56 protein-coding genes (2 of these 56 running past the window's edge) are annotated in these 57671 nt (G+C 55.1%); 15 read left to right on the forward strand and 41 right to left on the reverse strand.

The window, feature by feature from the left end:
* The 3 genes from AC4ED1_RS04365 to AC4ED1_RS04375 form a co-directional block, all read right to left on the reverse strand.
* Positions 1-1066: the 5' portion of a sigma-54-dependent transcriptional regulator gene (locus AC4ED1_RS04365; protein ID WP_490936199.1), read on the reverse strand. 302 nt of this gene lie to the left of the window's left edge; 1066 of the gene's 1368 nt are visible here — the first part of the coding sequence; the start codon lies at positions 1064-1066; its stop codon lies beyond the left edge, outside the window.
* Entirely contained in the window at positions 1044-2900 is a 1857-nt protein-coding gene (locus tag AC4ED1_RS04370; protein WP_490936200.1) for a transporter substrate-binding domain-containing protein, read from the reverse strand. The genes AC4ED1_RS04365 and AC4ED1_RS04370 overlap by 23 nt, the downstream gene beginning before the upstream one ends.
* A 285-nt stretch (positions 2901-3185) precedes the next feature.
* Positions 3186-4382, reverse strand: coding sequence for a cysteine desulfurase family protein (locus AC4ED1_RS04375; protein ID WP_490936201.1), 1197 nt, complete (start codon positions 4380-4382; stop codon positions 3186-3188).
* Positions 4383-4529: 147 nt separating this feature from the next.
* On the opposite strand from AC4ED1_RS04375, the gene AC4ED1_RS04380 reads away from it, so the two are divergent.
* From AC4ED1_RS04380 to AC4ED1_RS04395, 4 genes are all read left to right on the forward strand, one after another.
* On the forward strand, positions 4530-6095 hold the full coding sequence (locus tag AC4ED1_RS04380; RefSeq protein ID WP_490936202.1) for an L-aspartate oxidase: 1566 nt from the start codon (positions 4530-4532) through the stop codon (positions 6093-6095).
* Complete coding sequence (gene nadC, locus AC4ED1_RS04385) at positions 6049-6879, forward strand: carboxylating nicotinate-nucleotide diphosphorylase (RefSeq protein ID WP_490936203.1); 831 nt, start codon at positions 6049-6051, stop codon at positions 6877-6879. The genes AC4ED1_RS04380 and nadC overlap by 47 nt, the downstream gene beginning before the upstream one ends.
* A 90-nt stretch (positions 6880-6969) precedes the next feature.
* Positions 6970-8073, forward strand: coding sequence for a quinolinate synthase NadA (nadA, locus tag AC4ED1_RS04390; RefSeq protein ID WP_490936204.1), 1104 nt, complete (start codon positions 6970-6972; stop codon positions 8071-8073).
* A 38-nt stretch (positions 8074-8111) separates the two neighbouring features.
* The gene (locus tag AC4ED1_RS04395) at positions 8112-8624 is read left to right on the forward strand and encodes a 3H domain-containing protein (protein ID WP_490936205.1); all 513 of its coding nucleotides are present in this window, start codon (positions 8112-8114) and stop codon (positions 8622-8624) included.
* 12 nt (positions 8625-8636) lie between these two features.
* Here AC4ED1_RS04395 and AC4ED1_RS04400 read toward each other — a convergent pair whose 3' ends face one another.
* From AC4ED1_RS04400 to AC4ED1_RS04410, 3 genes are read right to left on the reverse strand one after another with little or no spacing between them, the layout of a single operon-like run.
* Positions 8637-9245 carry an NUDIX hydrolase gene (locus AC4ED1_RS04400; RefSeq protein ID WP_490936206.1) on the reverse strand — a complete coding sequence of 203 codons (609 nt, stop codon included), beginning with the start codon at positions 9243-9245 and terminating at the stop codon, positions 8637-8639.
* A gap of 34 nt (positions 9246-9279) precedes the next feature.
* Entirely contained in the window at positions 9280-10923 is a 1644-nt protein-coding gene (locus AC4ED1_RS04405) for a coproporphyrinogen III oxidase family protein (protein WP_490936207.1), read from the reverse strand.
* Positions 10924-10928: 5 nt separating this feature from the next.
* Positions 10929-11105 carry a hypothetical protein gene (locus AC4ED1_RS04410; protein WP_490936208.1) on the reverse strand — a complete coding sequence of 59 codons (177 nt, stop codon included), beginning with the start codon at positions 11103-11105 and terminating at the stop codon, positions 10929-10931.
* A 178-nt stretch (positions 11106-11283) separates the two neighbouring features.
* On the opposite strand from AC4ED1_RS04410, the gene AC4ED1_RS04415 reads away from it, so the two are divergent.
* Positions 11284-11439 carry a DUF1540 domain-containing protein gene (locus AC4ED1_RS04415; protein ID WP_490936209.1) on the forward strand — a complete coding sequence of 52 codons (156 nt, stop codon included), beginning with the start codon at positions 11284-11286 and terminating at the stop codon, positions 11437-11439.
* A 139-nt stretch (positions 11440-11578) separates the two neighbouring features.
* Here the strand turns inward: AC4ED1_RS04415 and selD are convergent, their stop codons facing one another.
* Both selD and selA read right to left on the reverse strand, forming a co-directional pair.
* Positions 11579-12601, reverse strand: a complete 1023-nt coding sequence (gene selD, locus AC4ED1_RS04420) for a selenide, water dikinase SelD (RefSeq protein WP_490936265.1) — start codon at positions 12599-12601, stop codon at positions 11579-11581.
* 34 nt (positions 12602-12635) lie between these two features.
* Positions 12636-14048, reverse strand: a complete 1413-nt coding sequence (gene selA / locus AC4ED1_RS04425) for an L-seryl-tRNA(Sec) selenium transferase (RefSeq protein WP_490936210.1) — start codon at positions 14046-14048, stop codon at positions 12636-12638.
* A gap of 252 nt (positions 14049-14300) precedes the next feature.
* Between selA and AC4ED1_RS04430 the strand changes: the two genes are divergently transcribed.
* On the forward strand, positions 14301-15587 hold the full coding sequence (locus AC4ED1_RS04430) for an Nramp family divalent metal transporter (RefSeq protein ID WP_490936211.1): 1287 nt from the start codon (positions 14301-14303) through the stop codon (positions 15585-15587).
* A gap of 656 nt (positions 15588-16243) precedes the next feature.
* Here AC4ED1_RS04430 and AC4ED1_RS04435 read toward each other — a convergent pair.
* The 3 genes from AC4ED1_RS04435 to AC4ED1_RS04445 are packed head-to-tail and all read right to left on the reverse strand — an operon-like array spanning position 16244 to position 18774.
* The gene (locus tag AC4ED1_RS04435) at positions 16244-17041 is read right to left on the reverse strand and encodes a metal ABC transporter permease (RefSeq protein ID WP_490936266.1); all 798 of its coding nucleotides are present in this window, start codon (positions 17039-17041) and stop codon (positions 16244-16246) included.
* A 40-nt stretch (positions 17042-17081) separates the two neighbouring features.
* Entirely contained in the window at positions 17082-17789 is a 708-nt protein-coding gene (locus AC4ED1_RS04440; RefSeq protein WP_490936267.1) for a metal ABC transporter ATP-binding protein, read from the reverse strand.
* A 1-nt stretch (position 17790) separates the two neighbouring features.
* Positions 17791-18774 (reverse strand): metal ABC transporter substrate-binding protein, encoded by a 984-nt coding sequence (locus AC4ED1_RS04445; RefSeq protein WP_490936212.1) that lies wholly within the window; start codon positions 18772-18774, stop codon positions 17791-17793.
* 181 nt (positions 18775-18955) lie between these two features.
* Here AC4ED1_RS04445 and AC4ED1_RS04450 point away from each other — a divergent pair, with 181 nt between their 5' ends.
* Positions 18956-19660 carry a nickel/cobalt transporter gene (locus tag AC4ED1_RS04450; protein ID WP_490936213.1) on the forward strand — a complete coding sequence of 235 codons (705 nt, stop codon included), beginning with the start codon at positions 18956-18958 and terminating at the stop codon, positions 19658-19660.
* Positions 19661-19884: 224 nt separating this feature from the next.
* Here the strand turns inward: AC4ED1_RS04450 and AC4ED1_RS04455 are convergent, their stop codons facing one another.
* Together AC4ED1_RS04455 and AC4ED1_RS04460 are read right to left on the reverse strand one after the other, a co-directional pair.
* A complete protein-coding gene (locus tag AC4ED1_RS04455; RefSeq protein ID WP_490936214.1) occupies positions 19885-20829 on the reverse strand; it encodes a 4Fe-4S binding protein in 945 nt (314 codons plus the stop codon).
* 2 nt (positions 20830-20831) lie between these two features.
* On the reverse strand, positions 20832-21521 hold the full coding sequence (locus AC4ED1_RS04460) for a hypothetical protein (RefSeq protein WP_490936215.1): 690 nt from the start codon (positions 21519-21521) through the stop codon (positions 20832-20834).
* A 173-nt stretch (positions 21522-21694) separates the two neighbouring features.
* On the opposite strand from AC4ED1_RS04460, the gene AC4ED1_RS04465 reads away from it, so the two are divergent.
* Positions 21695-22444 (forward strand): ZIP family metal transporter, encoded by a 750-nt coding sequence (locus AC4ED1_RS04465; RefSeq protein WP_490936216.1) that lies wholly within the window; start codon positions 21695-21697, stop codon positions 22442-22444.
* A 55-nt stretch (positions 22445-22499) separates the two neighbouring features.
* Here AC4ED1_RS04465 and AC4ED1_RS04470 read toward each other — a convergent pair whose 3' ends face one another.
* Positions 22500-22787, reverse strand: coding sequence for a hypothetical protein (locus AC4ED1_RS04470; RefSeq protein WP_490936217.1), 288 nt, complete (start codon positions 22785-22787; stop codon positions 22500-22502).
* A 193-nt stretch (positions 22788-22980) separates the two neighbouring features.
* On the opposite strand from AC4ED1_RS04470, the gene AC4ED1_RS04475 reads away from it, so the two are divergent.
* Positions 22981-24279 (forward strand): glutamate-1-semialdehyde 2,1-aminomutase, encoded by a 1299-nt coding sequence (locus AC4ED1_RS04475; RefSeq protein WP_490936218.1) that lies wholly within the window; start codon positions 22981-22983, stop codon positions 24277-24279.
* Between the two features lie 16 nt (positions 24280-24295).
* On the opposite strand, the gene AC4ED1_RS04480 is transcribed toward AC4ED1_RS04475, so the two are convergent.
* The 21 genes from AC4ED1_RS04480 to fdhD all read right to left on the reverse strand — a co-directional run bounded on the left by AC4ED1_RS04480 (position 24296) and on the right by fdhD (position 46311).
* Positions 24296-24961, reverse strand: coding sequence for a flagellar brake protein (locus tag AC4ED1_RS04480; protein WP_490936219.1), 666 nt, complete (start codon positions 24959-24961; stop codon positions 24296-24298).
* 104 nt (positions 24962-25065) lie between these two features.
* Positions 25066-26115, reverse strand: a complete 1050-nt coding sequence (locus AC4ED1_RS04485) for a type IV pilus twitching motility protein PilT (RefSeq protein WP_490936220.1) — start codon at positions 26113-26115, stop codon at positions 25066-25068.
* A 35-nt stretch (positions 26116-26150) separates the two neighbouring features.
* Positions 26151-27812, reverse strand: coding sequence for a GspE/PulE family protein (locus AC4ED1_RS04490; protein WP_490936221.1), 1662 nt, complete (start codon positions 27810-27812; stop codon positions 26151-26153).
* 49 nt (positions 27813-27861) lie between these two features.
* On the reverse strand, positions 27862-28584 hold the full coding sequence (locus AC4ED1_RS04495; RefSeq protein WP_490936222.1) for a hypothetical protein: 723 nt from the start codon (positions 28582-28584) through the stop codon (positions 27862-27864).
* A gap of 30 nt (positions 28585-28614) precedes the next feature.
* Positions 28615-29367: a hypothetical protein gene (locus tag AC4ED1_RS04500; protein ID WP_490936223.1), complete on the reverse strand. Its 753-nt coding sequence runs from the start codon at positions 29365-29367 to the stop codon at positions 28615-28617.
* A complete protein-coding gene (pilM, locus tag AC4ED1_RS04505; protein ID WP_490936224.1) occupies positions 29357-30454 on the reverse strand; it encodes a pilus assembly protein PilM in 1098 nt (365 codons plus the stop codon). The genes AC4ED1_RS04500 and pilM overlap by 11 nt, the downstream gene beginning before the upstream one ends.
* Before the next feature lie 71 nt (positions 30455-30525).
* A complete protein-coding gene (locus AC4ED1_RS04510; protein WP_490936225.1) occupies positions 30526-31803 on the reverse strand; it encodes a hypothetical protein in 1278 nt (425 codons plus the stop codon).
* A 25-nt stretch (positions 31804-31828) separates the two neighbouring features.
* Complete coding sequence (locus AC4ED1_RS04515) at positions 31829-32326, reverse strand: prepilin-type N-terminal cleavage/methylation domain-containing protein (RefSeq protein WP_490936226.1); 498 nt, start codon at positions 32324-32326, stop codon at positions 31829-31831.
* 11 nt (positions 32327-32337) lie between these two features.
* Positions 32338-32865: a type IV pilus modification PilV family protein gene (locus AC4ED1_RS04520; protein ID WP_490936227.1), complete on the reverse strand. Its 528-nt coding sequence runs from the start codon at positions 32863-32865 to the stop codon at positions 32338-32340.
* Positions 32841-33611 (reverse strand): prepilin peptidase, encoded by a 771-nt coding sequence (locus tag AC4ED1_RS04525; protein ID WP_490936228.1) that lies wholly within the window; start codon positions 33609-33611, stop codon positions 32841-32843. The genes AC4ED1_RS04520 and AC4ED1_RS04525 overlap by 25 nt, the downstream gene beginning before the upstream one ends.
* A 52-nt stretch (positions 33612-33663) precedes the next feature.
* Positions 33664-34152, reverse strand: a complete 489-nt coding sequence (locus AC4ED1_RS04530; RefSeq protein WP_490936229.1) for a prepilin-type N-terminal cleavage/methylation domain-containing protein — start codon at positions 34150-34152, stop codon at positions 33664-33666.
* Between the two features lie 65 nt (positions 34153-34217).
* Positions 34218-35480 (reverse strand): type II secretion system F family protein, encoded by a 1263-nt coding sequence (locus tag AC4ED1_RS04535; protein WP_490936230.1) that lies wholly within the window; start codon positions 35478-35480, stop codon positions 34218-34220.
* 127 nt (positions 35481-35607) lie between these two features.
* Entirely contained in the window at positions 35608-37515 is a 1908-nt protein-coding gene (locus AC4ED1_RS04540) for a molybdopterin biosynthesis protein (protein ID WP_490936231.1), read from the reverse strand.
* Positions 37445-38761 (reverse strand): molybdopterin molybdotransferase MoeA, encoded by a 1317-nt coding sequence (locus AC4ED1_RS04545; RefSeq protein ID WP_490936232.1) that lies wholly within the window; start codon positions 38759-38761, stop codon positions 37445-37447. Before AC4ED1_RS04545 ends, AC4ED1_RS04540 begins: the two co-directional genes overlap by 71 nt.
* Positions 38758-39519, reverse strand: a complete 762-nt coding sequence (gene mobA / locus AC4ED1_RS04550; RefSeq protein ID WP_490936233.1) for a molybdenum cofactor guanylyltransferase — start codon at positions 39517-39519, stop codon at positions 38758-38760. The genes AC4ED1_RS04545 and mobA overlap by 4 nt, the downstream gene beginning before the upstream one ends.
* Complete coding sequence (locus tag AC4ED1_RS04555; RefSeq protein ID WP_490936234.1) at positions 39503-40381, reverse strand: formate dehydrogenase accessory protein FdhE; 879 nt, start codon at positions 40379-40381, stop codon at positions 39503-39505. Before AC4ED1_RS04555 ends, mobA begins: the two co-directional genes overlap by 17 nt.
* Positions 40382-40499: 118 nt before the next feature.
* Positions 40500-41435: an NrfD/PsrC family molybdoenzyme membrane anchor subunit gene (nrfD, locus tag AC4ED1_RS04560; protein WP_490936235.1), complete on the reverse strand. Its 936-nt coding sequence runs from the start codon at positions 41433-41435 to the stop codon at positions 40500-40502.
* 13 nt (positions 41436-41448) lie between these two features.
* Entirely contained in the window at positions 41449-42258 is an 810-nt protein-coding gene (locus AC4ED1_RS04565; RefSeq protein ID WP_490936236.1) for a 4Fe-4S dicluster domain-containing protein, read from the reverse strand.
* Positions 42259-42261: 3 nt separating this feature from the next.
* Entirely contained in the window at positions 42262-44811 is a 2550-nt protein-coding gene (gene fdnG / locus AC4ED1_RS04570) for a formate dehydrogenase-N subunit alpha (protein WP_490936237.1), read from the reverse strand.
* Between the two features lie 12 nt (positions 44812-44823).
* Positions 44824-45399: a twin-arginine translocation signal domain-containing protein gene (locus tag AC4ED1_RS04575; RefSeq protein WP_490936238.1), complete on the reverse strand. Its 576-nt coding sequence runs from the start codon at positions 45397-45399 to the stop codon at positions 44824-44826.
* Positions 45400-45552: 153 nt separating this feature from the next.
* The gene (gene fdhD, locus AC4ED1_RS04580; RefSeq protein WP_490936239.1) at positions 45553-46311 is read right to left on the reverse strand and encodes a formate dehydrogenase accessory sulfurtransferase FdhD; all 759 of its coding nucleotides are present in this window, start codon (positions 46309-46311) and stop codon (positions 45553-45555) included.
* Positions 46312-46494: 183 nt separating this feature from the next.
* Between fdhD and AC4ED1_RS04585 the strand changes: the two genes are divergently transcribed.
* On the forward strand, positions 46495-47028 hold the full coding sequence (locus tag AC4ED1_RS04585) for a hypothetical protein (protein WP_490936240.1): 534 nt from the start codon (positions 46495-46497) through the stop codon (positions 47026-47028).
* Between the two features lie 82 nt (positions 47029-47110).
* On the opposite strand, the gene AC4ED1_RS04590 is transcribed toward AC4ED1_RS04585, so the two are convergent.
* The 3 genes from AC4ED1_RS04590 to AC4ED1_RS04600 all read right to left on the reverse strand — a co-directional run bounded on the left by AC4ED1_RS04590 (position 47111) and on the right by AC4ED1_RS04600 (position 48707).
* The gene (locus AC4ED1_RS04590; protein ID WP_490936241.1) at positions 47111-47374 is read right to left on the reverse strand and encodes a twin-arginine translocase TatA/TatE family subunit; all 264 of its coding nucleotides are present in this window, start codon (positions 47372-47374) and stop codon (positions 47111-47113) included.
* A 93-nt stretch (positions 47375-47467) separates the two neighbouring features.
* Complete coding sequence (locus AC4ED1_RS04595) at positions 47468-48355, reverse strand: deoxyribonuclease IV (RefSeq protein WP_490936268.1); 888 nt, start codon at positions 48353-48355, stop codon at positions 47468-47470.
* A gap of 118 nt (positions 48356-48473) precedes the next feature.
* A complete protein-coding gene (locus AC4ED1_RS04600) occupies positions 48474-48707 on the reverse strand; it encodes a NifU family protein (protein ID WP_490936242.1) in 234 nt (77 codons plus the stop codon).
* Between the two features lie 383 nt (positions 48708-49090).
* Here AC4ED1_RS04600 and AC4ED1_RS04605 point away from each other — a divergent pair, with 383 nt between their 5' ends.
* A complete protein-coding gene (locus tag AC4ED1_RS04605; protein WP_490936243.1) occupies positions 49091-50272 on the forward strand; it encodes a rhomboid family intramembrane serine protease in 1182 nt (393 codons plus the stop codon).
* A gap of 34 nt (positions 50273-50306) precedes the next feature.
* Positions 50307-51470, forward strand: a complete 1164-nt coding sequence (locus AC4ED1_RS04610; RefSeq protein WP_490936244.1) for an MFS transporter — start codon at positions 50307-50309, stop codon at positions 51468-51470.
* Here the strand turns inward: AC4ED1_RS04610 and AC4ED1_RS04615 are convergent.
* On the reverse strand, positions 51432-52445 hold the full coding sequence (locus tag AC4ED1_RS04615; RefSeq protein ID WP_490936245.1) for an MBL fold metallo-hydrolase: 1014 nt from the start codon (positions 52443-52445) through the stop codon (positions 51432-51434). The genes AC4ED1_RS04610 and AC4ED1_RS04615 overlap by 39 nt on opposite strands.
* 259 nt (positions 52446-52704) lie before the next feature.
* Complete coding sequence (locus tag AC4ED1_RS04620) at positions 52705-54009, reverse strand: dicarboxylate/amino acid:cation symporter (protein ID WP_490936246.1); 1305 nt, start codon at positions 54007-54009, stop codon at positions 52705-52707.
* 213 nt (positions 54010-54222) lie between these two features.
* Between AC4ED1_RS04620 and AC4ED1_RS04625 the strand changes: the two genes are divergently transcribed.
* Genes AC4ED1_RS04625 through AC4ED1_RS04635 form a run of 3 tightly spaced genes read left to right on the forward strand, consistent with a single transcriptional unit; the run spans position 54223 to position 57526 of the window.
* The gene (locus tag AC4ED1_RS04625) at positions 54223-55236 is read left to right on the forward strand and encodes a DctP family TRAP transporter solute-binding subunit (protein WP_490936247.1); all 1014 of its coding nucleotides are present in this window, start codon (positions 54223-54225) and stop codon (positions 55234-55236) included.
* Positions 55233-56834, forward strand: coding sequence for an ATP-binding protein (locus tag AC4ED1_RS04630; RefSeq protein ID WP_490936248.1), 1602 nt, complete (start codon positions 55233-55235; stop codon positions 56832-56834). Before AC4ED1_RS04625 ends, AC4ED1_RS04630 begins: the two co-directional genes overlap by 4 nt.
* Positions 56835-56842: 8 nt before the next feature.
* Complete coding sequence (locus AC4ED1_RS04635) at positions 56843-57526, forward strand: response regulator (RefSeq protein ID WP_490936249.1); 684 nt, start codon at positions 56843-56845, stop codon at positions 57524-57526.
* 79 nt (positions 57527-57605) lie between these two features.
* Here the strand turns inward: AC4ED1_RS04635 and AC4ED1_RS04640 are convergent, their stop codons facing one another.
* Positions 57606-57671, reverse strand: partial view of a peroxiredoxin gene (locus AC4ED1_RS04640; RefSeq protein WP_490936250.1) — the 3' portion only. 540 nt of this gene lie beyond the right edge of the window; the window shows 66 of its 606 coding nt (coding positions 541-606); its start codon lies beyond the right edge, outside the window; it ends in the stop codon at positions 57606-57608.

Raw genomic sequence — 57671 nt, forward strand, 5'->3', positions numbered from 1 at the left:
CCGGATACGGGTAGTCATAAAGAAGCCGTTTTACTTCCGGGCTGGTTGATTTTTTCTTTTTCCCCATACTTGCCGAGTAGAATGCTAGAAAATGTTCGATCAGAAGCGGTACATCCTCTTGACGCTCTCGTAGAGAAGGCATATGGATAGGTATCACATTCAGCCGGTAGTAGAGATCCTCGCGAAAGTTCCCCTTGGCCACTTCCTCCTGGAGATTCCGATTGGTGGCTGCAATAATTCTGACATCTGTTTCGATAAGTTGAAAGGAACCAATCGGCCTTACCACCCGCTCCTGAATGACCCGCAAGATCTTGGCTTGCAAGGAAAGCGGCATTTCGCCGATCTCATCAAGAAAGACGGTTCCGTTTTTGGATCTTTCGAACAATCCCTCTTTTCGCTGAAATGCACCGGTGAATGCTCCTTTTTCATGTCCGAACAACTCGCTCTCCAGCAGTTGTTCCGGGATTGCCGCACAGTTGATTACGGAAAACGGCTCATTCTTTCGTATTCCTTGGTAATGAATCGCGCGTGCCACCAGCTCTTTTCCCGTTCCGCTTTCACCTGTGACAAGAACATTTGATGAGATATCCTTCACTTTGTCAATCAACTGAAAAACCTTTTGAATGGGTTCGCTTTTGCCAATCATTCCCGCATACGAATGCTGCTGTTTAACGGCAGCACTCAGCGCTTTGACTTGCTGGTGCAGATGTTGAAAGTCGATTGCCTTGTGCAGCAGCAATTTCACTTCCTCAATGTTTAGCGGCTTGGTCAAATAATGATACGCCCCTGCCTTGATCGCCGCAATGGAAGACTCGATTGTGCCATAGGCAGTCATGATAATCACTATCGTTTCCGGCTTTTTTTCTTTGATGCGAGGAAGATACTCAAGACCGTTCTGATGTCCCAGATTCAGATCCAGAAGAACACAATCAATTGGCACGTCGTTTAACAGACTCAATCCCTCTTCCGCATCCGTAGCCGTCCAAACGTTGTGTTCATCCTCAAGAACAAATGAAAGAGACGAGCAGATCGCCTTCTCATCATCAATGATCAGGATGTTCGGCATGTTCTCCCTCCTTGTTCCCAAAGTGCAAAATAAAAGTGCTCCCGCTCCCTTTTCTGCTTCTGACCTCGATGCGTCCACCGTGCTCCGCCATAATTTTGCGGCTAATATACAACCCCAAACCTACTCCTTGACTTTTGGTTGTGTAAAAAGGCTCGAACATCTGGCGGAGAGCCGATTCTTCCATACCTTCTCCCGTATCGGATATGAAGAGCTGTACAGATTGATCCTGAGTTTGAGCGCGGATCGTTAAATGTTTTTCTCCTGACTTGCTCATGGCCTCGATCGCATTCAATATAAGATTGATGAGTACCTGCTTGATCCGTCCGCGATCCGCCAAAACCCGAATCTCCGGATGAAGATCCACTGCAACCCGGATATTTTCGCTTTTCATTCTTTTCTCAAAAAGTCCCAAAACGGATCGAACGATCGCACTGAGGTTTTCCCACCGGGTCTGGATGGGCTTTTCCCGTACATAGTCCAGTAGATCCTCGACAATTCGATTCATTCGTTCCACTTCTTCCGGAACATGCTGAACCAGTTCCACCCGAAACCGTGAATCGTCCAATTTCTTGGGAAGCAATTCAGAAAAAGTTTTGATTGCAGTCAGCGGATTGCGGAGTTCATGAGCAATTCCAGCCACCAGTTGTCCCAATGCCCGGAGCTTTTCCTGTGTAATCAGCCGGGCCTGCAAATGTTTCTGCTCGGTACGGTCCTGCAGGCTGATGATCCATCCCGTAAAGTCGCCTGCTCCATTGGTTAACGGAGCCATATAGTAGTGCAGGATTCGACCTGTCTCATCTTCAAGGTGCAGTTCTCCCTGATATTTTTTCAGTCTTCCCTGTTCCAGAGCCTCCTTGATGGGAAATTGAGGAAAGTATTGAGAGAGAGCAACCCCTAACACATCCCCTTTAACGGCAAGCAGATCACATGCCACGTCGTTGATCAGCATGGTGTTCCCTTGCGGACTGATCGAAATAATCCCATTATCCACATTGTCCAAAACCTGTTTTTGGAAGGCCAGATTATCCGCCAGTGCCAGTGTATGCCGCCGAACTTCCGTTTTCAATCGTTGATTCCAAAGGAACCCTATGACAAGCACAATCAGAACAACACCGATCATGACCGACAAACCATAAACGAGCTTTCTCCAACTCCCGACTGCATAGAAAGAATACGGCTCAAAATACTGGCTGTACAATCGTCCGTACGTCCCGTTCTTATGAAGTTCGGCCAGACCGAGATTCAGCTCATTCTGCAGCCGGTAATTCCCCTCTCTTACGGCAAACGCATAATCGGATGGATTGATCATACCGGTTCGGGTCACGTATTGATCTTGCAAATTGTTTTTCTTTAAATAGTATTCGGCGGTCCACCGGTTTCCAATGAACGCATCGGCACGTCCCAAGAACAACAATTCGAGAGCTTCCGGCTGGCTAAAAGATACAACCGTTTTCACCCTTCTGACACTTTCAAGCAACTCGATTCCGGCATCCCCTTTTTGGAGCGACACCACTTTCTCCTTAAGATCGTGCAAATTGGAAATGGATTTATCTGTCTTTGGAACAATCAGCACTTCTGACATCGTAAAATAGGATTCACTAAAATCGAAAACTGCATCCCGGGCACTTGTGTACTGCATTCCGAGAACCACATCCACTTTTCCCTGTTGAAGTTGGTCCATCGTCTCTTCCCAATGCATAGGCAGAAACACTATTTTATACCCGCGAATTTCGGCCACATTCCGAATCAAATCGATATCAAACCCGGTAGGGTTTCCGTTCTCGTCAACAGACGAAAACGGAGGTAAATCTTTATCGAAAGCAACGGCCAGCACCCGATCTTCTTCTGCTTTCGCGGGGATATACAGAAAAGAGAAAAGGAGAGAAAGGAAAAGAAGTACTCGCAGATGACCGGGTCGCATAAGAAAATCCCTTCCTTTACGGACAACAAAAATCCGCCATTTGTTTGGTAAGATGCAAGTGCGACCAACTCACCAAGAAAGGCGGAACCAGTCAGGAAAAATATCAAACGAAACATGCCAATTAATCCATCAATTTGGCTAATTCGACATCATTCTACAAACACCTTCAAAATTTCCCTTGTTTGGGATCAAAAATTTTCAACGGGGTATCCCGGGAACACTCACGGCAGATCGCCATTTTTTCGCCACAACCTCCAGCGCCTCCGCCAACTCATCCACACTTTGTTCGGTAGTCGTTCTGCCCATTGTGATCCGCAAGCTCTCCAGCGCCACCTCTCTCGATTTTCCCATTGCAAGAAGTACATAGGAAGGTTCATGATCGGTCGAGCTGCAGGCGGAACCGCTGGAAGTCGCAAAACCAAGCCGGTCCAATTCCAGCATCAACGCCTGCCCTTCGATCCGGTCGATGCCGATATTGACATGGGTTGGCAGACATTCGACAGACTCCGGGCCAAGCGACGCGGGCCCGTGAATTTTACAACCGGGTATTGTCGCAAGCAAGCGCTCGGTTAACCGGTTGCGCAACCGCCGCCATCGCTCCCGTTCCTGCGGCAGGTCGGCCACCGCCAGTTCGGCCGCTTTGGCAAAGCCGACAATTCCCGCCACATTCGGGGTGGCCGAGCGCAGTCCCCGCTCCTGCCCGCCACCGTAAGTCAGCGGATCGATCCGTACCCCCTTTCTTACGTAAAGACCGGCTACGCCTTTCGGACCGCCGATTTTATGGGCATTGACCGTCAGCAGATCGACTTTTAACTCTTCGACGTCGACCGGGATCTTTCCGTAGCTTTGCACCGCGTCCGAGTGGAACAGGATACCCCGTCCCCGCAGCAAGCGGCCGATTTCCGCAATCGGCTGCACCGTGCCCACCACATTGTTCGCGTGCATCACACTGACAAGGATCGTGTCCGGCTCAATCGCCCGCCGAACCTCCTCCGGGTCAACCCGCCCGTAGCTGTCGACCGGTACGTACGTAACCCGAAAGCCTTCCTGTTCCAGCACGCGGCAGGCTTCCCCGACGGAAGGATGTTCAATGGCGCTGGTCACAACGTGGCTGCCTTTTCCCAGCCTCCGCATCCGCCGGGCGCCGCCAAGAACCGCAAGGTTGTTGGCTTCCGTACCGCTCCCCGCAAAAATCACCTCTTTCGCGGCGGCCCCAATCGTTCCCGCCACAAGAGCCCTGGCGCTTTCCAACGCTTCCCTGGCCCTGAAACCAAACCGGTGCAGGCTGCCCGGATTCCCGAAATCGTTCAGAAAATAAGGCGCCATCGCGTCGAACGCTTCTTTTCGCATGACAGTCGTCGCGGCATGATCGAAATATCGTGAAAGCTCCGTCATTTGGGACACCCTTTCTGCATACACATGGAAATCATACACGATTCTTTACACCTTATTTTACACCTGTCTTGACAGTATACAACAGCAACTTTCATAATAGGAACATAGATTTTCACAGATGGATTTTCGGCGGAAGAAGGGATGGCCATGCGAAACGTAATTCACGATTATGTCGTTGTCGGCTCCGGCATTGCCGGTTTGACGCTGAGTTTGCTCGCATCCAAGCATGGCCGTGTCGCCCTTGTGACAAAGGGAACCCTGACCGACAACAACAGCAGCCTCGCCCAGGGTGGCATCGCTGCCGCTTTGTCGCCTGACGACCACCCGTCTTTGCACGGTCAGGATACGTTGCGGGCCGGACAGGGGCTTTGTGACGCCAGAACGGTGGAATCGTTCGTCGGGCAGGCGGCAGAGGCCATCCGCTTCTTGCAGAAACTGGGCGTGAGTCTCGATTGCGATGCGGACGGAATCCTCCATTTGGGCAAAGAAGGGGCGCACAGCCGCAGCCGCATCGTTCATGCGGGCGGCGACTCCACAGGCCGGACCGTTATGCAGACACTGGCCCGTCATCTGCAAACGAACCGGCACATCGATTTGTGGGAGAACACATACGTTGCCGAACTGCTCATCGAGAACGGGGAATGCACGGGAATCGTCTGCAAAACCGCTGCCGGCTATCCGGTTTGTTTTCGTGCAAAAGCGGTCGTTTTGGCAACAGGCGGACTGGGACAGCTTTATCGGCACACAACCAACTCGGCCGGTTGCACCGGAGACGGTTATGCCTTAGCCTACCGGGCGGGAGCCGTGCTGCGCGACATGGAGTTCGTCCAGTTTCACCCGACGGCGCTCCGCACCCGCACATGTCCCCTCCCGCTTGTGTCGGAAGCGGTTCGCGGCGAAGGCGCGGTGCTCGTCAATTCTGCGGGGGAGAGATTCATGGGCCGCTATCATGAATGGGGAGACCTGGCTTCCCGCGACATCGTGTCGAGAGCGATCTATTCCGAAATGCAAGCCGGCCGGGACGTGTATCTCGATGCCCGCTCGATTCCGGGATTTGACCGCCGTTTCCCGACGATTTATCAGTCTTGCAAAAAAATCGGGATCGATCCCGCCAACGACCTGATCCCGGTGGTGCCGGCCGCCCATTACACGATGGGCGGAGTCGCAACCGACGACCGGGGCGTCACTTCGGTCCCCAGGTTGTTCGCGATCGGCGAAGCGGCTTCCAGCGGGTTTCACGGAGCAAACCGCCTCGCCAGCAATTCGTTGCTGGAAGGCCTTGTCATGGCGCAGCGAACGGCTGACGCGTTGGCCGAATGCCTCCCGCTGTCAGGTCAATCGGCGGAACCGGCTGTCGATTGCGCCGATTATGTAAAAATCGGCACATATCCGACGCCGGAACTTCTGCGTCAGGTCCAACAGCTGATGTGGACGCACACCGGCATCGTCCGCGACGAATCGCGCCTGAAAAAAGCGCTGGACCAACTGCAATCCCGCTTGGACAAACTTCCGTCAGCGCCAACTCCCGACCGCAACCTGCTCACAGCCGCACTGCTGGTCGTACGGGCGGCGCTTTGGCGGCGGGAAAGCCGGGGAGCCCATTTTCGCAGCGATTACCCGGAAGCTCTGCCGGAATTTCAAACCCATTCAACCCAAGGAGGAACTTATGAATCCGTTGCTCGTACGCCAGTTTCTGCAACAGGCTCTCATTGAAGACATCGGCGGCCGCGATTTGACCACCGAGTTGCTGTTTGAAGCGGAAACCCGCATTCGCGGCACCTTCGTGGCCAAGCAAACGGGGAGAATTGCAGGCCTTTCGGTGGCGGAAGAGTGTTTCCGCTTGCTGGACCCGCAGATTCGTTTTGAAACGCTTGTACCGGACGGTACGGACGTCGAAAAAGGGGATGCGCTCGCCACCGTTGAAGGAAGCGCCCGCGCCATCCTTTCCGCGGAACGGGTGGCCCTGAACCTGATGCAGAGAATGTCAGGTATCGCGACAGCCACGCGGGACGTGTGCCGCAAAGTGGCGGATCTCCCCGTCCGCATCACCGACACGCGAAAGACCGTGCCGGGCCTGCGGATTTTCGACAAGTACGCGGTGACGGTCGGTGGCGGCATCAATCACCGTTTCGGGCTTTATGACGCCGTCATGATCAAAGACAATCATATCGCCGCTGTCGGTTCGCTCACCGATGCGGTCCGGAAGATCAAGGACGGAATCGGCCACATGGTCAAAATCGAGGTGGAGGCCGACACGCTGGAACAGGTGAGGGAAGCGGTTGCGGCCGGGGTGGATGTGATCTTGCTGGATAACATGTCGCCGGAAATAATGGCAGAAGCGGTGCGGATGGCAAAAGGCCGCTCCGTCACCGAAGCGTCAGGCGGAATCACGCCTGACAACGTGAAAGATTTCGCCTTGACCGGCGTTGACGTGATTTCATTGGGATGGTTGACCCATTCCGTACAGGCGATGGACATCAGCCTCGATCTCGCGTAAAAAGCTGGACGTATAAGCCGACCGTATAAAAGGCTGGCCTAAAGCTTAGCGGTCTTGCGAGTGGGGACATTAGATACGGAGGGAGACGCAATGGCTACTGCACATCAGTGTACACTTCGGCAATCGCCATCTGAGGAATATTCGCATCTGACTTCCGCGGAACTGGACCGCCGCATTGCTTCCGCCAAAGAAGCCCTGGGGAAGGATTTGGTCATCCTCGGCCATCACTACCAGCGTGACGACGTGATCGCTTTTGCCGATCACCGCGGCGATTCCCTGCAATTGGCCCGGATTGCGGCCGGTTTGCGGGAAACAAAATATATCGTGTTTTGCGGCGTTCATTTCATGGCGGAAACCGCCGACATCCTGACATCGGACGAGCAAACGGTGATTTTGCCGGATATGAACGCGGGATGTTCGATGGCTGACATGGCGGACGTGCAAGAAATGGAGGAATGTTGGAAGATCGTCACGGAACGGTACGGCGACTCGATCATCCCCGTGACCTACGTCAATTCGACAGCCGCAATCAAAGCGTTTGTCGGCAAGCACGGCGGCCTGACGGTCACTTCCTCCAACGCGGAGAAGATTTTCGCCCACGCGCTGCAAACGAAAAAAAGAATCCTGTTCCTGCCGGACCAGCACCTGGGACGCAACACGGGAGTCAAGTTTGGTATTCCATTGCACGAAATGTGCGTTTATGATCCGAAGGAAATGGAAATCGAGTTTCCGGACGGGGAGGGCGATCCGCGCGTCATTCTGTGGAAAGGGCATTGCTCGGTACACACCCGGTTCGAACCGCGGCATGTTCACGAAGTCCGCGCAAAGTATCCGGATATCCGGGTCATCGTCCATCCCGAATGCACGCATGAAACCGTTCGGCTGGCGGACGAACACGGATCGACCGATTTTATCATCAAGACGGTTCGAAAAGCGCCCGCCGGAACCAAATGGGCGATCGGGACGGAGCACAACCTGGTCAACCGGCTCGCGCAGGAACATCCGGAACAGTTTATCGTCTCCCTGAACGAGATGATCTGCCCGTGCCTCACGATGAACCGGATCGACCGCCCGCATCTGCTCTGGTCGCTGGAAAACATCCTCGCGGGAGCGCCGCAAAACGTGATCCAAGTCTCTCCGGACATCGCAAAATGGGCCAAACTGGCGATTGACCGGATGCTTGCCATTTCGTAGTCTGGAAAAAAGCGGATTGCATGGAGGCTTGTCTCCGAATGGATCGCAGACAACAGCTTTTGGACATCCTGAAGTCATCGAGCGTGCCGATTCCCGGCTCCTGCCTGGCGGACATTCTGGATGTCAGCCGGCAAACCGTCGTCCAGGATATTGCGTTTCTGCGAAAAGACGGTTTTCAGATCCTGAGCACAACGCAAGGCTACCTGCTGGAACATGGTGCCAAATCCCAATACCGCGAAGTGCTGGGAATCATCCATACTCCCGAACAACTGAGACGGGAACTGGAGATTCTTGTCGCGCATCACGTCACCATCGAGGACGTGTTTATTGACCATCCGGTGTACGGCCGGATTCAGGGCAAATTGAACATCACAACCCCGAAGGACGTAAAAGAGTTTCTTGAAAAACGGGCCCGGTCGCCGATCCCCCTTTTTTCGGAGGTTACGGGAGGGCTGCATTACCATACTCTGGTTGCGGAAGATGCGGAGACAATCGCAGAAGCGAAAGCGGCATTGAAAAAGGAAGGGTTTGAACTGGTGGATCCGGCATAAGGATCCGCTTTTTCATTTGGTTACATCAAGAAAATGGTGCAGAATCCTCGCCGTCAGCCCCCAGATAATGCGATCCTCGTAGAAATAAAAATATTCGGGCACTTTTCCCGTTCGCCAATTGTAATTGCGGCCGTTTGGGATCAGATGAAACGGGAAGTCGTCCGGAGGGGTCAGCTTCAGATCCACATAATGGAGATCCGGCACCGCATTCCTCAAAAACGCAAGCGGCACGCAAAAAACGCCGGCCACTTCCGCCGGATTCGGCCTGATTTTGGCATAATCGGCGATACGGCCAACAAACGGGTAGACAATTTGAAAGGGGGTCACAACATAATCGAGTGATCCGACCGGCTCGACCAGTTCGCGTTCAAGCCCCAACTCTTCGCACGTTTCCCGGATGGCGGCGGTCAGTTCGTCCGGATCCGCCGGGTCGATGCGTCCGCCGGGAAAACAGATCTCCCCCGGTTGGCGCTGCAACTGATGGGCCCGTTCCTCAAACAGCACGCACAACTGCCCGTCCCGTTCCACAATTGGCACCAACACCGCCGATTTGAACAGGTGCTGGTGCCCCATGACGGAAGCGTCTCTGTTTTTTAGCGACTGACAGATGGATTCCAGCATGTGACTCCCCCGCGTTTCCTGAGTGATTCCCGCCTTATCCGGAAGTTTGCAGCATCGTTTCGTAATGCCGTTTCAACCAATCGACTTTTTTGGCGACCACGGCGTCAATCGTCTCGACATAGGCCTTCGGTTCGCGCGGGTTGCCATACCGGCCGCAACTTTTTCCGCCGGGTCCGATCAACTTCGTCGAGGCGCCTCCGCCAAGTCCGATAATGCACTGCCGTTCTTCCATGATGCAGATATTGTACACGCTTTCCTTGCCGGGCTTCGCGTAGCCGATGTTTTCCAGGTTCCCGAGAATGTCTTTCTGACGGTATACATAGTACGGACGATAGCCCAATCCGCGAGCCCACCCGTCCGTTTCCTCCATCATCATGCGCACCAGCCGCGTATGGGGAATGGCAAACCGTTCTTTTTCTTTCCTGACAACGGCAGTGCGTTTGAAAGACATCGTGTGAACCGTTACCGAATCCGGCTGCAAAGCCCCGATCCGGTCCCTCGTATGCCGCACGTCGTCAAGGTCTTCCCCCGGGAGCCCCAGAATCATATCCATGTTGATATTTTCAAACCCGGCTTCCCGCACCAGACGAAACCGCCTGTCGACAATGTCCGGCGTATGCCCCCGTCCGATCGCCTTTAACGTTTCCGCTTTAAAGGTCTGGGGGTTGACGGAAATGCGGTTCACGTGATAGCGTTTCATGACGTCCACCCGTTCCGGGGTGATCGTGTCCGGCCGGCCGGCTTCGACGGTGAATTCGCGCCAAATATCGCCTTGCGCCGCAGCTTTGGGTACGTCATCGCCTGCAACCGCTTGCGCGGACGATTCCTTTCCGCGCTTGGCCCATGCCTTTCCGCCCGGAATCTCCCGATACAGAACTTCCATCAGGAACTCCATCTCCGGGGCGTTCAGGCTGGTCGGAGTTCCGCCGCCCAAATACACACTGGTGATCGGGATCCGGTATTCGCGCAAAAACCGGCCGACAGCCATGAACTCTTTTTCCAGCGCTTTCAGAAAATCGAAGGCGTAAGCCCGTTTTTCTTCCATCGAATACGCGGGAAACGTGCAATACGCGCAATGCGTGGGACAAAACGGGATTCCGACGTAGACGCTGGCCTGATGCCAGATCCGATACAGATCCGGAATGACCTCCCTCTGCACATCCGCGATTTCCAGCAGAAGGCCGATCCGCTCCGGGGCGATCCGGTAATCGGCAGCCAATTTTTCGCGAATCGCGCTTTCCGCCAACCCTTGTTCCAACAAGCCGTGCACCAATTTCATGGGGCGGACTCCGGTTAAAATCCCCCAGGGCTGCCCCGAACCGGTAAAATCGGCCAAACAGTCGTGCATCGCACGTAAGACCGTCTGTTTGCCCCGTTTGCGGCGGAAGGAAGATTCCGCCCCCTGGGGCAGCGCTTGCCGATAAGAGGCGGTCGCTTGCAGGGCTCCGTTTTGGTACAGTTCGGCAACCGACTGAAGCGTCCCGTCCGCCTCCGCCAGCCAAAGCCGCAGTTCCAGTTCGGGCCGCCCCGGATTTTCGAACGTGACGGTATCCTCTTCAAAAAACAGGCGGGTCATCCGCTCCACTTCCACCCGATAATCGAAGCCAATTTGATTGACAAAAATCCGAATGGATGCCGCCTCCTCTCCGCTCGATTCGAGTCTACCCTCCCCCCGCAAATCCGTCAACCCCTGTACAGGCGCCTTTTCCAGGCTTGCAACTCTTGTTGCGCGATCCCCGTTTCCAAGGCGTATCCGGTATCTTCCAAATGCGCCGCAACCGTCAAGTTATCGTGCGCGTCCACTCCGACTGCGAGAGTGCCAGCCGTTTGGTTCACCTGTTCGCGCAAACTCGTCCGCATGGACGAACCGCCTCCTTCCATATTCCTAGTGTTGCCACGAGGTCAGGAAAAAAACGGTTCCTTGCGGATGGGCGGCGGCAAACCGGTTTATTGTCAAAGAATATTTGCGATTGATGGCGTTTGCCGGGATTAAATTCCGGATTTTTTGCCGATTCTAAGCAAAAAGGAGGTGATCCCGGTGGCAAAAGACGTGTTGTGCGAAGTGAACAATTGTACCTATTGGGGACAAGGAAACAAATGCAACGCCGATTCCATTTACGTTGTGAGCAACCGCGGCAAGGAAGCGTCCACGCCGGAAGAAACCGATTGCAAGACATTTAGACCGAACGTGTAAATCCGTAAGTTTGCAGAAAGAAAATAAGTTGCCGCAGGGGGGCGCTGCAATTCGCAGCGCTCTCCCGTTCCCCAATGCGGCGATTTTCCGCATCGATCTCATTTCAGGTTCCGTCTTGCCTCCCGGTTTTGCTTTTTCGCTAACGCACAACCAGCTTTTTCGGATGGTCAGCCACGACGTCTCCGATGACCGCCGCCGCATCGACCCCGTTTTTCTTAAGCGAGTCGACCAGCGCATCCGCCTCTTTGGCCGGAACCGACAACAGCAACCCGCCGGATGTCACCGCGTCGCAAAGAATCTTGCGGGTGACCTCGTCGATGGAATCCGCGTACTGCACGTCTTCTTCGAGCCATTGGTAGTTTTTCAGCGAACCGCCCGGAATAATGCCCTGTTGCGCCAACGCATACGCATCCGGCAGCATCGGCACGGCTTTGGCGTCAATCTCGATTCCGACACACGAGCCCCGCGCCATTTCAGCCGCATGTCCGAGCAGACCGAACCCGGTAATGTCCGTGCATGCGTGAACCGTAAAGTTGCGCGCCGTTTCGGCAGCCGCCTTGTTCAACGTAGCCATCACCGTCTCGACTTCCTTGATCGCTTCGGGCGTGGCTTTTCCGCGCTTGATCGCGGTTGTCACGATGCCGACTCCGATCGGTTTGGTCAGCACCAGCTTGTCACCCGGGCAGGCGCCGGCATTCGTCCAGACTTTTTCCGGGTGGACGATGCCCGTCACCGCCATGCCGAATTTCGGATCCCTGTCGTCGATCGAATGGCCGCCCGCGATCACGGCTCCCGCTTCCCGTACCTTGTCGGCCCCACCGCGCAGGATTTCCGCAAGAATCTTCTTGTCGAGCTTGCTGACCGGGAACCCTACGATGTTGAGCGCCGTGACCGGCTTGCCGCCCATCGCGTAAACGTCCGACAGCGCGTTTGCCGCCGCAATCGCGCCGAACATATACGGGTCGTCCACAATCGGCGTAAAATAATCCACCGTCTGAATGATCGCCAGTTCGTCGGTCAGTTTGTACACACCCGCATCGTCTGATGTCTCCAACCCGACGATAAGGTTTGCGTCGGGCAAATTTTTCGGCAAATGGCTCAAGACCTGAGCCAGGTCCGCAGGACCGATCTTGCAGCCTCAGCCGGCTTTTTCCGACAACATCGTCAACCGTATCGCTTCCGCCGGTGTTATCGCGTCACCCGAGACGTTTATAGGCGTCGCGGACGCTGTTGACACATTCTTCAATTTCTCTTGGGAAAATTGTTCTGACATCGAACAGCAAAGCCTCCTTTCGAATGGTGGCCATCACGGGCGGTTCCACGTGCCGCAGCGCATGTTCCAAGGCGTTGAGCGAGAACGTCCCCGTTTTGACCGCCACAAGATACGTGGGCAACTCCTCCGTCGGCAGGCTGCCGCCGCCGACCTGGGACATTCCTTCCGCCACTTCCACCGCCGCCTGGTCCTGAAAAACGGCCCGCAGCCCCTCAGCCAACCGCTGCGCCTCCCGGTGCAATTCCTCTTTCTGCCTGGTGAGCAGGGAAAGCGTTGGAATTTCCCGCAGCGCCCGTTCCTCGTCGAGATACAGCAGCAGCGTCGCTTCCAGCGCGGCCAGTGTCAGCTTATCCACCCGCAGCGCGCGGGTCAGTTGGTTTTTCTTAATGCGTTTGATAAACTCCGCTTTTCCGGCAATGATGCCCGCCTGCGTTCCGCCGAGCAGCTTGTCCCCGGAAAAGGAAACGAGATCCACCCCGGCCTTGATCGAAGCTCCGACGGTCGGTTCGTCTCCGATGCCGAATTTTCGCAGATCGATGAGCGACCCGGACCCGAGATCTTCATAGACAGGCAGACCGTGCCGGTGAGCGAGCGCCACCAGATCCGGCAATTCCGGCTGATAAGTAAAGCCCACGATCCGGAAATTGCTCGTGTGGGCCTTCAGGATCAGGGCGGTGTCTGCGTCGATCGCGTTCTCATAGTCCCATTCGTGGGTCTTGTTTGTCGTTCCGACTTCGACCAGGATCGCGCCCGACTCCTTCATCACTTCCGAGACGCGGAACGAACCGCCGATCTCCACCAACTGCCCGCGCGACACAATCACTTTGCGTCCCCTTGCCATCTCACGCAGCACAAGCAGGACAGCCGCCGCGTTGTTGTTGACGACAAGCGCCGCCTCAGCCCCCGTCAACCGGCAAATCAGCTCCTCGACATGATCGTAGCGCGAACCGCGCTCACCGGTGGCCAGCTTCAATTCGAGATTCGAATATCCTTTCGCCGTCCGTTCAATCGCTTCCAAAGCGGTTTCAGCCAGCGGCGCACGGCCGAGATTCGTGTGCAGAACAACACCGGTCGCATTGATAACCCGGCGAAAATTCGGCTCGAACCGCCGCCGCAGGTAACGCTCGGCCCGCTGCAGCAATTCCTCTTCCGCCGCCACGACGGTCCGCTCTCCGGACAGGATCTGGCGCCTTATTTCGGAGACCGTCTCGGAAACCGCTTCCGAAACCAGATCATGCGAATACGTTTCGATTAACCGGCGGCTGACCGGGTGGTCCAACAGCCGGTGAACAGCCGGGAGCTTGCGCAGCAGACCCGTATTGGCTTCGGCTGACATACGTTCACCTCGATAAGTATTGGAAATGCGTTCGATATCTATTTTACATGAAGGGAAGGCAAAAAACCAATCTTTAATATAGAATTATTCTAATATAATATTAGATTGACACAAGTGCAACAAAGGGATAAAATTTAGTTTGAGGAAACTTTTTTAGCTGTAAAAAAATTATTTTCATTCACGAAATATACTTTCCCTTCACCAAAAGGTTTGCAAACGCATATGGATGAGTGTGAGGAGAGGTGATAACCCATGGAGAATACGAACCAAACGGCAATGGCAAAGCGTTTGCCGTTTCCGGTTTTGTCCGGTGCAAAAATTTTTACCTTGCGGAAGATCATTCCCTTTTTGGGACCGGCCTTCGTGGTGTCCGTCGGATACATCGATCCGGGCAACTGGGCGACCAACATCGCCGGCGGATCCAACTTCGGCTATAAACTGCTATGGGTGCTGCTCCTGTCAAACCTGATGGCGATCGTCCTGCAGGTTTTGGCGGCCAAACTGGGCATCGCCACCGGGCGTTCCCTGGCGGAAAACTGCCGGGAGAACCTGCCAAAACCGGTTGCCTATTTCCTGTGGGCGATGGCGACGCTGGCCGCGATGGCCACCGACCTCGCAGAGTTCCTGGGTGCTGCCATCGGGTTTAAAATCCTGCTCGGCATTCCGATGTTTCCTGCGGCGCTGATCGCCGGGGCAGCCGTTTTTTCCATCCTGTGGCTGAAAAAATTCGGATACCGGAAAGTGGAAACCGCGATTTTCTCTATGGTCGCCCTGGTCGGAATCGGATACGTGGCAGAGCTGGTCTTTGCCAAACCGGACTGGGCGGCGATCGGCCGGAGCATCTTCGTCCCAAGCATCGATTCGGCGAGCATTCTCGTCGCCATCGGGATGTTGGGGGCAACCGTCATGCCGCATAACATCTTCCTGCACTCGGATATCATCAAAAGCCGGGTGATTCCCGACAACCCGGAACACAACCGCAACCTGCTCCGGATGGCGAAGTTCGATTCCGTGATCGCGCTGAATCTCGCTTGGTTTATCAATTCGGCGATGATTATTATGGCGTCCGCCGTGTTTTTCTCACACGGCATCGCGGTTGAGTCGATCGAGCAGGCCCATGCGACGCTGACGCCGCTGCTCGGCGCCGCGTCTGGCCTGATCTTCGGAATCGCTCTTCTGTCGGCCGGACTGTCTTCTTCGACAACCGGCACGATGGCGGGACAATCGATCCTTGAAGGGTTTCTGCAAATCAAGCTTTCTCCCTTCCTGACGCGGCTGATCACCATGCTCCCGGCACTGGTTCTGATCGGCATGGAGGTGGATGCGCTGCAGGCGCTGGTCATCTCGCAGGTCGTCCTGTCGCTGCAGCTCCCTTTTACCATCATTCCGTTGATTTTGTTCACCCGGTCCAGGAAACTGATGGGGGAATTCGCCAACAAGCCGCTGGTCAACGGGGTGGCTTACCTGATCGCCCTGCTTGTCATAAGCTTGAACGGATTGCTGTTGTACCAAACCTTCGGCGGCAAATTTTCGTTTTAATGAAGAGGCTCAATATGTCAAAGTGAAGCGCACCCCTTAGAATAGACATTGGAAAAATCCCTGGAAAATCCGATGTAATTCTAGGGGTGTATTTTTTATGTCGAATCATAATGTCGAATCATAATGTCGAATCGTGTTGGTTTTTATTTCTTTAAATTAGAATTATTTCAGCAGGAATTAGTTCGATTTTAGTGTAATACATATAGTGTAATACATATAATGAAACAAGCCGCCCGGTGAACCGTATTTTCAAATGGGGGATTGCTTTGACAAGAAGAAGTGTAGGTTTTGGATTCTGTTTTATTTCCTCTATGCTTTTCGCGGTAACACCAAGTACCTCAGTGCATCCATCTACAGTACAAGTTCTCAGGGAGGAATCAATGGGGGATTTGGTAAACAGGAATTTCAACTTTGGCTGAATAGCGTTGATCACTCTCTGACCTTCTTAAGTGTTTTATCACTAATCATAGGCGTATTGTATTTAATCTGGGCCGAATGGGTTGATAGAAAGAACAAGCTTGAGAAATCGTAAGAGTGCAACAGAAAAGCCCCACCTTCACAAAGGCCCGTGAGCCTGCTTCCGCTCACGGGCTGCATTGTTTTGAACGCAAACGTCAGGAACGCACCGTTCAAAGGCGCGGGGAGGGGGGATTGGGTTACACATGCCGGAACTTTTTGAAAGAAACGGTTCCCAGCAGGAAAACGGTCAAAACGAGCACGATCGTTCCGCCGGGAGCGAGATCCAGATAAAACGAAGCGGTCAATCCGCTTAGAATGCCTGCCAAGGAAATGCCAACCGCAATGAATATCAGATTGCGGAAACTACCGGCAACCTGCATGGCGGCTGCCACCGGGATGACGATCAACGAGGAGACGAGCAGCACCCCGACCACCCGGATCGAAACGGAAACGATCAGCGCCGTCACCATCATAAAAAAAATGTTCAGTAGATAGCCGTTAACGCCGCGCAGCCGGGCAAATTCTTCGTCAAACGACAGGGCAAACAGCCGTTTGTAAAAGATCACCACAAACAAGACCGCACCAGCGGCAACCGCGGCAATCAGCCACAAATCCGCTTCTCTGACCGCGACAATGCTGCCGAACAGGTAGCTGAACACTCCCTGGTTAAAGCCCTTGCCCAACCCGATCAATACAACGGCCACGGCCAAACTGGCCGACAAAACGATCGCCATCGAGATTTCTCCGAACGTCTTGTACACTTTGCGCAGTTGCTCGATGAACAGCGCTCCTGTAAACGCAAACAGCATGGCCGTCAAAATCGGGTACACGCCCATCAGCATCCCGGCCGCCACACCCGCCAGCGAGACATGCGCCAGCGTGTCCGCCACCAGGGACAGCCGCCGCACGACAAGAAAAGAACCGATTAACGGACACATGATCGCTATCATCATCCCCGCCAGCACCGCACGGATCATAAAATCATACTGGAACATCTCAAACAAGCGGCACTTCCTCCTTTTTATCCGTTGTGATTTATCCGTGGTGATGGTGAACCAGCGACACATCATGTCCGTGGTAACGCAAAGTTTTGTTGATGCACGCGAGCTTTCCGACCTTGGTGCTGATGGTCCCGATATCGTGAGAGACGATCACCAACGTGATCCCGTACGCCTTGTTCAAGGTGTCCAGCAGATCATAAAATTGGTTTTGCGCATCCGCGTCCACCCCTTCAACCGGTTCGTCCAGCACCAGCAACCGCGGGTTGCCGACCAGCGCCCGGGCGATAAATACCCGCTGCTGCTGGCCGCCCGACAAATCGCCGATCTTGCGCCCCGTAAACTCTTTCATTCCCACCAGATCCAGCGCTGCCAACACTTTTTCGCGGGCTTCTTTCCGGTGCCGCCACCGGCTTCCTTTCTGTCCGAGCAGGCCCGTCTCCACCACTTCCGTCACCGTAGCAGGGAATCTCGCGTTAAAAGAGGCCGCTTTTTGCGAAACATAGCCGATTTTGTGCCACTCCTTAAATTCGGAAAGGGGCCGCCCGAACAGTGAGACGGTCCCTTGCGTCGGGCGCAGCAGCCCCAGCATCAGCTGCAGGGCGGTTGACTTGCCGCCGCCGTTGGGCCCGATGATCCCCAGGAAATCTCCTTCGTAAACGGTCAAGTCCAGGCCTTGTACCGCCACTCGTTCCCCGTATTGAAAAGAGACTCCTCTCAATTCGACAACCGGTTTGGTTTCCATCTCAATTCCCCAATGCTGTGACAAGATTTTTCAGATTCTCCCGCATCTTTGAGATGTAGTCTTCGCCCTTTTTCAGCTCGTCTTCCGTCAATCCTTCGATCGGGTTCAGCACAAGCGTCTGCGCCTGAATTTCTTTCGCTACCGTTTCGGCGACTTTCGGGCTGACCAATGTCTCAAAAAAGATATATTTCACATCGTGTTCGCGAGCTTGTTTGACAATCTCCGCCATGGCCTTGGGACTCGGTTCCGCGTCGGGCGCAAGCCCCATGATCGGAATCTGTGCCAGGCCGTAGCGCTTCGTCAGATAGCCGAAAGCCGCATGGGTCGTGACGACCTCTTTTTTCTTCACTTTCGAAAGTTCGCTTTCGAACTCCTTGTGCAAGTCTTCCAGTTTGCCGATGTATGCTTTCGCGTTCGCCTCGTACTTGTCCTTGTTTTTGGCGTCCGCTTTGGCAAATCCCTCCGCGATCGACCGCACCTGTTGTTGCGCGTTCACCGGATCGAGCCAGAAATGCGGGTCGTATTCCCCGTGCTTGTGTTCGTCCGCCCGAGGCGCAGCCCCGTGTTCGTCTTCATGTTCATGCTCCGCGCCCTGCGCCTTCAGCAATTCGACGCCCCGGCTCGTATCGACCACAACGAGTTTGGATTGGTCGACGCTTCCCAGAACTTTCTCGATCCACGGTTCAAACCCCGCGCCATTGTAGATAAAAACGTCGGCCTGCGCGATGGTTTTCATGTCTTTCGGACTCGGTTCCCAATCATGCGGATCGACGCCCGTCGGAACCAGGTTATGCACTTCCACGGCATCTTTGCCCACATTTTTCGCAAAATCGGCCAAGGGGTAGAAGCTTGCCACAACCTGCAGCTTTTTTGGATCTTGCGATGCGGGTTCGGATTTTTGGGCCGGCGACGAGCAGCCGGTCGCCAGCGCGACCAACGAACCTAAAGCCAATGACAAGCACACGCTCTTCACGAATTTATACATTCGATCTCCTCCCCCCGAATCAAATCGTAATGAATCCGATTTATCACACAATCAGTATAGTCGCTTGTAAAACAGCCGTCAACACAAATCGTAACAATTTCGATTTAGCAAGACCATTCTACCGGAAAACCTGTCTGCATACATGTCACTTAGGGAGACGTTCTTTCGAGGGGGAAAGCTGATGGAACCGCTGTACACAATTCCCGCCGCCATTGGGCTGGGAGCATTGCATTCACTGGAACCGGGGCACGGAAAAGGAGTGATAACCGCCTATCTTATCTCTTCCCGCGCAAAAACAAAAGATGCGATCCTGCTGGGGATCACATCGGCCGTCGCGCATACGCTCTCCATTGTGGTGTTGGCTTTTGCGGCTTCATACGCCGTTAGAATGTTTGTGCCGCAACATCTGACCCATTGGATTCAATTGGTTTCCGGCGCCGTCATCACTTGCCTCGGCGCACGAATCCTCTACCAAAAAATCCATCCGCCGGTCGTGGTGGTAGGAACCATCGGCCACACTCATTCCGAAACGTGCGGCCATCATCATTCGCACCACGAGCACGGGGCGCCGGCTTCCTTGCCGAAATTGTTCTCCATCGGTTTTTTCACGGGACTGATCCCTTGTCCGAGCGCTTTGGCGGTTCTGCTTGCGGCGATAACGGCCGACCGGCTTCCCGTCGGCTTGGGGCTTGTCGCGGCTTTCTCCGTCGGCAGCGCGATCGCCGTGAGCACGCTCGGCGTCTTGGTGGTGCAAACCAGCGGTGCGGTGAAACATCTGGAAAAAAGGCAGGTAGCCGACACCCTGTCTTCCGTCTCGTCCGTTTTGATCATCGGCCTGGGCGGGTTCGTTGTCTACCAGTCTCTGCAAAATTTGGGAATCTTGTAACGCCTTTCCGGTCCTTTTGTGACCGGTTTAACAGTTTTCCCACAACTGGCAGCGCCAAAGCCAGAATCAGGGCGGAGCCGCAGCCGGCACACTCCAGACAGGAACCGTTGCATGTCCCGCGCATTACGGGAGTGGCCGCTGCGGCGGTGCTCAAGGCGCTGCCGCCAGCCATCCAGTACAGCTGCATCTGCTTCTTGCCACACCATTCTCTGAACTTCACAGCTTTATGCCTTAACATTCTCCAGCCTCCCGCAGCTTTCGCCCAGAACCGAACCTGGCAAAATCTCGGGTTCCTGCACGTATTTCGCTCCTCTGCCAAATGTGAGCGCACTCGTCGGACAGCTTGCCACACACTGCCGACAGGTCAGGCAATTGTGGGGATTCAGGGTCACTCCTCCTCCCTCGGCGGCCATAACGGATTGCATGGGGCAAGTGCGTACGCAGGACATGCAGTCGATGCATTTGCTTTTGTCGTACCGCAGTTTATAAGTAAATTTGAATCTGGCCCCGATGGAATGCAGGAGATTCTGCATCGCTCCCGTCGGACAAACAAAGTTGCAATAGCCGCGGCCGCCTTTTGCAAACAGGCCGAACAGGATGAACCAGAAGAAGAAGGTCAGGATGACGGTCGAACCCAGCGCGACAAAAGATCCCGTCACCGCAGCGTTTAACATCCTCTGGAAAATACCGTAATTGCAAAAAGAACAGACAACCGAGCCGGCGAGAAGCGGCGAGAAAACATAGCCGGCAAGCATGCCGTAGCGGATTCCCGTGGGACTGACGTTGCGCGTCCAATCCACTTTAAAACGGTCGGGCACCAGCCTGCTCAGGTATTCCGGCAAAGCTCCCGCCGGACAGAGGAACCCGCAAAAAAACGGGCCGAAGAAAAAGGCCGCCACCATCACAAGCAAGGTGCTGAACCCACTTACGGTCAGTATGGCCAATCCTTTTCCGTTGAACAAATCGACCAGCGGAATGTGCAGACAAAAATTGTGAATTGCCTGCCCCGGTGCAACCTTGCCTGTCAGCAGCCAATCCATCGCCCTGTTGTAGAAAGCGAAGGGAGCATAAAACAAGAGAATGCCGGTTGCATATCCCACTCCCCTGACCCAAAGGTGACGACGGGCTTTCACCTTGACCGGAAGTTGTCTTGTTGCCGCGCTTGCCATTATCAATGTCCTCCTTTAGCCGCCGTTTGGAGAAAACGTTTCCGGAGTTCCCCTGTCGGATCCAATTTCGAATTGATGATCACGATGGGGGTTTTTCCCAGCACTTCCCCCGTATTCCGATCAACCGCTTTCAATTCCCCTTGAAAAACAAGGGCGCTTGTGCGGGCGTCTGCACCGATTTTGAACGTCAGGCTTAAAGGAATCGACTGGCCCGGGTTCACGGTTTTCTCCAGAAAAGTGTTCTCCGCATGGTCCCCTTCCGAATCGATTGAGAATTCCCCGGGAAAGCCGGAAATTTCAAATCGCACGCGATACGTTGCGCATCCGTTGTTTTTGACTCCGTCTCTGTGACCGGAGCTCAAGGCCACCGTCCAAGGCTGTACCCAGCTTTTCGGCCAGGACTGATCGGCCAAATCAAGGACGCACCCTTTTGATTGCAAAGGCTGTATTTTGTCGTCGCCATGCCCTTGGTGCCCATCATGCCCGGACCCGGACGACGGGGTTTCGGCGACCGCCGCCTGCGGAAAGCCAAGTTTAAAATTGCCCGTTTCCGCCCGTGCCGATTGTTTATAAATGCCCTGTCCGGCAATTACCGCTATGGCCGCCGCAAAAAGCAGCGTCGAAAGCCACTTCGGCGTTCGCCGGGGCTTAAAATTCCCTGTTTTTTTGTTCGGTTTTGCCCTTTGTTCCATCTCCACTCCCCCAACGCATGGTCTTTAACCCGGAAATTTGGGAATCCAGAAACATTATACAAGGAATGCAAAGGGGCTGAGTATCACCCGTTCGAGCCATTTGCCCCCTTTCGACTTACATCCCTTCCTTCTGTATAATGGTAGGGGAATGCAAAACGGAAGGAGTCTTGTTTATGTCAGGCAGCGCTTTGATGATTCTTCTGGTAATGGTAACCGCTCTGGCGAACGTGCTGGGCGGGGTTGTCGTGACGCTGAAGCAAAACTGGTCCCGCAACGCGCTGAACGCTTTTATGGCAATGGGAGCCGGGTTTCTGATCGCGATCGCGCTGCTCGAGCTTCTTCCGGAAAGTTTCGCGCTTGCGGGAACCAACGCCTATTATGCGTTGGCGGGCTTTCTCGCCGTATACCTGTTTCAGCATGTCGTGTCCACCCATTTTCACTTCGGCGAAGAAGTTCACCCCGGGCATGAGCGCGGTTCCCGCGTCGGCATCCTGATCGGCATGCTGACCCATACCTTCTTTGACGGTGTCGCGATCGCTTCCGGCTTTGAAGTGGACCTTGCGCTGGGCGCTCTTGTCTTTTTCGCTGTCCTGCTGCACAAAATTCCCGACGGTCTGACGATTGCGTCCGTTACGCTCGCAAGCAACGGCTCGCGAAAAAAGGCGTTGCTGTCCGCTGTCTATCTTGGGGTGTCCACGCTGCTTGGGGCGCTGTCCGTCGTCTGGCTTGGCGAATTCGTTCACCTGCAAACACTAATCGGAATCGCCCTCGCTTTTTCGGCCGGAGTGTTTCTCTACGTCGGCGCAACCGACCTGCTGCCGGTCGTCAACGCGACGGAAAATAGAAAACATTCGCTGTTTGTGTTCCTGGGAATTCTGGTCTTCCTGGCGGGGGCTTACGCTTTCCACGAACTCGGGCAATAAAAAATAATCCACCCGGCTTTTTTGGAAGTCCAGTGGATTATCCGACAACTCGTTTTCAACTGACTTTCTCGATTCGCTTCGGCTGCAAAATGGGCATCGGCGAAGAATTTCGTTTTCCGGAAGAAGTGACGATCTGCTTGAAAACGATTTCACCTTCGACCTCAACATTCTCCCCGATCGTCTGAGGGATCAGCGAATCCTCGCTCAAGATGGGAATGATCTTGATCTTATCCCCGTTCACCATAATTCCGTCATCGATTTCAAGAAACGTGATACAGTTGATGTTAACGTCTTCGCTGTCGAAATAGGCTCTTTTTCTGACTATCTTCCCGCTGACTTTCACTGCCCTCTCCCCTCCTAATTTTATTTTATACATTCGTATTACTATTCAGTCAATATAAATGTTTCCGTTATTTGCATTCTGCCGGCGTTTCCCCTGGCACGCCACAGAATTCGCAGCGGCTTAAAGCTAAATGTCCGCCGGCTGGACGCCGCGTGAAATCATTGGTACGATTGTTTGTATGGAGGAATCAGGTATGGATCGCACAAATTCGGAACGGTATTATCAGGAAGCGCTGAAATACATCGTCGGCGGGGTGAATTCGCCGTCCCGCGCATTTAAAGCGGTTGGCGGGGGAGCGCCCGTTTTCATGGAACGGGGAAAAGGGGCTTACCTGTGGGATGCAGACGGCAACCGGTACATCGATTATCTGGCTGCGTACGGGCCGTTGATCCACGGACATGGCCATCCCCATGTCGCAAAAGCAATCGCCCGGGCCGCCGAAAACGGGGTGCTGTACGGAACTCCCACCCGGCTGGAGATCGATTTTGCCAAAATGCTGCAGGCGGCAATTCCGTCCCTGGAGAAAATCCGCTTCGTCAATTCCGGCACCGAGGCGGTCATGACCACCATCCGCGTCGCGCGGGCGTATACGAACCGGACAAAAATCGTCAAATTTGCCGGCTGCTACCACGGCCATTCCGATCTGGTGCTCGTCGCCGCCGGGTCGGGGCCGTCCACGCTGGGCATCCCGGACTCCGCCGGCATTCCGCAATCGATTGCCAACGAAGTGATTACGGTTCCTTTCAACGATCTGGCGGGACTGGAGGAAGCGCTGCATCATTGGGGACCGGAAGTGGCCGCCGTGCTCGTCGAACCGATCGTCGGCAATTTCGGCATGGTCCCTCCGGAACCCGGCTTTTTGGAAGGGATCAATGAACTGGCTCACAAACACGGAGCGCTCGTCATCTATGACGAAGTGATCACCGCTTTCCGGTTCCATTACGGAGGAGCGCAGGATCTGCTCAAGGTGTATCCGGACATGACGGCGCTCGGCAAGATCATCGGCGGCGGACTCCCGATCGGCGCCTACGGCGGACGCCGGGACATTATGGAAAAAGTGGCCCCGCTCGGCCCCGCTTACCAGGCGGGTACAATGGCCGGAAATCCGGCGTCGATCTCAGCCGGTATCGCTTGTCTCGAAGCCTTGCAGGAACCGGGTACCTATGAACAGCTGGACGAACTGGGGAGGCGCCTGGAAGACGGCCTGCGGAGAGCGGCGCGGCAGCACGGCCACCCGGTTGTCATCAACCGGATCAAAGGCGCGTTGACCGTCTACTTCGGACGGACCGAACCGGTGCGCGACTATGCGGACGCACAGGCGACCGACGGCGAGCAATTCGGCCGCTTTTTCCGGCTGATGCTGGAGGAAGGGATCTGCCTCGCGCCTTCCAAGTATGAAGCCTGGTTTATCTCGACCGCACATACGCCTGCGGACATCGATTATACGGTGGCGGCAGCCGAACGCGCGTTTGCCAAGCTGCCGAAAAAATAAGACGGTTAAAACCTCTTCACGGTTTCAGATCCCGCAGTTCAATCTGGCGCCGGAACACGAACTTGATAATGTGTTGGCGGTCCTGTTCCCTCAGATCGACAAATTTTATGCGGCAGGCAGTTTTGTCCTCGTACCGGTAGGAAGGGGCCGCCTGAATGACCTGCCCCTTTGTCGTGATCGGCCAGGATTGGTTTTCCAGATTCAATTCAAAGTTGAGCCCTATAAAATCGCCCGCTTTGACCGAATCCCGCCGATCGGTCAGCACCAGCATGCCGCCCCCCGACAGATTTTCCGTCATGCCGCGGATGGTTCTGACCGTTTGCGTTTCCATATCGACCGCCATGATTTGAACCGGAAAAGTTACCGGCACCCGCACATACTCACGACGCTGTTGCCGGCGTATCGTTTGCGGCGATTGAACCACGATTTGGTTCGGTCTGAGCGCTTCCACCCTGGTTTCAAACGCATTCGGAACACCGTCGTCCAAATCGGTGTATGTCACAATCATGCGGGTTCCCACAGGGGGAGTTTTGATCGTTTTGGTGCGGGCGTTCAACAGAGGATCGAGGCAAAGGACATTTTCTTTTATTTCTTGCAGCCGCGAATCATATGTCCCCTGGTAGGTTCCTTCCGGGACATAAACCGAAAGATACTGGCCCAAATCGGGCAGTTTCGTTGCCATTCCTCTCTCCCCCATTACAGTTTGACAGCTTTTCTATATTTTAAATATATCAAGAATGGAATCAAATGCATAACTCATCGTGTCGCTCACAAGAAGAAAAGCGCTCAAAAGCCATCCGACTGGTGCAGTTCCATCAGCAGCGACTCGGCGTCCCGCGGGTCGACTTTTCCTTCTTGAATCAGGCGGTTAACGGCCTGCTCCATCGTCTGCATGCCATGCCGCATGCCGGTTTGGATCGCGTTTTTGATCTGATGGACTTTTTCCGAGCGTATCATATTGGCAATGGCAGGGGTATTCACCAGCACTTCGATGGCTGCCACCCGCCCTTTCCCGTTTTTGCGAGGCAACAACCGCTGCGCGTAGATGGCGATTAGAACGCTCGCAAGTTGAAACCGGATCTGGGTTTGCTGATTCGGCGGCAGAGCGTCGATAATACGGTCGATCGTTTGCGCCGCATCGGGAGTATGCAGAGTGGCAAAGACCAGATGTCCCGTTTCGGCAGCGGTAATAGCCGTCGTGATGGTTTCCAGATCCCGCATCTCGCCTACCAGGATCACGTCCGGATCTTCGCGCAGCGCGGCGCGCAGACCGGTTGAGAAGTTTGCCGTATCCATGCCGATTTCGCGTTGAACCACAATGCTCTTTTGATGAGGATGCAGATATTCGATCGGATCTTCCAAAGTAATGATGTGCCGCTGCATGGTCTCGTTAATCCGGCCGATCATGGCGGCGAGGGTGGTCGATTTGCCGCTTCCGGTAGGACCGGTGACAAGCATCAAGCCGTGCGGCATTTTGATGATATCCTCCGTAATCGGAGGAAGTCCGAGACTCTCAATGGATGGGATGCCGAATGCGATCGTTCGCAAGGCCAGTGAAATCGTGCCCCGCTGCCGAAAAACATTCACCCGGAAGCGCGCGAGTCCCGGCACCGCGTAAGCGGCGTCGAATTCCCCCGCTTGCTGAAAAGCCTGCCATCCTTCCTCACTCAAAATCTCCACCGCCAAATCGCGGCAATCTTCGACTGTCAACGGAGGGTACGACAGCGGGACGAGCCGTCCGTCGATGCGCAGATAAGGCGGAACACCGACGGTAAGATGCAAATCGGAGGCTCCTCGTTCCACCGTTTCACGCAGCAACACTTCCATCATTGTCATCAGAATCCCTCCACTTTCAGCTTATTGACTCTTTCTTACTCCCCTTCACGGACTATAACCTGAAAGACCTCTTCGATCGTGGTAAGGCCTTGCACCGCTTTTTCCAATCCGTCTTCCAGCATGGATTTGTAGCCGTGCCGTCTCGCCCATTCCCGATAAGCGCCCGCTTGCTGCTGCCGGTTCACCAGGCTGCGCACCTCTTCCGCAAAAGGCAGTACCTCGTGAATCGCCAGCCGGCCGCGGTAACCGGTCCGGTGACAAGCGCTGCACCCCTGTCCGCGCCAAAGCTTTTCCGCCGAAACGTTGTATTTTTTGAGCACTGCCGCCTCGTCGGGGAGTGGGGTGTAAGCAATCCGGCATTCCGAACAAATCCGGCGGACCAGCCGCTGGGCGACAACCCCCCGCATGGCGGAGGCGATCAAATACGGTTCCAGCCCCATATCCAACAGGCGCGCCACAACACTCGGCGCATCGTTGGTATGCAGTGTCGAGAGAACCAGATGCCCGGTCAAAGCCGCCCGAAAAGCGATCTCCGCGGTTTCCCTGTCCCGGATTTCCCCCACCATGATGATGTTCGGGTCCTCGCGCAAGATCGAACGCAGCCCCACGGCAAAGGTCAGCCCCGTTGCGGGGTTGACCTGCACCTGATTAACGCCGTCAAGCTGATATTCGACCGGGTCCTCAACGGTAATCAGGTTCTGCTGTTCCGTATTCAAATGGTGCAGCGCCGCGTAGAGAGTCGAAGTCTTGCCGCTCCCGGTCGGCCCCGTGACAAGGACGATCCCGTGGGCGAAACCGATCATTTTGAGAAACGCTTGTTCATTGGTTTCCGAGAAACCGAGTTTTTCGATTTTGGTGATGGCGTTTTTCATGTCAAGCAAGCGCAGTACCACTTTCTCGCCAAAAATGGTCGGCAACGTGGCCACCCGCACGTCAACCGGCCGTCCGCGGACCTGCAGCTGGATACGGCCGTCCTGTGGCAACCGCCGTTCGGCGATGTTGAGATTCGACATGATTTTGATCCGCGCCGTGATAGCCGGCTGCAAGTGTTTCGGCAGCCGCATCTGGGTCATCAACATGCCGTCGATCCGAAAGCGCACCGCCACCCCGGTGCGCTGCGAGTCAAAATGGATGTCGCTCGCCCGTTTGTCGACCGCTTGCTCGATCAATTGGTTGACCAACCGGACAATCGGCGCGTCTTCCGCACGGACATCCTCCTCGTCGATCTCCTCGGGCTGGACGTCCATCAGCGCTTCGGAAATCGACCTTTTCAACCCGTAATATTGTTCGAACGCCCGTTGAATGCTGTCGCGCGTCGCGATCACCGGGTCAATCTGCAAACCGGTGGTCATGTGGATATCGTCGATCGCAAAGTAATCGAACGGGTCCACCATCGCCAGCGTCAGCCGGTTCCCGCGCCTTTGGACAGGGAACACCTTATACCGGCGCGCCAATTCCTCGGGCACCAGTTCAATGACGGAGCGCTCAATGTCAAACCGGTCAATGTCCATATGGGGGACGCCAAGCTGGAATTCCATCACTTCAATCAGTTGTTCTTCCGAAATATCACCCCTGTGGGTCAGGATCTCGCCAAGGGGTTGACCGGTCACTTTTTGTTCGGCCAAAGCCTGCTCAAGCTGCTCTTTCGTGACAAGGCCGAACTCGAGCAGCAGGTCGCCTAGCCGTTTCCGGGCCATGCTTCGTCACCTTCCTCTCTCGCCAAAATCAGATCATGCAACGTTTTGCCTATGGGGAGCTTCCAAAAGCATCTTCCTTCCCTGCCGGACCGATGGGAAAAGGCCATTCGACCGCTGCCGCCGCCTTCGCATCCCACGGCGCCCGGGAGTAGATCGTCAGTTTCAGATCCAGTTTGGACAGGGACTCCGTTCCCGCCAGAGGCAAGCCGCCTTTTGCGTTGAAATCGAGTTTATATTCGTTGATCCAAACGAAACGGGGCAACTGCTGCAACCGGTCGACGAACGACAACAGATTCACCGGGCTGCCTTCCGCCGCAAGCGCGATTTCAAGCGAAGCCACACCGGACAACTCCGGCGGCGGACTGGAAAAATCGGCTTTCGCCTTGTCATCTTGCCTGGCCGGCTGATTGCCGTTCGGCTGTCCGGCGGGGGAATTCGGTGCCGCTTGACCGGTCTTTGCCTGCGGCGAAACATTTGTCAGCGTGACGCCGTTTTCTCTGGCGGTGATCGTCAAATCGGCAAAAAACCACGCCATCTCCCATTCGTTGGGAATGGCACGGCCCAGTTTTGTCAGGTCGGGGGAAGGGACCTGTTGGGTCGCCTTTTGCTGCAAGCTGTTGACCCGCTGCATGACCGCATTCGCCTGCGTTTGCATTTCAACGGCCGCCTTCTCCCGCTGGTGGGAAAAGTACCAGAACGTCCCGCCCGAAAGCAGCAAAACACCTGACGTCAGCAATATGAGCCTTTGGGGAAAAGTCCATGATGACAGCATGCTGGCAATTCCTTTCCGTCCGTTGCGCGTCTAATGCGAAATCGTCACCTGAAGTTCCAATTTGTAACGGTTGCTTGTCCGGTCACCGGGGTTTGCCTGTTCGCCAGAATCTGTCTGTGCGCCAGAGTTCGTCTGCGCCCCCCGAACCGGATCTTGTCCCGGTATAGGCCCCCCGGGTCCTGACGCGTAGGCAACTTCCGCGTGCCAGGGAAGAAGCGAAAGCAATTGTCCGGTTATGTTCCCGGCGTTTCCCGTTTTCGATCCGTCTGCCGGCTGCGACGGGGATTGGGATGTAGGTTGTTGCGGCGCCGCTTTCTGAAGTGACACGGACTTCACCATGACCGCGGCAATCCCGGGATTTTTCTGCAGATCGTGCAAATACGTGGCGACCGACTCCAGATCCGGAAGTTCCGCCTGCAGCTCATAGACGCCGCCGCTCTTGTACTGAACCGCTGTCAGGTAACTTTTCGGCGGCAGCAGCGACGAAAGCAAATGCAGTTCGTCCTGAAGTCCGGGACGTTTGGCCGCCCAGGTTTCCAAGGCTTGGGACTGGCGTTCCAGTTCTTGATTTTTTTGGATCTGATTCGCTTTTTCCTGCAGTTTCGGCAGTTTCTTGTTTTCATTCTCCAGGATTTGTTGCGCCTGTTTCTGCACGCTTGTGAAATTCACCCAGTTCAAAGCCGCCCACAGATTTCCGAGCAACAACCCGCCCGCCACAACAGACAGCAGGATTGTCCGGTACGGGACGGAAGAGGAGGGATGCGGCAACAGGTTAATCTGCATCGGAAACCACCCCCCTGAGCGCGGCGCCTGTTGCGGACAGACTCACGTTTTGCAAAGGCGGACTCCCCGGTTGGCGAACGACCGGCACATTTAACAACTCCACCGTCAGATCCAATTGGGTGCCAAGGTGATCCGACAGCCGTTTTGCGTTTGGCACATGACCGGTCAAAAACATGGCATCCAGCAGGATGTCTCGCCGTTTCAAAAAATATTGGACGAACGAGAGGAAGCGTTGGAGTTGATACGCCAGATCCCGGGCAAAGGAGTCCAAGTTCGCTTCATTCTCTTCCCCGTCCAACAGGTTCCACTTGCATTGACCGGGCAACGTGTTCCTTTGCCCCTCCGCTTCCCCCGCGGCGGCAACCTCCCGCAACAGGGGCTTGTCGAACTGGCCCGCATAGTCGTCCACCCGCATGTCGAGCGAACGGGTCATCAACAAAACGCCCTTCTGGTAAAAGTGGACATCCACGTGTTCGGCGCCAAACTCTGCGACGATGGCGCCCGTTTCCGGCAACCTGCCCAGCGCTTTCATCCCGCGCCGAATGCTGAATCCTTTGGCTTCAATCGCGGCAAGCCGCAGACCCGCTTCCCGAAACCCGTCCACCAAGCCGTTCACAATCTCTCCCGGCGCTGCGGCCAGCAGGATCATGGCGCCGTTTTCCGCCGTCTCCCCTTCTTGGGCCGGCTCGTCGAACTGAAAAGCGGCGGGATAATAATCAAAATCGAAAACGGGATTTGCAATCGGCAACCGGATTTCCTCCTGAATTTGAAATTCCAGCAGTCCGCGCATCTGTTTCCGGTTGACCTTCGGCATCGAAAGCATACGCAACACGACGACGGAAGACGGGAGACTCAGGGTGATCCCTCTTTTCGGGAGGCCCTGCATGTGAAAGGTATGGCTCAGTTCGGCGGCAAACCGTTCCGCGTCAAGCACCCGCCCATTTTCGTAAACGGCCTTCGGAAACGGAATCACCGCATGCGCCGCCACATCGGCAGCCCCTTGACCGCCCCGAACCCGAACCACCTCGATCCGGTCCTCTTCCAAACCGATGCCTACGCCTGAATGACGATTAAGTGAAAACCGCATGGAGCGCCTCCCTCAATACATCCCTACAACAAAGGCCAACAGCCATCTCTTGCAGGATTCCATCCCATGTTCTACAGTTTTTGGACGCCGGTAAAGATCAGGCTCGACCCGCCTGACCCGGAGCCGGGGATCAATGACGCATTATTTTTTAAAGTAATACTTTGTCCGGCGGTCAGTTGGCCGTTAAACGTAAGTTTGGCATTATTGCTTAGTTCTATAGTGTCAAGAATTGCGGTTCCGCCAAGGGCTTTCAGATCCCCGTTATTCTTTATTTCAACGTCTTTACCCGTCAGCAACCCATAGACCGCAAGCTTGCTGTTGTTGGCAAGGTTGATCCCGCCGTTCACCGCCAATCGGCCGGATACGTTACATGTAACATTGTTGCTGACATCGAGATCAGAACTGCCCTTTGCGATAAAATCGCCTGCAACGGTTACTATGGCGTTGTTGCCAAAGGAGATCGCCCCGTTCCCCACCAGGTCGCCCGCGACGTTTAGATTGGCGTTGTTGGCGGTCGAGATTGCCCCGTTGCTGACGAGTGTCCCCTGCACCGTTAAGGACGCATTGTTCGCGAGATTGATTTGATCGGCAACGATGACCAGTTGTTTGGAGTTCGAACGCCTGAACGCATGAGATTCGTTGTTGCTCAGGGCCAGACTGCCCGTCACCCTGATGACCAACGGGTCATAATTGGTGTTCGCGTCAATCAGTTGGTCGATTTTCTGCAAAGTGCAGGATGTACAAGTTACATTTGGCGAATAGGATGTTGTGTTTAAAGCGGCAGAATATTGACTTTGCGCCAACTGGCGGGCATTTGAATCATACACGACCAAATTGCTGATATTGCCCGGAGGGCTAAAACCGCCCGGTGGAACAACGATTTGAGCAACGTTTTGCGAAAAGGCCAGCTTGAAATTTATGGTGGAAACAATGGAGCCGACTTGGCCTCTCGCCTGCAGATAATAAAATTTTTGGCCATTGTTGATCTGCGGGTTGCTGTAACCCGGCAAATAGGACACGCTGTACGAACCGTTGTCGGTGGTTGCAGCAGACGTTTGGTTGATGCTTGTTATACTCTGCAAAATACCCGATTCATTCGACGCATTTAGCGCAAACGGCGGTGACTGTTGCCCGCCGCTGGCGGACTGGTAGATGATCCGCAAAGCGGATTGATAAGCCGCATCCGCCAAAAAGCGGGCCTGATTGGTTTGGCTGTTTTTTTTCGAGATTAGAAAACCCGTATTGCTGGCCAACAGCAAAGCGGGGGTCAGCATTACCAGCAAAGCGGCTAGCAATAACGCGATTGGCAGCACATAACCCCGCTCGTTCTTTTTTTTCCCCTCATGCATCCCTATCACCCACTTGGTCGGCATTTCACTTGACAACCGAAACGTGGTATCCGGATGTCAAAACGTATCGTTTCGCCGCCCCCGTACTGTCTGTATATGTCTGCCAGAAGGTGAGCACCAAATGATCCAAGTTGTTCGCCGGTGCGGAAGACGGACGGTCTTCCCACGTAAATCCAAGGGTTCCCAGTGGCACACGATGGCCGCTTGCATCCTGATGGACGACATCCCAGAGGGAAGGATCAGACGCATTTTGCGTAAAAGCAAACATATCTCCCGTGTCCAACGAATAGGTAACGGAGGTTGACGTCCAGTCGGCCTGGATCGCCGAAGCGTCCTTGATCCTGGCAGCCAATGTGTCACTTGCGAGCAGCACGGTTCGTTTCGCCGCATTAAAGCTCGTCGTATATCTCTCCTGTTTCGCCAAGGATAACTGAAGAGTCAGCAGGATGCCCAGCACCATTGACGCAACAGCCAAGGCGGCCAACACTTCCACGAAGGTCAGGCCTTTTTCATTGTCGGCCACAAGAAATCCACCTACTTTTTGTAAATCGTCCAGAGCGATTCCTGTCGATCAGTTCCGCCAACCCGGTATCGCACTTGTACCGTGACATTGACGAAATTCGCGTCGACATCGTTTACGGATATGTTATAGGCCATGCCCGTATCGGTGCCCGAAACGTAGCGCAAAGCCTGCCAGCCCGTTGAATTTCCCGCTGCAGGTACAGCAACCGTCTGATCGATGCTGTTCTCCGGGACAACGCTTCCGGAGACACGAACCGTACTGGTAAGCCGGAAGGAAGAATTCAGTCCGGAGGGGGATTTTTTCATTAACTCCAACATGGCTGTGGCCAATCCGATTGCCTGGCTGCGCTGTCCACTCGAAACGTCCGTCTGCGACACCGTGCTTTTAAACGTCAAAAGTGGGATAAGTATGATCCCGAGCAACACGACCGCCGTCAAAACTTCAAGCAACGTAAATCCGGCCTGCTTTTCGCTGATCCTTTGCCGTTTTCCCCGGAAAATGGCAGTCACCTTCTTTATGCCAAAAGGTTCACATACCATGCAACGAATGACTCCCCGAACAGATAAGAAACAACAGCCCCAAAACTCAGAAACGGGCCGAAAGGGATTTGCCCGCCGGAAAACCGGTGGGTTCGCCGCCACAGAAATCCCGCCAACAAACCGCTGCAAGACGCCAGAAAAAGGGTCAGGACAGTTCCAGTAAGGCCAACCACCACACCGATTCCCGCCATCAGCTTTACGTCGCCAAGCCCCATTCCTTCCTTGCCAAACAGATAAGGACTGAGCCACCAAAGCAGCAACAAAACACCCGCTCCCGCCGCACCGCCTGCCAAATACCACCAAAACGGTTCCGGACCAATCAAAAGGCGTCCAAGCAGCGCGATTCCGGCAAGCGGATAGGTAAGCACGTCCGGCAGAAGAAACTCCCGCAAATCAATCACCGAAAGCGGAATCAAAAAACTGACAAAAACAAGCCCCATTAAAGTTTCCCACGACCATCCGTACCGCCACGCCACCGCCCCCCAAAGGAGGCCGGTGATCGCTTCGACCACCGGATACTGCCAGTGGATGGGCGCTTTGCAGTGACGACATTTTCCCCGCAGGAACAACCAACTGAAGACTGGAACAAGATCGAACGGTTTCAAACGGGCATTGCAGTTTGGACAGTGAGAAGGGGGATAAACAATCGACTCCCCCTTTGGAATTCGATAAGCGACAACGTTAAGGAAAGAACCGATTATCAATCCCAAAAACGAAATATAACAATAAAAAACGTTATCTGACACTTACTCGGATGCACTTCCTAATAGAAAAATCCCCCCAAAAAGGGGAGCGTCATTATCGATTTACCGTCAACGTTAACTGACCATTATTATTTAATTGCATCCCAAGATTATTTCCAGGCAAATTCCCATTATAATTGTGTGATCCCCTAACGGTGAAGGAAGTTGTATTGACTGTAATGGTATAGGTTCCCCCCCAAGGATCATTTACTGCATTCGCTAGGTAGTTTGGAACCAATACATATGAATGATTAGCAGCATCATCGGTACCGGTCATTGTGACAGTGGTTGCATCTGGGTGATCCATTAAAAGTCTTGATACGGCATCCGCAATCTGTTTTAATGTTACTACGTCCGCATTCCCTCTTGAACTATTGATTTGCCTATCAACAGCAACAAACCCAACACCGGCAACAATGACTAAAATTACCACAACCGCCAACATCTCAACCAATGTAAACCCCTTCTGCCGCTTCCGCCGCTTTTGTTCAGCAGCCTCTTTCCCCATGCCCTCCTCAATCTGTTGCGCGTTCATCTCTTCCATGTTCCTCATCCCCTTTTCCAAAACATGATATATGTACTGCCCCCCTGGGTTCGCACCGTGGGCAGCTATTGGACAAAGTTCATCATTGAGAACATGGGCAGATACACGGATAAAATAATTCCCCCGACCATCACCGCCAGAAACAGAATCATCAGCGGTTCCACCAACGAACTGAGCCGCGACGACATCTCCATCACGTCCGTCTCGTAAAAACCGGCCAGATTTTCCAACAAGTGTCCCAGTTCCCCGGTCTCTTCCCCAATGGCGACCATTTGCGTCACGATCGCAGGGAACAAGAGCGGATACTTTTCCAAAACGTCGGACAGCCGTTCCCCTTTCCGCAGGCTTTGCTGCGCTTCTTCCATCGCTTTGTCAAACAACCGGTTGCCGATGACTTTTTTCGTCAATTCAAGCTCCTGCAGAATCGGAACCGCGCTCGCTTCCAACGTCGAAAACGTGCGGGCGAATCCGGCGATAACCCCCTTCTGATACAGTTTGCCGAATATGGGAATCCGCAGCCGGAGCGTGTCCCAAAGGAGACGCCCCCGATCATTCCGCAACGCTGCGGCCAAAACGATGATAACGCCCAGCCCTGTCCCCAACACCCAATACCAGTCATGAATCAAAAAATTGCTGACGCCAAGCACCACTCGCGTTGGCAGCGGCAGTTCCACCCCTTGTTTCGCGAAGGTTTCGGTAAATGTCGGAACCACCGATACAAGCAGAAACACGCTGACCCCTATCGCGATGAAGAAAACCGTGATCGGATAGATTAACGCGGACACAAGTTTTTGGGAAGTGGCGCGTTGCCGTTCGAAAAAAGTGGCCATCCGCTCCAGCATCGTTTCCAACTGCCCGGAAAATTCGCCCGCTCCCACCATATTGACAAATATTTCGGAAAAAACCTTCGGATGATTCGCAAACGCTTCCTGCAGGGACATGCCCTGCCGGACCTCTTGATGCACCTCTTCCAGCGCTTTTTTCAGAGTCCGGTTTTCCGTTTGGGCGACCAATATTTCCAAGGAACGCGTTACGGAAACGCCCGCCCGGACCAAAGTCGCGAACTGGCGGCAAAAAAGCGCAAAATCCTGCTGTTTCACACGCCTTCCGGAAAGAAAGCCGAGACGGATCTCCCGTTTCAAAAGGCTTGTGTTCGTTACGGGCACGAGTTGAGTCGGAAAAAGCCCCTGTTTGCGCAACTCGGCAGTGGCGGCAATCTGGTCGGCGGCTTCGATATGCCCGCGCAAGCTCTTTCCGTTACGATTGAAAGCTTGGTAGCGAAATTGAGCCACGGATCGAATCAGCCCCTTCCCCGTTCCCCTCAACATCGGCGTTCGGCTCCACAGTGCCTCCGAATCAATTCGTAACTATAGCTAAACACACTTGTTAACCGTAGTATAGCATGAAACAGGCCGGTACAACAGTTGTTTTGGCAAGATACAATTTGATAATTTTTCAACAAACCAAAACCACTTTCCCCGTGTCCCGGCAACTGTAGCCGCCGAGCGCTTCCACCTGCCGGCGGAATTCCCCGGAAGTCATCACTGACAACAATACCTGTCCGGCTTCGCTTTCGTAGAATTCCTTTGTCATCAACAAGTCGTACCGTTCTTCCGCCACGGGGACAAACTCCAATCCCAGCGCCTTTGCGGCCGACAGGATTCCAAGCCCGCAATCGGCTGTCCCTCCCGCCACCGCCGCCGCCACACTCAGATGGGAGAAGTCTTCCCGGTTGTATCCGTATATTTCTTGCGGCTCAATGCCCGCTTGTTTTAACAGATGGTCAAACAGCAGCCGGGTGCCCGCCCCGCGCTGGCGGTTGATATATGTAACCCCGTCCCGTTTCAGATCCTCCACCGTTCGGATGTTGAGGGGGTTTCCCGGCGGGACGATCCATCCCTGCTGGCGGTACACCAGGTTAACGAGCACCACCGGCATACCCGACAGATACTGTTTGACAAACGGAATATTGTATTCGCCGCTTTGTTCGTCGAGCAAATGGACCCCGGCCGCATGCGCTTCCCCTTTGCGGATCGCGAGAATCCCTCCCATGCTCCCGACATGCGCGGAGGACAGAAAGCGATCCGGAACCGCTTTATGTACGGCGGTTGCCAACAAATCGAGGGTCATATCGTGGCTGCCGGCAAACACCATCGTTTTTTCAATTTGCTGAATCGGCCGGTACAGCTCGATCTCGACCTCTTCTCCCTGTTCATAGCCGAGACTGGTAGCCGGAATCCGCAACAACCCGTCCGCCCGGACCATCGACATCGTGACACCGGCGGCCCGCGTCAGGGGATTTGCGATGAATTTGCCCCCGACCGCTCCAATCGTCATCCGGACAAAATCTTCCGCCCCCATCACCGACACAACCCGGCGTCCAAGGGTCGCTTTTACTTTCGGCCGCTCCGTTTCCGAAATCCCCAGATATTGATGCACCAGCGGACGGGCAAACCATTCCAGCGCCAGATACGCGGACACCGGATAGCCGGGCAGGCCGATGACCGGTTTTCCGTTCACCTTTCCGATGACAACGGGTTTTCCCGGCCGGGTTGCAACTCCGTGCATCATCACTTCGCCCAACTCTTGGATCACGTGGACGGTATAATCTTCCGATCCGGCGGAAGAACCCGCGTTCAGGAGCACGATGTCGCAGGTTTCCACAGCTTCCGATACCGCGTTTTTAATTTTCTGGTAATTGTCTTCAACAATCCCTTTATAAACCGGTTCTGCCCCCCATGTTTGCAAATAGGCGGCAAACACGGTGCCGTTAAATTCCGGAATTTCCCCGCGTCCAATCTGGCTTCTCGGAGGCACCAGCTCCGTGCCGGTCGGGATGATCGCCACTCGCGGCCTGGCGATCACCGGAACTTCCACCACGCCTCCGGCAAGCAGCGCGCCGAGATCCACCGGCCGCAGCAAATGGTGCGCCGGCACGATCAATTCACCGGCGACCACGTCCTCGCCGATTTGCCGGATATGCTGCCAGGGGCTGGCCGGTTCGATGATCTCACACGTTTCCTCGTCGATCATATGCACGTTTTCAATCATGATGACCGCGTCGAACGGGTCGGGAACCGGATCGCCCGTGTCGATCATCTGAAAATCCGTCCCCTTTTTCAGGCGGAGCGGGTTCTTCTCATTGGCGGAGTAGGTTTCACTGGCCTTCACCGCGATTCCGTCCATCGCCGAAGCGTGATAATTCGGCATCGAGACAACGGCAAAAACCGGTTCCGCCGTCACCCGCCCCAACGCGTCGGCGGTCAAAATCCGCTCCACCCGCGGCGCAAACTCAACAGCATCCAGGAGCCTCTTCTTCGCAAGCTCCAGCGGCGTATCCTCCAGATAAATCTTCCTCTTCACTCATGATCCCCCTTTCCCGCACAAAACAGTTGACCTCCACCCATTCCCCCTGCAGCAAACCTTCTTTCGGCGCGGCAATCTCGATGACGCCGTGGCTCTCCGATAACGTCGAGATCAGGCCCGATTTTCCAAATACGGGCACCGCCCACATTTCTCCGTCACGCTTTTCCAAACGCACCCGCACATAATCGGAACGCCCCACCGCCGACGGCAGATTCCGGCTCAGGCGGGCACGGATCCGCGGATCGAACGGGTGCGGCGTCCGGTCATACAGGCGATTGACAATCCGCCGCACAATCAGGTCAAAGATGATCAAAGCCGAAGCCGGATGGCCCGGCAAGCCGATCACCGGTTTCCTGCCGGCCAAAGCGAGAATCGTCGGTTTTCCGGGCTTGACCGAGATTCCGTGCACGAGGATTCCCGGTTCCCCGAGGGCTTCCATCACCTGAACGGTGTAATCCCGCGTTCCGACCGAACTCCCGCCCGACATGATCAGCATATCCGCTTTTTGAAAAAGGGCCTGGGCCCGTTTCAGGTACTCGACGTATTCGTCCTTCACGATGCCGCCGTAGATCACTTCCGCCCCCATGCTTTGCAGGGCGGCGCCGACCGCGACCGCATTGATATCCCGGATCTCTCCGGGCTTCAAATCTTTCGTTTCCGGCGGTACGATCTCATCCCCGGTCGACAGCAATCCGACGACGGGTCTCGCAAACACCTTTACGCGCGACACCCCGACTGCCGCCAACACTCCCAAATCCTGCGGCTCCAGGCGATGTCCGCGCCTCAGTACGCGGTGTCCCGCATGGATGTCCTCCCCTTTGCGGATCACATTCTCCCCGGGAGCCACTTGCTTGTACACGTTTAACAGCGAGCCGACCTCTTCCGCATGTTCGATCATCACAACCGCATCCGCCCCGTCGGGCATCATTCCGCCAGTCGGAATATACTTCGCCTGCGTCGGGGAAATCGCTCCCGCTTCCCGTCCCATCTCGATCGTACCCGTCAGATCCAAAAAAGCGGGCATCGATTCGGACGTGCCAAAGGTGTCCTGGGCGCGGACCGCATACCCGTCGACGGTTGAACGGTCAAACCCCGGGACGTCCTCGCCCGCATGAACATCTTCCGCCAAGACGCGGCCAAACGCCTCATATAAGGAAACTTCTTCAGTCCGGTCCAGCGGTGCATACGTTTCTTCAATAATTCGAATCACGTCGCGTGTTTCCCGCACTTGAAAGAACTTCATTCGGTCCCCCTCCCCCCGGTTTCCAGCCACTGTAGGACTTGCTGCCATTCCTCCGGTCTGTTCATATTGAAAAAGATGCGTTCCGTGTCGATCAAATCGGGAAAATCGGATTCCGTCACCTGTTTGACGCGCAGCCGGCCAAGCAAATCGACCATCCGCAGCCGCTTGGCAAGCAGGAGTTCTTCGATCGGATCGGCACACCGCTTGTGATAGACCGCAAACAGCGGGTGCAACCGCCCCCCGATCAGAGGCACAACCGCATCAACGCCGTGACTCGGCTCGTTCCCGAAGCCGTTTGATTCGGCAACGCCGGCTCCCGCGCCTTTGATCCGCTCTTCCCCCATCGCCTGTCCGAATAAAAACCGTGCCGCCTCCGCCGTGACAAACGGCATATCACATGCCACAACCAAATTCCAATCGCACGGCGATGCCTGCAAACCCGCCTGAATTCCCGCCAACGGGCCGAGACCGGGATACCGGTCGCCAACCACCGGTTCCCCCAAAAACCGATAAGCCGCAGGTTCGTTGGTAACGACGACAAAATACGGGGATCGGCAAGCGCGTCCGGCCTCGTCCCGAAACTCGTCCCGAAAGGCGAGTCTGCTCATTTCGTCGCGAATCTTTTCGATGTTCGGCTTGCCCCGGATCGGCAGCAACGCCTTGTTCGTCCCCATCCGGCTTGACTTCCCGCCCGCCAGGATGATCACGCCGGATCGGGGGGCATCTGCACCGACAGGATGGCTATTGAATGGGGCCATCCGGTTTTCCGCCTTTGAAGTAGCCGTTTTCGACGGCGAACAGATCGAGATGGGTCGTCGAAAGATCGTCGAGAATCAACATGACGGGGGAAGCCGGTTGCAACTTGTTCAACACTTTGACGTACGACTTGCATTCTTCGCAAACGTCGATTTGCTGCTTCGCACCGGTCTTCGGGTCTTCGATCAGATAGCTTTCCAGTCTCTCGTGGTCGTTGTTCCCGCAAGTTGGGCAGGCGATCCGCCTGAAGGGCCAGTCGCCGCCGCAGGATATGCAGCGCAGGTAACGGAACCGCTCGGAATCCCGGATTTCCGCCAGCGCGGGCGCATCGCCGCAAACGGGACAATATCCTTCCCGCCAATTCTCAAGCAACAACGCGTGTGCCGGAAGGAGCTTCCCGCCGCAGGCGTGCAGCGTGGGAAGCAAGCTGTATTGGAGGATCACCGACAGCACGTCTTGCGACAGTCCGGACGAAAAAGTCCAGCGGGTGAACGGCTCCGGATCTCCTTTGAGCCAACCGCGCAACACCTGCTCGATATCGGCGTCGGACAGACTCTTCTGCCATTTTTTCAACTGTTTCCGGGCATCGCCGGTCCCCGGCCAGTCCGCCAGTTCGCGAAACAGTGACACCGCGTAACGCAGTTCGATCCGATCTGCTTCCCCTTCCAGCAAAGGGGTGCCAGCCCGCAGTTTTGCCAGCACCGCCGCCTCCTCCAGAACAAGCGGCTCGATGTCCGGTACGTGTTTCTCCATCCGTTCGACCAAATCGATATGCACCTTGGCTATGTCCTTATACTGTTTCTCTTTGTCCATCAACTGCTGCCAGCGTTTTTTCACGCTTTCCACGACGTCCGATTTTGCCATCCAGGGACCCCCGCTTTCATAGTACGTACAAACTATTTTATCCTATTGTTTGAATAGAAAAAGAGGGGGTGAACCTCCTTCACCGCCCTTTTTTGTCTGACTTCCGGCTGTTTTTGCTTTAAAAACCGTGATATCCCGCCTGCGGCCCCATGACCACCACATACCGGAGCAAGTAGCCGCCGAGAATGATCAGCAGGCAGCTGATCACCGGCGTGCGTTGGCCAAACAGTTGCGGCTTCCACTTGAGGAACAGCGGAAACAGCAGACCGAGACCGACCACGCCGCCCCACAGCAGGACGCCGTAAAAGCCGCTTGCCACCTTGTGCGCCCAGACACCCATGGAGATCACAAACGCCACCAGGACGGCCAACTCGAACAAAATCATGTACATGTCGGCACGTTCCAGTTTGTGCTTGTACTCAAGCATCTCTTGCGTTTGCGGCGTCAGCAGCACCATGGTCGCCATACCGGCCGACATCCCGGACGCCAGGAACAGCACCGGAACCAGCGAACTGGCCGTCCATCCCGGCAACTGCGTCGTGTTGACCAAAACTCCGGTATAGGTCGCGACATAGAAGGCCAGGAGCATGCCCACTCCAAGGAAAATTTTAGAGAACGGTCCTTCATGCAGGGCATTGGCCAGCTTTACCAGAAAGGGATGCCTGATCTTTCCCATTTTGACCAAAGCGTATAAGAAACCGGCCGCCGCAAACAGCCCGAACACACCGACCATGTTCCCGCCGATCGACATCGGAGTCGTCAGCTTGATCATCGGGACCATTTCCCGCTTGTACCAGAACAGATTGAAAAATCGCTCGGGCCGTTCAAGGTCAAACGTGATCAACAACCCACACACGGCCAATATCGGGAGAGCGAGCAGATAACCCCTTGTCGCTCCGCGGAAATCCGTCTCGGTGCCCGCGAACCGGGCGATGGAAGCTGTAATGTAGGTTCCCGCCGCAATCCCCGCCAGGAACAGGTACCATACGATCTGCCAGTGCCATGCAGGGGATGTCAGCTGATGCGTGAAGTAATCATACGGATTTACAGGCATCTTTCATTCCTCCTTACATGACCTGGGACCGGTCTTTGTCAGAATCGACTTTCTGGCTCATCCGCCGGCTGCGGAACGACAGCAGCGCCAAGAGCCCGACAGCCACCATGCCCGCCACGGAGAACATGTAGCTTTTCAGCATGTTCTTCTGGGGCAATTGCGGATTGGTCGGAAGCCCGTAGACTTCCGGTTTTTCGGTCAACATGTAGAACACGTTCAAACCGCCGAGAATATCGGATTTGCCGTAAATCTGCGCGTTTTTGTAGCCCATGTTCTTAAGCAGCTTCTCGCGCTCTTCCGCCAGCTTCATCAGTTGCGGGACTTCGCCGAACTGAATGCAATCGGTCGGACACGCCTGGGCGCAGGCCGGCTGTTGACCGGCTTGCAAACGGTCATAGCAAAGGGTGCATTTTTGCGCGGTGCCCTTGACATGGCTGACTTCGATGACCCCGAACGGACAGCCCGTCACACAATACCGGCAGCCGATGCAGGTGTCTTGATCGATGTAGACCGTGTCAAATTCCGTGCGGATGATCGCGTTTGTCGGACAGACTTCCATACAGCCCGCGTGCTGGCAATGTTTGCAGGAGTCGCTCAGGAACAACCAGCGGGAGTCGCTGCGGTCTTCGCTGAACAACTCCACGAACTTCACGTGCCGCCAGTTCACGTCAGACAGATGGCCCGTGTTGTCATAACTGGTGCCGAGAAACCGGATCTCCTCTTCCATCGGAAGTTCGTTCCATTCCTTGCAGGCGACTTGACAGGCTTTGCAGCCGTGGCAAAGCGACGTGTCGACAAACATGCCCAATGATTTTTCCGCCATCGGTTACACCCCCTGTCTGATGCGGCCTTTGCGCACATTGACCGTAAACGCCTTCGATTCGTGGATGGAAACGTTCGGGTCGCCGACCATCAGCGTCAGTTCGTTGGCCGAACTGCCCTTCGCGATACCGGCATAGCCCCAGTGAATCGGCAGGCCGACTTGGTGCACGACTTTGCCGCCGATTTTGAACGGCTGCATGCGGCGGGTGACGAGCGCTTTCGCTTCCGCTTTTCCGCGTTCCGTCTCAATCGTTACCCATTCCCCGTTGGCGACGCCCAGTTGTCCCGCCAGCTCCGGACTGATCTCCAGGAACAATTCCGGCTGCAGTTCGGCCAGCCAGGGCAGCCAGCGCGTCATCGGGCCGGACAGGTGATGCTCCGTCAGGCGGTATGTCGTCATCACGTACGGATACTTTTCGTTGCCGATGCCGTGCACTTTGTTCTGGTCGACGTTGAAGTAAATCGCTGCCGGGTTGTGCTGTTGTTTGTAAAGCGGATTTTGGACCGGGGTGTCAACCGGTTCGTAATGGGTCGGTAACGGACCGTCGGCCAATGCCCCGAACAACTGGATCCGGCCCTCCAGATTCATAATGAAAGGCTCGCTTCCGGAATGGAAGTCCAGGCCGATACCTTCTTCTTTGGCCTTCGCGGTCGGCGGCTTCGTGGCAGGGAAATCCGGCACGTCGAGACCGGTCCATTTTTTCTGGGCTTCGTCCCACCAAACAAGCTTTTTGCGTTCCGACCACGGACGGCCCTCCGGATCGGCGGACGCCCGGTTATACAGAACATGGCGGTTCGCCGGCCAACAAAAGCCCCAGCCGAGGGACATGTAATTGTCGCTTTTGCGGGAAGCCGCCTTGTTTTCGTGCTCATCCGGCATCACACCGGTATAAATCCAGGCGCCGCAGGCGGTGGAACCGTCGTCTTTCAGATCCGTGAAGCTCTTCAACGGTTTGCCGTCTTTTATCGTATAGCCGTTGATTTCCTTCAAAATCGCGTGAGCGTTCGGTTCGTGCACTTTCCAGCCATCGCCCGGATTGGGGGCGTAATGCTCCCAGGTGAGATTCTTGATCGGCCAGTCGCGATCCAGTGTGCTGTCTTTGTACAACTTCTTCAGACGAACGCCCAGTTCGTAGGTGAAGAACGTATCCGAACGGCAATCGCCGGGGGGATCCGCTGCTTTTTCCTTCCACTGCATCATCCGGTTGGTGTTGGTGAAGCTGCCGTCCGTCTCCGCAAACACGGCGGTCGGCATAAAGAAGACTTCGGTTTTGATGTCTTCCGGCTTCACTTCCCCGTTGACCACTTCCGGCGCCTGATACCAGAAAGTCGCCGTTTCCGTCAGGAACGGATCGCACACGACAAGCCACTCCAGCCGGGACATCGCTTTCCGGTGGAAAGTGGCGTTCTGGCCGCCTGCCGCCGGATTTTGCCCCATGACGAAAAATCCTTTGACAACGCCGTCGTACATGTCCTTGAACATGTTGTAGTGCGAGTGATTTTTGATGCGCTTCGGCAGGTAATTGTAACCCCAGTCGTTTTCCGCCGTCGCCGCATCGCCGTACCAGGCTTTCATCAGGCTGACGAAATACTTCGGGTAGTTGGCCCACCAGCCTGTCGGCTTCGCCTCGGCCTTCAGGTAATCGGTCAGGGTATCGTGCTTTTTCGTGATGATCGGCAACTGCAGGTAGCCGGGCAAAGTGTCCCAAAGGGTCGCCAGGTCTGTCGCACCCTGTACGTTCGCGTGTCCGCGCAGCGCCAGGATGCCGCCGCCGGGACGTCCCATATTCCCCAACAGGCTTTGCAGGATGCCGCCTGCGCGGATCATCTGCACGCCGACCGTATGCTGCGTCCAGCCCATTGCGTAGCAGAAGGCGGTTGTCCGGTCGCGTCCGGAATTTTTGGTGATGGTTTCCGCCACCATCAGGAACTTCTCTTTTGGCGTGCCGCAGACTTGTTCCACCATTTCCGGCGTGTAACGGGAAAAATGGCGCTTCAGGATCTGGAACACGCAGCGCGGATGCTGCAGCGTTGGGTCCATTTTCGGACGGCCTTTTTTCGTTTCGTAGGCGATCCTGTCGGACAACGTCTTGGGTTCTTCCGCCGGGAGCTTCTTCTCGTCCCGTTCAAATTCCCACGTCTTCTGGTCGTAGACTCTTTTCTCGGGGTCGAATCCGGAGAAAAGACCGTCCAGGTCTTCCGTGTCCTTAAAGTTTTCGTTCACGATAAACGGAGCGTTGGTGTAATTGACCACGTACTCCTTAAAGTACTTCTCGTTGCTGATCACATAGTTGATCAACGCGCCGAGGAACACGATGTCGGAACCGGAGCGCATCGGGACGTAATCGGTTGCCAGGGCGGAAGTCCGCGTAAAGCGCGGGTCGATGTGAATGACGCGAGCGCCTTTGTCGCGGGCCTGCAGCACCCACCGGAACCCGACCGGGTGATTTTCCGCAAAGTTGGAACCCATGATGACAATACAATCGCTTTCCGCCAAATCCCTTGGCGTCGTCGTGGCGCCGCCACGACCAAAACTGGTGCCCAGACCGGGCACTGTCGAGCTGTGTCAAATACGGGCCTGGTTTTCAAGATTCACGACGCCAAGCGAACGCATCAGTTTCGCCCAAACGTAGTTCCATTCGTTTTCCATGGTGGAACCGCCAAGCGAGGCAATCGCCGGATTCATGTTGACCTTTTTGCCCTGGTAGGTTTCAATAAAGTTTTCGTCCCGGGTTTTCTTGACCCGCTGCGCAATCTGGTCCATCGCCCAGTCCCAGGGTTTTTCCTCCCATTTCTTGGAGCCCGGCGCCCGATACAGAACTTTCTTCTGCCGTTCCGGGTTGTTTACCAACTGGAACGCCGCAGCGCCTTTCGGACACAACGATCCGAGGTTAACGGGGCTGTCGGGGTTTCCTTCGATATTGATGATGTTACCGCTTTCATCCGAAGTAATGATCATGCCGCAGCCAATGGAGCAATACGGGCATACACTCGGGTGTTGCTTCCCCTTTTTCGCGTTGAGTTTGATGCTGTTGACCCGGGCCCTGACAGGCTTCACGTCAAGTCCGCCGACCGATGCGACCGTCAGACCCGCTGCCACCACGCCCGTGCGTTTCAGAAACTCCCGGCGGGAAATCGCCATATTGACCTTCTCCTCCCTTTTAAAATACTTTTTTGTCAACCAAATTTTATTGTTTTTATATAAAGGTCCCGGGATACTCCGCTGACGAACGCCCAGCCAAAAGCTGCGCCGTCGTCCAAAAAAACGCAACATATCCGGAACCTTTTTCACGGATCATACGGGCATCTCCGCTGCGGCGGCCTGAACGACACGGGAACCGTCCGTGTAAACTTGCAGCATCCGACCACGGATATACCCGATCACTTCCACGCCGAGACGGGTAGCCAAACAAACCGCTTGGTCGGTGGCGGCGGTTCGGGAGGCAACCATGCTGGCGCCGAAACGGGCGACTTTCGTGACCATCTCGTAGGAGATGCGGCCCGTCGTCATGATCACGATGTCGGCCGGGTTGACACCCGCTTTGAGACAGGCTCCAACCACTTTGTCGACCGCATTGTGGCGGCCGATGTCTTCTCTTACAAACAACGGCCCCAGCAAAGAAGCGGCCATCGCGGCATGCATACCGCCGGTTGCCTGGTACAGGACAGCTTCCCTGTACATGTGGCGCATGCAATCGACAAGAAACTCCTGTGTTACCACCAGCCCGGGAGGAACCGGATGAAGCGCAAGCGCATCCTGTACGGAAGAATACGTGACCCCCTTGCCGCATCCGGAGGTGATGTAACGCTTCCTTCCTTTCGCGGGGCGATTGCCCGCCGGCCCCTTGATCTCGGCCCGGACAATGGCTTGCAGGTCATCAATCCCGATTTTCAGAACATCATCTGAACCGGTGATCATACCTTCCCCGAATAAAAACCCGATCGCCCAATCTTCCAGATCCACAGGCGTCAATTGAATCGTCAGGAGTTCTTCCCCATTCACATACAAGGTGACAGGGCATTCCGACGGCATTCCTTTCTTTCCTTGCCCCATCCCTTCACCTCCTTTAAAACGATCGTACAACTGCCGATTGTCTGCCAATATGTATCCGAATCTTTCGACACTTTGCAAAAATATGCCTGCAAAAATATGAATATGCCCACAAAAATATGTTGGTTTTTGTTGGGCAAGCTCTTATAATTAAGCATGCCTAAGCATGTTGGAGGGGAGACTGGCATGATTCAACAGACACGCGCCGAACGCTTTTTGGAACGGTTTGAAACCATTGGCAACAGCATATCGTTTTATTTGCTCTTGTTGGTTATCGGACTGGGGATTTGGATTTTGACCCCGCTTGCGCCAAACTGGCGTCCCGACGGAAAAGGGTTTGGCCTGACCGCGCTGGTTTTCACCGGCATCACGCTGATCCACGGGGTGCTATGGTTTTTGCTCACCCGCGAATCCCTCAAATTTCCGAAAAAATTCCGCGCCGTCTTGGCCGCAACAATCCGTTACCTGCGCCCCCTGCACACGATGACCGGTCTTCTGGCGCTGGGAATGGTGCTGATTCACGCATACGCCTTCTTAAAAACCGGCTATGGCTGGAACCGCAGCTCCGCCACCGGGCTGGTCACCTTGATCATTCTGGCGCTCTTGGCGTTCGACGGCATCGCTTTGACGGCGAGCCCCTTGCTGAGCCGGATCGTCCACCGCGCCATCGCGCTGGGATTCGTTGTCGCGCTTGCCATGCATCTCTGGTTCGTAATGTGAAAAACACATCCCTCCCCTTAAAGGGGTTCGTACCACAGAGAGCTTCTCCCGTGTCAGCTTTAAGGGGTGGGGATGAAGAGTTTCAGGCGTTTTTCGGTTCTTCCTTTTTCGCCGCGGCTTCCGGTTTCACCGCGCTTGCCTCCGCCTTGGTCTCGGATTTGGTTTCCGCAGCGGCGGATTGCTTCTCGTCCTTATCGTCGCTGACCAAATCCTTGGTCGCGTCTTTAAATTCCCGCAGGGTGCGGCCAAACGCCCGCCCGAGTTCGGGCAGCTTGCTGGGTCCGAACACAATCAGCGCGATGACCAAGATGATGATCAGGCCGGGAATTCCAATTTGTGAAAACATGCCGTTTCCTCCAAGTCACTTATGCACGATAAGCGTAATCAGACACCTGTGTCTACGCACATTATAAATGATTTGCAAGCGGTTGAACAGACATCACCCCATGTACTCCGGCCGTTCGATCTCTCCGCGCAACAACGCGATTTCCTCCTTGTAACGGCCCTCCGGCGTCTCCAGAATCAGCGGCATGTCCTTTAAAAGGTCATGGTGCACGATCCGCTTCAACGCCTCCGTCCCGATCGACCCCAAACCGATGTTCTCGTGGCGGTCCTTGCGGGAAGCGAAGGGAGTTTTGGAATCGTTGATGTGGAACACTTTCAACCGCTCAAGTCCGATAATGTCATCGAACTTTTGCATGACACCGTCGAAATCGTTCACGATGTCGTAGCCGTAAGAATACAAGTGGCAGGTGTCGGCGCACACCCCCAGGCGGTCCCGATGCTTGACCCGCGAGATGATTTCGGCGATCTCTTCGAAACTGTTGCCGACCTTCGACCCGTCACCCGCCATCGTCTCCAGGCAAACAAACACGTCCTCGTCACCGGTCAAAATCGCGTTCAACCCTTCCGCAATGCGCTTCAAGGCATAGTCAACCCCTTGCCCGACATGCGAACCCGGATGAAACACGACATATTTGATTCCGAGATAGGAGGTTCTTCTGATATCTTCCCGCAGGAGTTCCACCCCGTATTCCCACGTATCCTCAGCCGGGGACGCAAGGTTGATCAAATAGGGAGCGTGCACAACAGGATCGACGATTCCGTGTTCGGCCATCATCGCAACCGCTTTTTCCCGGTTGAACTCTTCGATCGGCCTTGCTTTCCCACCCCGATTGGAACGGGTGTAAATCATAAATGTGTTTGCCTTGTAAGAGATCGTCTCTTCGACAGCCGCCAGCATTCCCGTCTTGGCGACCGACACGTTCGCGCCAATCTTCACAGCCGCAACCCCTCCCTTGTCGCATATCGCCTGTTCCAAAAACATTGAGCCGTGCGTGACGCACGACTCACGTGTGGCAATCATTACAGAACGTCAGCCATGTGAGGTCCTCTCCGATACGATGATGGAACTGCGGTTGCTTCTTTTATGAAGGAAAAATTTCTTAAACCGCGACTACTTCTTTGATTTCGGGAACCGCCGCGCGAATCGTCCGTTCAATCCCCATTTTCAGCGTCATCGTGGACATCGGGCAACCGCCGCAAGCGCCCACCATGCGGATGGTCGCAATGCCCTTCTCGGCATCGACATCGATCAGCTCGGCATCCCCACCGTCGGCCATCAGGCCGGGACGGATTTTATCAAGTGCGTCCTGCACGCGTTGACGCAAATCTTCCATCAGTAACCCCTCCATAGATTCCAAAAATAAGGTGCCAGCATGTCGCTAGTATCACCAACAAACGGCGGCACATTCGCAAACCCAGACCTTCAAATTTGTCATGACTAGTATATGCGAATGTTTCCAATTCGCATGCGACGAAACATACAAAAGCAACCGTTTATGAACAATTATAGGCACACTCGATGGAAAAAATCAACCGGGCAGGCCGGTTGTGGCGGGCCCCGGTCGTCATTGCCCCAATCGTCATTGCTCGGATCTTCCGGACCGATCCTCCCTTTCTCGCCCCTTTTGTCGCCAGCCCTTGCGCGACGGCCTTGCGGAACACCTTACACTTGCGGAAAACCTTGCAATAGGAGAAACTGTGGGTGAGGTGGAGTGCAATGGAATCGTTTGAACTCGCTTTGGCACGCAACCTGGTTCAAAAGGAAGGCTACACATGGTTCCCGCCGGGAGCCTTGTTTCCGGAAACGTCGCTGTTCAAGGCGGACGGGGGCCGGGGGGTCCTGATCCGGATCGGGCGGGGGCAACAGCTCGCTTCGTTGCCCGATTTTCTTGACTCTTCACACGCGGAAGCGAGGGATATTCTGCGGGACCATCCCTACAAGGGAATCACCGTGCTGCAGTTGATCACGTATCCGGATTCGCCCGACACACAACAGGAACGGCTGCTGCGATCGCTTGAACGGCACCAGACAGCGCCGGATATTGCGATTTACACCGCATGGTTCGATTTTGAAAAAAAGGCTCTGGCCTCCAACCTCCCGTGGTTTGGCAAAGGGATTCTTCCGAAATCGGCGGTGCTGGAAGCCGCGGCCCGCGTGGAAGAAGCGTATGCGCCGCAGGAGCTGCAGAACGACATTCTGCAAACTCTGGAACAACGCGGCGCCGAATGGAAAAACGTGTTTGTGCAGCAATCCTCCAAGGCGGTTCACTCCCTGTTGGCGATCATCATTGGGATGTTTCTGTGGATGTCCGCAACCGGTCCGGCGGAAAATCCATTGATCCTGTTCAGATTCGGCGCAAAAGTCAACGAACTCATACTGGCGGGCGAATACTGGCGCCTGTTTACTCCCATGTTCATCCACGCGTCGGCGCTTCACTTGCTGGTCAACGCTTTCGCTCTGTATTCCCTGCGGGATGCGGAATGGATTTACGGCAGCAACCGCTTTTTGCTCGTTTTCCTGCTGGCCGGGCTGTCCGGGAACATCGCGAGTTTCGCCTTTTCCCCTTATCCCGCGGTCGGTGCTTCGGGGGCGATCTTCGGCATCCTCGGCTCCCTCTTGTATTTCGGCACCCAGCGGAAAGACTTCTTCCGGCGCACGATGGGCGGCGCCATCTGGACGACGTTGGCGGTGAACCTGCTGTTGGGTTTTCTGGTTCCGCAAATCAGCAACTCGGGACATATCGGCGGGCTGATCGGCGGATTCCTCGCGGCAGCCGCCATCGGTTTGCCGGGTCAACCTTTTCGCCTGACGCAAGCGTTGGCCGCCACCGTCCTCGCCGCAGTTCTAAGCGGTGGAATCTGGCTCGGATTTCACAGAATTTTCAACGTCCTCGGGTAAGCTTCCAAGATTTCGTCATGAAAGGAGTTTCACGATGCCCCGCCTGCTGATTGTGTTTCTGGCAACCACAAACATATTTGCGATACTCTATGCGCCACAGCCGCTGCTTCCCATGCTGGCGGAGGTGTTTTCCATCTCGGTTCCGAAAGCGAGCCTCACCATTTCCCTGCCGATTGTCGCGCTGGCGGTCGCTTCCCTGATACTGGCCCCGATTTCCGACCGTTGGGACCGGAAAAAAGGGATTCTCCTTGCCAACGCCCTTTTGATCGTCCCGAGCGCAATGCTGTGTTTTACCGATTCCTTTGAGGGAATCCTGATTTTGCGGTCTTGGCAGGGATTGTGCATACCGGGAGTCACCGCCCTGTTGATGGCCTACGCCGCGGAAGAATTTCCGGTGCATGAAAGGGGTAGGGTGCTGGGAACCTACGTCAGCGCCACGGTTGTCGGCGGTTTGGCGGGGAGGATCATCAGCGGCTTTATCGCCGAGCATGTTTCCTGGCAGGCCCCCTTTACCGTTTTTGCGGCGATTGCCGTTATCGTCACGTTGATGATCTGGAAATTCCTGCCTCGATCGCGTCACCAAACGGAAAAACTCAGCCAAAGCTTTTTGGTTCACTTCACGAACCCCGCGCTGGTCGGGACGTTTTTTATCGGTTTTTCCCAGTTTTTCGCGTTTATCGGAGTTTTTACCTATATGCCCTTTTACATGGGCCAGCCGCCTTTTTCGCTCGGAGTCGCCGAGACTTCGCTGATCTTTGTGACGTTTGTCTGCGGGGTGTTCTCCGCCCCCGCCGCGGGCTACCTGTCCGACAAAATCGGCCGCCGGGCAACCATGGCCCTCGGGCACCTGATTGGCGGAATGGGCATCCTCCTGACGCTGTGGCCGTCGATCCTGCTGGTGATCCTCGGGCTGTCCCTGATGTCTTTGGGCAACTTCGCGTCGCAATCGGCGGCCACCGCCTACGTCGGGGATGTCGCCGCCCGTTCCCGCGGTGCGGCTGCCGCGCTCTACCAATTTTTCTACTATGTCGGAGGAAGCCTCGGAGCCTGGCTGCCCGGCCTCTTGTGGCACCGGTATCAATGGCACGGCGTGACCGCCTTGACCGTCGGAACGATCCTGCTGGCGCTGATCAACAACCATTTCCTGGCCGGACGAACGTCATGGCAGATCGGCCGGGGACAATCCGTCCCGCGCTAGATACCAGTCGACTCCGTCCCGGCTGGTTTTTTGAATCCGCCCATCCGCTTCCAGCCATTCGAGATGGCCGATCGTTTCCGACATGATCAGCGGCAGTTGGTCCTGATGCCGGGGAAACAGCCGGAACGCAATGTCCGCCGCCGTCCTCTCCCTGTCCGTCAGAAGTTCCACGATACTGTCGGCACGCCGGTCTTGCGATTCGAGCCTTTTTTCGATCAAGGCCGCATGGTCGGTGATCGGCGCACCATGGCCGGACAGCCCCAGCCGAACCGGCAGCCGCTTCAGTTTTTCCAATTCCCGCCGGTACTGAATCAACGGTTTCACCCGCTCCCCGTCCGGCCGGACGGTAGGTTCAAGAAAAGCGTTGGAGGAGACATGGGCGATCAAGTGATCGGCCAGCAGCATGGTCTGGTCGGATGCCCGGTATAACGAAAGCTGCGTTTGGGAATGTCCCGGCGTGTAAAGGATTCGCCATTCCGGTTGCGAGTTCAGTTCATCGCCGTCCGCCAACACCGCGTCGACTTCGCACGGATGACCGAACCGGCGCAGCGCTTCGTACGAGGACATGATCTTGCCGATCTGATCCTGACGCAATCCGCCCCGTTGATACAGGTCAACAAAAAAACGGTTTCGCCGTTCGACAAAAACGGGGTCTTCCCCCAACCAAACGGCCGTATCCGGATGGGCGAAAATCGTCGCCCCCGTCTCTTGCTTCAGGCGGTATGCGAGTCCGCTGTGGTCTTCGTGAAAGTGAGTGAGCACGATCTGGGTCAAATCGGACAACCGGTAGCCTGCTCCTTCGATTCCTTTTACCAGCGCATTCCAGGCCTGCTCCGTGTTAGGGCCGGTATCCACCAATGTCAGCGTTTTCCCTTCCAGCAAGTACACATTTACGTCCCCGATCCGGAAAGGAGTCGGAATCGCGATCGAAACCACTCCCTTGCAGGGGCGCTCCAATTGGATCGGATGCGGCATATGGCACCTCCTGTCGTTGAATGAGGATTCATTCAATTTTAACATAGATTGGCTTACCAAACAAAGCAAAAAGAGCCAGCAAAAAAAGAGAGCCTGTACCCGGCGGGTACAGACTCTATCGTTGACTGAGGGAGGAAACCGCTATTCTTTCATCTTGTCGGGTACTTTTTGGACATAAAATTCTTCTTGGTCTCGCTCGGGCCACCCGTAATTTCCAAACCATTATGCAAAAAAGGGGCTGTAAAACAGCCCCTTTTTATCAATTCCCAACAACTTCATTAGCGTTCGCAGGCAGTTGTTCCGAAACGGCTTCGCCTTTTCCAAGGGCGAGGTTTTGCTCCGCAAACTTGCTTTCGTCAAAATCCTTTTCCAGCTTTGACACCACGACTGTCGCGACGCCGTTGCCGATCAGGTTCACCAAAGCGCGCGCTTCCGACATGAAACGGTCGACGCCAAGCAGCAGCGCCAAGCCTTCAACAGGCACAAAATGGGTGGCGGAAAGCGTGGCCGCCAGCGTGACGAAACCTCCGCCCGTTACGGCGGCGGCGCCCTTGGAAGTCAACATGAGGATCGCCATGATCGTCAATTGCTGCATCAGATCCAGGTGAACGTTGTACACCTGGGCGATGAAGATGACCGCCATCGATAAATAGATCGAAGTGCCGTCAAGGTTAAACGAGTATCCGGTCGGCAGCACCATTCCCACGACCGGCTTGGAACATCCGTATTTTTCCATTTTCTCCATCATCCGCGGCAGTACCGATTCGGAAGAGGATGTGCCGACAACAATGAAGATTTCGTCTTTGATGTAACGGATGAACTTAAAGATGCTGAAACCGTACATTTTCGCGATCAGGCCCAGCACGATCACGACAAACAGGATCATGGTCACATAAACGCTGATCATCAACTTCCCGAGCGGGATCAGAGCGCCGATGCCGAATTTGCCGATCGTGTAGGCGATCGCGGCAAACGCCCCCATCGGGGAGAGCTTCATCACCATATTGACGATACCGAAGAACACTTCGGAACAGCGTTCGAAGAAGTCGACAACGGGCTTGCCCCTTTGGCCGAGCGCCGACAGCGCCACCCCAAACAAGCAGGAGAAGAGCAGGACCTGCAGCAGGTCGCCTTTGGCAAAAGCGTCAAACACGTTGCTTGGCACGATGTGCAAGAAGAACTGCACCCAGTCGGTTTCCGCCGCCGCCTTTGTGTATTGGCTGATATCCCCTTTTTTCAACGCCGCCAGATTCAAGCCGGCACCCGGCTGCATCCAGTTGACGACGACAAGGCCGATCGCCAAGGCGAATGTCGTGACGATCTCGAAGTACAAAATCGCTTTCGCCCCGACGCGGCCGACTTTTTTCATGTCCCCCATATTGGCGATCCCGACGACGATCGTCAGGAACACGACCGGGGTAATGACCATTTTGATAAGATTGATGAACAAGTCCCCGAGCGGTTTCATCTGCGCACCGATTTTCGGAGAGAAAAATCCCAGCGCGATCCCCAGCGCAAGGCCGGTCAACACTTGCGCCGTCAATGTAAGACGAAATTTTTTCATCTTCTGTGTACCCCCTCTTTGCAATCGCTTACAATAGATACAAAAGAAATTGCAATGAAAAATGAGACTTCTACGAAAAATAAATCATATTCACCCGCTGTCAGGAAGAATTTGAACATATAGTTCCTTTTGGTCTTTTTGTTCTTACGGCCTGAGCTTTGAATCCATTGCGGAATGTGCGATGATAATCACAGTCAAGCGAGGTGAACGCGAGTGCGAATCAAAACGCTGCCCCTCAGTTTCCTGCTGGCCGCCGCCTTGCTCGCGGCAGCGTGCGCCCCGAAAGCCGCCGACCACGAACAGGTCGGGGAGAACGACAAGATCATCATCCGCTTTTCGCATGTGGTGGGCGAGGACACGCCAAAAGGACAAGCTGCCCGTTTGTTCGCAAAGCTCATGAAGGAACGGACCAACGGCAAGGTCGAAGTGCAGGTGTTCTCAAACGGTTCCCTGTACAAAGATTCGGAGGAACTGGAAGCCCTGCAACAAGGTCGCATTCAGATCATCGCCCCGACCTTGTCCAAGCTCACCCACATCGTGCCGGAGCTGGGTGCCTTCGATCTTCCCTATCTGTATTCCGACCTGGAAGGGTATCACAGAGTACTGGACGGCACGATCGGCGAGCGGATTGCCAAATCCCTGGAGCAAAACAACATGGTGGTTCTCGGCTTCTGGGACAACGGATTCAAACAATTTACGAACAACGTCCGCCCGATCCGAACGCCCCAGGATCTGGCAGGAACCACGATGCGGATTATGCCGAGCGCCGTCCTCAACCACCAGTTCACCCTGCTGCAGGTGCATCCTGTTGAAATCAATTTCAACGACGTGTACGCCGCACTTGAAAAAGGCACCATCGACGGCGAGGAAAACACGATTTCCAACATTTACACCAAGCGGTTCTACCGGGTGCAAAAATACATGACCCTCAGCGGTCACGGCTACCTCGGCTATCTCGTGGTGATCGACAAAAAATTCTGGAACCGTTTGTCGCCGGATCTCCAGCGGACAATCGCGCAAACGATGGACGAAGTCACCAACTGGGAAAGAACCCAGGCCGGCAAAATCGAACAGGTCCAATTGCGGGAAATTTACAACTGCGACTGCATCCGCATCGACACGCTGAGCGACGCTGAAAAAGCGGACTGGAAACGGTTTTACCAGCCGCTTTACCGGGAAATGGAACAAAAGCTCGGTCAAGAATTTTTTAGGGAGCTTGGCTTATGAGACAAAGTCGCCTGAAAATGCGAACCAGAATCGCCATTACAGTTTCGGTTATCGTCTTTTTGTCGGTAATCGGCGGCAGCTTCGGCATGATCAACCGCATGACCCAAGCGTACGAACAGGAATTGGGAAAAAGGGTGATGGCAATCGGGCAATCCCTCGCCCAATCCCCCAGCCTGCGGGAAGGGTTGCGAAACCCGGAAGGGTGGCGGATCATCCAGCCGATTGCCGAACGCGTCCGGCTTGCCACCGACGTGGAATATGTGGTTGTGTTTGACATGGACAAGGTGCGGTACTCGCATCCCCTGGAAAGTCAAATCGGCACCCGCTTCGAAGGGGGCGACGAAGGCCCTTCCCTGACGGAACAGTCTTATGTGTCAAGGGCGCAAGGAGTCAAGGGGGACTCGATCCGCGCCTTCGTTCCGGTGATGGATGAAGAGGGAGCAAAACAGCTCGGCGTTGTGGTCGTCGGCGCCCTTGTGCCGTCATTTCTGCAGATCGCGTGGGAATACCGGCTGAACTTGTACCTTCCGTTGCTGCTGGGAACCTTTTTCGGGATACTCGGCGCCGTTTGGGTGGCCAACCGGATCAAGCGGCAGATGTTCAACATGGAGCCGCTTGACATCGCCCGTTTGTTTGAAGAACGGGAAGCGGTGATCGAGTCGATTGCGGAGGGAATCATCGCGATCGACCGCAATGAACGGATCACCGTATTCAACAAACAAGCCGCCCGCATGATGAACATCACGCAGGAGGTGATCGGCAAACCGGTGCGGGAAGTGATTCCGGACAGCCGCCTGCCGGACGTGCTTCACGACGGCAAGCCGCAATACCATCAACTCCGGAGAATCAACGATACCGTGATCTTGTCGAACCGGGTTCCGATCATTGTAAACGGCAAAGTCCTGGGGGCAATGTCCACTTTTCAGGACCGGACAGAAGTGTACCAGCTCGCGGAGGAACTGACGGGGGTCAAAAAATTCATCGACGCGCTGCGTGCCCAAAACCACGAATATTTAAACAAACTGCATACCATCGCCGGCCTGATTCAACTGCAGCGGTATGAAGAAGTGGTGGAAAAGATTCTGAGCTTTAACGAAGAGAAGGAAACGGAAACCCACTTCCTGACCCAACGAATCAGTGATTACAGCATATCGGGGCTGATTTTGGGCAAGATCAGCCATGCCAGGGAACAAGGCGTCGAATTGACGGTCGATCCGCGTTCCTCTTTGCCGGTGCTGCCCGCCAACATCAAGGAATCCGACTTGTTGCTGGTGTTGGGAAATCTGCTGGAAAACGCGATCTACGCAGCCGGCAAAGCGGACCGGCCCGACAAGCAGGTCTCCCTGTTCCTCGAAGGCAATGAAGACGGGGTCGAAATCCGCGTCAGTGATAACGGAATTGGCATGACGCCCGAGGTGCGGAACAAAATCTTCGACTACGGTTTCACGACAAAAGGCGCCGGGGGACAAGGCATCGGACTGTATCTCGTCAAGCAGTTTGTCGACTTGCACGGCGGCGAAATTATCGTGGAATCCGAAACGGGGCAAGGCTCCGCATTCACTGTCATATTGCCCGGACCTGAATGGGAAATGGAGTGAACAAACCGATGGAACCAATCCGTCTTGTCATCGTCGAAGACGACCCGATGGTCATGGAAGTCAACGCGGAATTCGTGTCGCGGATCGACGGCTATCAACTGGTGGGGAAAGCTTTCAGCGGCGCTGAGGCGTGGAAAGTCATCGCGGAAACCGATCCAGATCTGGTGCTGTTGGATTACTTTTTGCATGATACGGACGGATTGGCGGTTCTGAAGGAGATCCGCCGGCGGGAGCTTCCCGTTGACGTGATCCTTGTCACCGCCAACCGGGATCCCCAACATATCCAGCAAATCTTGCGTTTCGGGGCGGTGGACTACATTTTCAAGCCGTTTCGCTTTGAACGGATTCGCACCGCCCTCGACCAGTACCGGTACATGCATAAAAAACTGCAGGAAAATCGCCATCTGGAGCAGGCGGACATGGACGTGATCACCGGGATCCGCCAGCACGACTCCACCCGCAGCGGGGGAACCCTCCTGCCAAAAGGGTTGAACGATCATACGCTGCAGCAGATTCTCAACTACTTGACGGCACAAGACCATCCCGTATCGGCTGAGGAAGTGGCCGCCGGAACCGGCCTTGCCCGGGTCACCGTCCGCCGCTATCTCGAATACCTGCAAAAAAAGGGGGAAATTCAGCTCGAGGTGCAATACGGCTCGATCGGCCGCCCGGTCAACCGCTATAAAAAATAAAGCAACCTGCCGATGAACCGCCGGGATTGAAAAAGAGCATATGCAACGCATATGCCCTTTTTTATTTTGCACCTGCCGGTTACAGTTTGCGCAGGATTTCAAACAGTTCTTCGTTGTCCGGCTGTTCCCCGATCGGGTGAACATC

Source organism: Effusibacillus sp. SKA8, assembly GCF_058273125.1.

Bases quoted from the DNA above. Each gene is read 5' to 3' on its own strand.
- AC4ED1_RS04630 (WP_490936248.1), top strand. From the start codon at position 55,233: ATGAGACAAAGTCGCCTGAAAATGCGAACCAGAATCGCCATTACAGTT.
- AC4ED1_RS04530 (WP_490936229.1), bottom strand. From the start codon at position 34,152: ATGGAAGAGATGAACGCGCAACAGATTGAGGAGGGCATGGGGAAAGAG.
- AC4ED1_RS04555 (WP_490936234.1), bottom strand. From the start codon at position 40,381: ATGGCAAAATCGGACGTCGTGGAAAGCGTGAAAAAACGCTGGCAGCAG.
- AC4ED1_RS04535 (WP_490936230.1), bottom strand. From the start codon at position 35,480: ATGTTGAGGGGAACGGGGAAGGGGCTGATTCGATCCGTGGCTCAATTT.
- nrfD (WP_490936235.1), bottom strand. From the start codon at position 41,435: ATGCCTGTAAATCCGTATGATTACTTCACGCATCAGCTGACATCCCCT.
- AC4ED1_RS04485 (WP_490936220.1), bottom strand. From the start codon at position 26,115: ATGACAATGATGGAAGTGTTGCTGCGTGAAACGGTGGAACGAGGAGCC.
- AC4ED1_RS04565 (WP_490936236.1), bottom strand. From the start codon at position 42,258: ATGGCGGAAAAATCATTGGGCATGTTTGTCGACACGTCGCTTTGCCAC.
- AC4ED1_RS04440 (WP_490936267.1), bottom strand. From the start codon at position 17,789: ATGGAAACCAAACCGGTTGTCGAATTGAGAGGAGTCTCTTTTCAATAC.
- nadC (WP_490936203.1), top strand. From the start codon at position 6,049: ATGAATCCGTTGCTCGTACGCCAGTTTCTGCAACAGGCTCTCATTGAA.
- AC4ED1_RS04450 (WP_490936213.1), top strand. From the start codon at position 18,956: ATGGAACCGCTGTACACAATTCCCGCCGCCATTGGGCTGGGAGCATTG.
- mobA (WP_490936233.1), bottom strand. From the start codon at position 39,519: ATGGCCCCATTCAATAGCCATCCTGTCGGTGCAGATGCCCCCCGATCC.
- fdhD (WP_490936239.1), bottom strand. From the start codon at position 46,311: ATGGGGCAAGGAAAGAAAGGAATGCCGTCGGAATGCCCTGTCACCTTG.
- AC4ED1_RS04615 (WP_490936245.1), bottom strand. From the start codon at position 52,445: ATGCCGCATCCGATCCAATTGGAGCGCCCCTGCAAGGGAGTGGTTTCG.
- AC4ED1_RS04375 (WP_490936201.1), bottom strand. From the start codon at position 4,382: ATGACGGAGCTTTCACGATATTTCGATCATGCCGCGACGACTGTCATG.
- selA (WP_490936210.1), bottom strand. From the start codon at position 14,048: ATGTCAGCCGAAGCCAATACGGGTCTGCTGCGCAAGCTCCCGGCTGTT.
- AC4ED1_RS04430 (WP_490936211.1), top strand. From the start codon at position 14,301: ATGGAGAATACGAACCAAACGGCAATGGCAAAGCGTTTGCCGTTTCCG.
- AC4ED1_RS04610 (WP_490936244.1), top strand. From the start codon at position 50,307: ATGCCCCGCCTGCTGATTGTGTTTCTGGCAACCACAAACATATTTGCG.
- AC4ED1_RS04620 (WP_490936246.1), bottom strand. From the start codon at position 54,009: ATGAAAAAATTTCGTCTTACATTGACGGCGCAAGTGTTGACCGGCCTT.
- AC4ED1_RS04465 (WP_490936216.1), top strand. From the start codon at position 21,695: ATGTCAGGCAGCGCTTTGATGATTCTTCTGGTAATGGTAACCGCTCTG.
- AC4ED1_RS04455 (WP_490936214.1), bottom strand. From the start codon at position 20,829: ATGGCAAGCGCGGCAACAAGACAACTTCCGGTCAAGGTGAAAGCCCGT.
- AC4ED1_RS04590 (WP_490936241.1), bottom strand. From the start codon at position 47,374: ATGTTTTCACAAATTGGAATTCCCGGCCTGATCATCATCTTGGTCATC.
- AC4ED1_RS04520 (WP_490936227.1), bottom strand. From the start codon at position 32,865: ATGGTATGTGAACCTTTTGGCATAAAGAAGGTGACTGCCATTTTCCGG.
- AC4ED1_RS04380 (WP_490936202.1), top strand. From the start codon at position 4,530: ATGCGAAACGTAATTCACGATTATGTCGTTGTCGGCTCCGGCATTGCC.
- AC4ED1_RS04510 (WP_490936225.1), bottom strand. From the start codon at position 31,803: ATGCATGAGGGGAAAAAAAAGAACGAGCGGGGTTATGTGCTGCCAATC.
- AC4ED1_RS04495 (WP_490936222.1), bottom strand. From the start codon at position 28,584: ATGCTGTCATCATGGACTTTTCCCCAAAGGCTCATATTGCTGACGTCA.
- AC4ED1_RS04410 (WP_490936208.1), bottom strand. From the start codon at position 11,105: ATGCGGACGAGTTTGCGCGAACAGGTGAACCAAACGGCTGGCACTCTC.
- AC4ED1_RS04445 (WP_490936212.1), bottom strand. From the start codon at position 18,774: ATGTATAAATTCGTGAAGAGCGTGTGCTTGTCATTGGCTTTAGGTTCG.
- AC4ED1_RS04585 (WP_490936240.1), top strand. From the start codon at position 46,495: ATGATTCAACAGACACGCGCCGAACGCTTTTTGGAACGGTTTGAAACC.
- AC4ED1_RS04400 (WP_490936206.1), bottom strand. From the start codon at position 9,245: ATGCTGGAATCCATCTGTCAGTCGCTAAAAAACAGAGACGCTTCCGTC.
- AC4ED1_RS04480 (WP_490936219.1), bottom strand. From the start codon at position 24,961: ATGGCAACGAAACTGCCCGATTTGGGCCAGTATCTTTCGGTTTATGTC.
- pilM (WP_490936224.1), bottom strand. From the start codon at position 30,454: ATGCGGTTTTCACTTAATCGTCATTCAGGCGTAGGCATCGGTTTGGAA.
- AC4ED1_RS04595 (WP_490936268.1), bottom strand. From the start codon at position 48,355: ATGTTTTTGGAACAGGCGATATGCGACAAGGGAGGGGTTGCGGCTGTG.
- AC4ED1_RS04490 (WP_490936221.1), bottom strand. From the start codon at position 27,812: ATGGCCCGGAAACGGCTAGGCGACCTGCTGCTCGAGTTCGGCCTTGTC.
- AC4ED1_RS04395 (WP_490936205.1), top strand. From the start codon at position 8,112: ATGGATCGCAGACAACAGCTTTTGGACATCCTGAAGTCATCGAGCGTG.
- AC4ED1_RS04435 (WP_490936266.1), bottom strand. From the start codon at position 17,041: ATGTTCCAGTATGATTTTATGATCCGTGCGGTGCTGGCGGGGATGATG.
- AC4ED1_RS04605 (WP_490936243.1), top strand. From the start codon at position 49,091: ATGGAATCGTTTGAACTCGCTTTGGCACGCAACCTGGTTCAAAAGGAA.
- AC4ED1_RS04500 (WP_490936223.1), bottom strand. From the start codon at position 29,367: ATGCAGATTAACCTGTTGCCGCATCCCTCCTCTTCCGTCCCGTACCGG.
- AC4ED1_RS04635 (WP_490936249.1), top strand. From the start codon at position 56,843: ATGGAACCAATCCGTCTTGTCATCGTCGAAGACGACCCGATGGTCATG.
- AC4ED1_RS04575 (WP_490936238.1), bottom strand. From the start codon at position 45,399: ATGGCGATTTCCCGCCGGGAGTTTCTGAAACGCACGGGCGTGGTGGCA.
- AC4ED1_RS04460 (WP_490936215.1), bottom strand. From the start codon at position 21,521: ATGGAACAAAGGGCAAAACCGAACAAAAAAACAGGGAATTTTAAGCCC.
- AC4ED1_RS04600 (WP_490936242.1), bottom strand. From the start codon at position 48,707: ATGGAAGATTTGCGTCAACGCGTGCAGGACGCACTTGATAAAATCCGT.
- AC4ED1_RS04475 (WP_490936218.1), top strand. From the start codon at position 22,981: ATGGATCGCACAAATTCGGAACGGTATTATCAGGAAGCGCTGAAATAC.
- AC4ED1_RS04545 (WP_490936232.1), bottom strand. From the start codon at position 38,761: ATGAAGTTCTTTCAAGTGCGGGAAACACGCGACGTGATTCGAATTATT.
- nadA (WP_490936204.1), top strand. From the start codon at position 6,970: ATGGCTACTGCACATCAGTGTACACTTCGGCAATCGCCATCTGAGGAA.